Source organism: Pseudomonas sp. MF09156 (assembly GCF_059862305.1).
In genome coordinates this window covers 1-55,695 of record NZ_JCBCUR010000021.1, presented here as the reverse complement: position 1 = coordinate 55,695, position 55,695 = coordinate 1, and the positions used below count along the sequence as shown (strand labels likewise).

At 55.2% G+C, this 55,695-nt stretch carries 65 protein-coding genes, 4 tRNA genes and 1 pseudogene (1 of these 70 only partly in view); 13 read left to right on the top strand and 57 right to left on the bottom strand.

What is annotated here, in order from left to right; all coding sequences use genetic code 11:
* The 5 genes from AC19YY_RS27590 to AC19YY_RS27570 form a co-directional block, all read left to right on the top strand.
* Positions 1-54 carry the 3' portion of an efflux RND transporter permease subunit gene (locus AC19YY_RS27590; protein ID WP_500605143.1) on the top strand. It extends 3,090 nt beyond the left edge of the window, so the window shows 54 of its 3,144 coding nt (coding positions 3,091-3,144); its start codon lies beyond the left edge, outside the window; it ends in the stop codon at positions 52-54.
* Positions 55-410: 356 nt separating this feature from the next.
* Positions 411-1,577 carry an SAVED domain-containing protein gene (locus AC19YY_RS27585; RefSeq protein WP_500605142.1) on the top strand — a complete coding sequence of 389 codons (1,167 nt, stop codon included), beginning with the start codon at positions 411-413 and terminating at the stop codon, positions 1,575-1,577.
* Positions 1,578-2,828, top strand: a complete 1,251-nt coding sequence (locus AC19YY_RS27580) for a nucleotidyltransferase domain-containing protein (protein ID WP_074754943.1) — start codon at positions 1,578-1,580, stop codon at positions 2,826-2,828. It begins immediately after the preceding gene.
* Complete coding sequence (locus tag AC19YY_RS27575; protein WP_074754941.1) at positions 2,812-4,596, top strand: ThiF family adenylyltransferase; 1,785 nt, start codon at positions 2,812-2,814, stop codon at positions 4,594-4,596. The genes AC19YY_RS27580 and AC19YY_RS27575 overlap by 17 nt, the downstream gene beginning before the upstream one ends.
* Positions 4,593-5,075: a Mov34/MPN/PAD-1 family protein gene (locus AC19YY_RS27570; RefSeq protein ID WP_054068364.1), complete on the top strand. Its 483-nt coding sequence runs from the start codon at positions 4,593-4,595 to the stop codon at positions 5,073-5,075. The genes AC19YY_RS27575 and AC19YY_RS27570 overlap by 4 nt, the downstream gene beginning before the upstream one ends.
* A 29-nt stretch (positions 5,076-5,104) precedes the next feature.
* Here AC19YY_RS27570 and AC19YY_RS27565 read toward each other — a convergent pair whose 3' ends face one another.
* A complete protein-coding gene (locus AC19YY_RS27565; protein WP_099456562.1) occupies positions 5,105-5,653 on the bottom strand; it encodes a 3'-5' exonuclease in 549 nt (182 codons plus the stop codon).
* 214 nt (positions 5,654-5,867) lie between these two features.
* Here AC19YY_RS27565 and AC19YY_RS27560 point away from each other — a divergent pair, with 214 nt between their 5' ends.
* Positions 5,868-6,500, top strand: a complete 633-nt coding sequence (locus AC19YY_RS27560) for an antitoxin Xre/MbcA/ParS toxin-binding domain-containing protein (protein ID WP_235654486.1) — start codon at positions 5,868-5,870, stop codon at positions 6,498-6,500.
* A gap of 122 nt (positions 6,501-6,622) precedes the next feature.
* Here the strand turns inward: AC19YY_RS27560 and arsH are convergent, their stop codons facing one another.
* Genes arsH through AC19YY_RS27540 form a run of 4 tightly spaced genes read right to left on the bottom strand, consistent with a single transcriptional unit; the run spans position 6,623 to position 9,519 of the window.
* On the bottom strand, positions 6,623-7,336 hold the full coding sequence (gene arsH, locus AC19YY_RS27555) for an arsenical resistance protein ArsH (RefSeq protein ID WP_099456560.1): 714 nt from the start codon (positions 7,334-7,336) through the stop codon (positions 6,623-6,625).
* Between the two features lie 29 nt (positions 7,337-7,365).
* A complete protein-coding gene (locus AC19YY_RS27550; RefSeq protein ID WP_099456559.1) occupies positions 7,366-7,836 on the bottom strand; it encodes an arsenate reductase ArsC in 471 nt (156 codons plus the stop codon).
* A gap of 15 nt (positions 7,837-7,851) precedes the next feature.
* On the bottom strand, positions 7,852-9,135 hold the full coding sequence (locus AC19YY_RS27545; RefSeq protein WP_099456558.1) for an arsenic transporter: 1,284 nt from the start codon (positions 9,133-9,135) through the stop codon (positions 7,852-7,854).
* 27 nt (positions 9,136-9,162) lie between these two features.
* Positions 9,163-9,519: a metalloregulator ArsR/SmtB family transcription factor gene (locus AC19YY_RS27540; RefSeq protein ID WP_099456557.1), complete on the bottom strand. Its 357-nt coding sequence runs from the start codon at positions 9,517-9,519 to the stop codon at positions 9,163-9,165.
* Positions 9,520-10,045: 526 nt separating this feature from the next.
* Here AC19YY_RS27540 and AC19YY_RS27535 point away from each other — a divergent pair.
* The 6 genes and pseudogenes from AC19YY_RS27535 to tnpC all read left to right on the top strand — a co-directional run.
* Entirely contained in the window at positions 10,046-10,591 is a 546-nt protein-coding gene (locus AC19YY_RS27535; protein ID WP_099456556.1) for an arsinothricin resistance N-acetyltransferase ArsN1 family B, read from the top strand.
* A gap of 74 nt (positions 10,592-10,665) precedes the next feature.
* On the top strand, positions 10,666-11,106 hold the full coding sequence (locus tag AC19YY_RS27530; RefSeq protein ID WP_135290085.1) for a DUF6957 family protein: 441 nt from the start codon (positions 10,666-10,668) through the stop codon (positions 11,104-11,106).
* A 198-nt stretch (positions 11,107-11,304) separates the two neighbouring features.
* The gene (locus AC19YY_RS27525; RefSeq protein ID WP_099456554.1) at positions 11,305-11,820 is read left to right on the top strand and encodes a hypothetical protein; all 516 of its coding nucleotides are present in this window, start codon (positions 11,305-11,307) and stop codon (positions 11,818-11,820) included.
* 10 nt (positions 11,821-11,830) lie between these two features.
* A complete protein-coding gene (locus AC19YY_RS27520; protein ID WP_033901203.1) occupies positions 11,831-12,175 on the top strand; it encodes a hypothetical protein in 345 nt (114 codons plus the stop codon).
* Positions 12,176-12,260: 85 nt separating this feature from the next.
* The gene (locus AC19YY_RS27515) at positions 12,261-12,416 is read left to right on the top strand and encodes a hypothetical protein (protein ID WP_156717506.1); all 156 of its coding nucleotides are present in this window, start codon (positions 12,261-12,263) and stop codon (positions 12,414-12,416) included.
* Positions 12,404-13,170 (top strand): annotated as a pseudogene (gene tnpC / locus AC19YY_RS27510) (IS66 family transposase); the annotation flags it as partial. The gene AC19YY_RS27515 and the pseudogene tnpC, both read left to right, overlap by 13 nt.
* 51 nt (positions 13,171-13,221) lie before the next feature.
* Here tnpC and AC19YY_RS27505 read toward each other — a convergent pair.
* The 3 genes from AC19YY_RS27505 to AC19YY_RS27495 form a co-directional block, all read right to left on the bottom strand.
* Positions 13,222-13,659, bottom strand: coding sequence for an acetyltransferase (locus tag AC19YY_RS27505; protein ID WP_014717580.1), 438 nt, complete (start codon positions 13,657-13,659; stop codon positions 13,222-13,224).
* Between the two features lie 450 nt (positions 13,660-14,109).
* On the bottom strand, positions 14,110-14,874 hold the full coding sequence (locus AC19YY_RS27500; RefSeq protein WP_500605141.1) for an SIR2 family NAD-dependent protein deacylase: 765 nt from the start codon (positions 14,872-14,874) through the stop codon (positions 14,110-14,112).
* A 683-nt stretch (positions 14,875-15,557) separates the two neighbouring features.
* The gene (locus AC19YY_RS27495) at positions 15,558-16,958 is read right to left on the bottom strand and encodes an MFS transporter (RefSeq protein ID WP_500605140.1); all 1,401 of its coding nucleotides are present in this window, start codon (positions 16,956-16,958) and stop codon (positions 15,558-15,560) included.
* A gap of 180 nt (positions 16,959-17,138) precedes the next feature.
* On the opposite strand from AC19YY_RS27495, the gene uvrA reads away from it, so the two are divergent.
* Positions 17,139-19,973 (top strand): excinuclease ABC subunit UvrA, encoded by a 2,835-nt coding sequence (uvrA, locus tag AC19YY_RS27490; protein ID WP_169951372.1) that lies wholly within the window; start codon positions 17,139-17,141, stop codon positions 19,971-19,973.
* Positions 19,974-20,041: 68 nt separating this feature from the next.
* Here the strand turns inward: uvrA and bfr are convergent, their stop codons facing one another.
* The 49 genes from bfr to birA form a co-directional block, all read right to left on the bottom strand.
* Positions 20,042-20,506, bottom strand: coding sequence for a bacterioferritin (gene bfr, locus AC19YY_RS27485; RefSeq protein ID WP_029299402.1), 465 nt, complete (start codon positions 20,504-20,506; stop codon positions 20,042-20,044).
* A 155-nt stretch (positions 20,507-20,661) separates the two neighbouring features.
* Positions 20,662-22,110, bottom strand: coding sequence for a catalase (locus tag AC19YY_RS27480; protein ID WP_169951374.1), 1,449 nt, complete (start codon positions 22,108-22,110; stop codon positions 20,662-20,664).
* A gap of 227 nt (positions 22,111-22,337) precedes the next feature.
* Positions 22,338-22,724: a 50S ribosomal protein L17 gene (rplQ, locus tag AC19YY_RS27475; RefSeq protein ID WP_007918448.1), complete on the bottom strand. Its 387-nt coding sequence runs from the start codon at positions 22,722-22,724 to the stop codon at positions 22,338-22,340.
* 41 nt (positions 22,725-22,765) lie between these two features.
* Positions 22,766-23,767, bottom strand: coding sequence for a DNA-directed RNA polymerase subunit alpha (locus tag AC19YY_RS27470; protein ID WP_003176403.1), 1,002 nt, complete (start codon positions 23,765-23,767; stop codon positions 22,766-22,768).
* A gap of 22 nt (positions 23,768-23,789) precedes the next feature.
* Entirely contained in the window at positions 23,790-24,410 is a 621-nt protein-coding gene (rpsD, locus tag AC19YY_RS27465; protein WP_003210056.1) for a 30S ribosomal protein S4, read from the bottom strand.
* Between the two features lie 18 nt (positions 24,411-24,428).
* The gene (rpsK, locus tag AC19YY_RS27460) at positions 24,429-24,818 is read right to left on the bottom strand and encodes a 30S ribosomal protein S11 (protein ID WP_002555466.1); all 390 of its coding nucleotides are present in this window, start codon (positions 24,816-24,818) and stop codon (positions 24,429-24,431) included.
* 30 nt (positions 24,819-24,848) lie between these two features.
* Complete coding sequence (gene rpsM / locus AC19YY_RS27455) at positions 24,849-25,205, bottom strand: 30S ribosomal protein S13 (protein WP_024077676.1); 357 nt, start codon at positions 25,203-25,205, stop codon at positions 24,849-24,851.
* Positions 25,206-25,334: 129 nt separating this feature from the next.
* Entirely contained in the window at positions 25,335-25,451 is a 117-nt protein-coding gene (gene rpmJ, locus AC19YY_RS27450; RefSeq protein WP_002555468.1) for a 50S ribosomal protein L36, read from the bottom strand.
* A 28-nt stretch (positions 25,452-25,479) separates the two neighbouring features.
* Entirely contained in the window at positions 25,480-26,808 is a 1,329-nt protein-coding gene (secY, locus tag AC19YY_RS27445; protein ID WP_053125863.1) for a preprotein translocase subunit SecY, read from the bottom strand.
* A complete protein-coding gene (gene rplO, locus AC19YY_RS27440; RefSeq protein ID WP_003176407.1) occupies positions 26,809-27,246 on the bottom strand; it encodes a 50S ribosomal protein L15 in 438 nt (145 codons plus the stop codon). It lies immediately after the preceding gene.
* A gap of 3 nt (positions 27,247-27,249) precedes the next feature.
* A complete protein-coding gene (gene rpmD, locus AC19YY_RS27435) occupies positions 27,250-27,426 on the bottom strand; it encodes a 50S ribosomal protein L30 (protein ID WP_003176408.1) in 177 nt (58 codons plus the stop codon).
* Between the two features lie 2 nt (positions 27,427-27,428).
* On the bottom strand, positions 27,429-27,929 hold the full coding sequence (rpsE, locus tag AC19YY_RS27430) for a 30S ribosomal protein S5 (protein WP_003186035.1): 501 nt from the start codon (positions 27,927-27,929) through the stop codon (positions 27,429-27,431).
* Between the two features lie 3 nt (positions 27,930-27,932).
* Positions 27,933-28,283: a 50S ribosomal protein L18 gene (gene rplR, locus AC19YY_RS27425; RefSeq protein WP_003186037.1), complete on the bottom strand. Its 351-nt coding sequence runs from the start codon at positions 28,281-28,283 to the stop codon at positions 27,933-27,935.
* A 10-nt stretch (positions 28,284-28,293) separates the two neighbouring features.
* Complete coding sequence (gene rplF, locus AC19YY_RS27420) at positions 28,294-28,827, bottom strand: 50S ribosomal protein L6 (protein WP_003176412.1); 534 nt, start codon at positions 28,825-28,827, stop codon at positions 28,294-28,296.
* Positions 28,828-28,839: 12 nt separating this feature from the next.
* A complete protein-coding gene (rpsH, locus tag AC19YY_RS27415; RefSeq protein WP_017848802.1) occupies positions 28,840-29,232 on the bottom strand; it encodes a 30S ribosomal protein S8 in 393 nt (130 codons plus the stop codon).
* A 208-nt stretch (positions 29,233-29,440) separates the two neighbouring features.
* Positions 29,441-29,746 carry a 30S ribosomal protein S14 gene (gene rpsN, locus AC19YY_RS27410; protein ID WP_003176414.1) on the bottom strand — a complete coding sequence of 102 codons (306 nt, stop codon included), beginning with the start codon at positions 29,744-29,746 and terminating at the stop codon, positions 29,441-29,443.
* Between the two features lie 13 nt (positions 29,747-29,759).
* On the bottom strand, positions 29,760-30,299 hold the full coding sequence (rplE, locus tag AC19YY_RS27405; protein WP_003210069.1) for a 50S ribosomal protein L5: 540 nt from the start codon (positions 30,297-30,299) through the stop codon (positions 29,760-29,762).
* Positions 30,300-30,321: 22 nt separating this feature from the next.
* Positions 30,322-30,636, bottom strand: coding sequence for a 50S ribosomal protein L24 (rplX, locus tag AC19YY_RS27400; protein ID WP_029299388.1), 315 nt, complete (start codon positions 30,634-30,636; stop codon positions 30,322-30,324).
* 11 nt (positions 30,637-30,647) lie between these two features.
* The gene (rplN, locus tag AC19YY_RS27395) at positions 30,648-31,016 is read right to left on the bottom strand and encodes a 50S ribosomal protein L14 (RefSeq protein ID WP_002555479.1); all 369 of its coding nucleotides are present in this window, start codon (positions 31,014-31,016) and stop codon (positions 30,648-30,650) included.
* A 23-nt stretch (positions 31,017-31,039) separates the two neighbouring features.
* Positions 31,040-31,306 (bottom strand): 30S ribosomal protein S17, encoded by a 267-nt coding sequence (rpsQ, locus tag AC19YY_RS27390; RefSeq protein WP_003176419.1) that lies wholly within the window; start codon positions 31,304-31,306, stop codon positions 31,040-31,042.
* 2 nt (positions 31,307-31,308) lie between these two features.
* Complete coding sequence (rpmC, locus tag AC19YY_RS27385; RefSeq protein WP_002555481.1) at positions 31,309-31,500, bottom strand: 50S ribosomal protein L29; 192 nt, start codon at positions 31,498-31,500, stop codon at positions 31,309-31,311.
* Positions 31,500-31,913, bottom strand: coding sequence for a 50S ribosomal protein L16 (gene rplP / locus AC19YY_RS27380; protein ID WP_003232424.1), 414 nt, complete (start codon positions 31,911-31,913; stop codon positions 31,500-31,502). Before rplP ends, rpmC begins: the two co-directional genes overlap by 1 nt.
* A 12-nt stretch (positions 31,914-31,925) precedes the next feature.
* Entirely contained in the window at positions 31,926-32,612 is a 687-nt protein-coding gene (gene rpsC / locus AC19YY_RS27375) for a 30S ribosomal protein S3 (protein ID WP_003176422.1), read from the bottom strand.
* 13 nt (positions 32,613-32,625) lie between these two features.
* Positions 32,626-32,958 carry a 50S ribosomal protein L22 gene (gene rplV / locus AC19YY_RS27370; RefSeq protein WP_003103908.1) on the bottom strand — a complete coding sequence of 111 codons (333 nt, stop codon included), beginning with the start codon at positions 32,956-32,958 and terminating at the stop codon, positions 32,626-32,628.
* An 11-nt stretch (positions 32,959-32,969) separates the two neighbouring features.
* The gene (gene rpsS / locus AC19YY_RS27365; protein ID WP_002555486.1) at positions 32,970-33,245 is read right to left on the bottom strand and encodes a 30S ribosomal protein S19; all 276 of its coding nucleotides are present in this window, start codon (positions 33,243-33,245) and stop codon (positions 32,970-32,972) included.
* A gap of 16 nt (positions 33,246-33,261) precedes the next feature.
* Positions 33,262-34,086: a 50S ribosomal protein L2 gene (gene rplB, locus AC19YY_RS27360; RefSeq protein WP_003176423.1), complete on the bottom strand. Its 825-nt coding sequence runs from the start codon at positions 34,084-34,086 to the stop codon at positions 33,262-33,264.
* Between the two features lie 14 nt (positions 34,087-34,100).
* Positions 34,101-34,400, bottom strand: a complete 300-nt coding sequence (gene rplW / locus AC19YY_RS27355) for a 50S ribosomal protein L23 (protein WP_002555488.1) — start codon at positions 34,398-34,400, stop codon at positions 34,101-34,103.
* Positions 34,397-34,999 (bottom strand): 50S ribosomal protein L4, encoded by a 603-nt coding sequence (gene rplD, locus AC19YY_RS27350; protein ID WP_198848640.1) that lies wholly within the window; start codon positions 34,997-34,999, stop codon positions 34,397-34,399. Before rplD ends, rplW begins: the two co-directional genes overlap by 4 nt.
* A 12-nt stretch (positions 35,000-35,011) precedes the next feature.
* Complete coding sequence (gene rplC / locus AC19YY_RS27345; RefSeq protein WP_003194649.1) at positions 35,012-35,647, bottom strand: 50S ribosomal protein L3; 636 nt, start codon at positions 35,645-35,647, stop codon at positions 35,012-35,014.
* Between the two features lie 81 nt (positions 35,648-35,728).
* Positions 35,729-36,040: a 30S ribosomal protein S10 gene (gene rpsJ / locus AC19YY_RS27340; RefSeq protein ID WP_003186070.1), complete on the bottom strand. Its 312-nt coding sequence runs from the start codon at positions 36,038-36,040 to the stop codon at positions 35,729-35,731.
* Positions 36,041-36,197: 157 nt separating this feature from the next.
* Positions 36,198-37,391 carry an elongation factor Tu gene (tuf, locus tag AC19YY_RS27335; RefSeq protein ID WP_003176426.1) on the bottom strand — a complete coding sequence of 398 codons (1,194 nt, stop codon included), beginning with the start codon at positions 37,389-37,391 and terminating at the stop codon, positions 36,198-36,200.
* A 30-nt stretch (positions 37,392-37,421) separates the two neighbouring features.
* Positions 37,422-39,527, bottom strand: coding sequence for an elongation factor G (gene fusA, locus AC19YY_RS27330; RefSeq protein ID WP_029299268.1), 2,106 nt, complete (start codon positions 39,525-39,527; stop codon positions 37,422-37,424).
* A gap of 30 nt (positions 39,528-39,557) precedes the next feature.
* Positions 39,558-40,028 carry a 30S ribosomal protein S7 gene (gene rpsG, locus AC19YY_RS27325; RefSeq protein WP_002555493.1) on the bottom strand — a complete coding sequence of 157 codons (471 nt, stop codon included), beginning with the start codon at positions 40,026-40,028 and terminating at the stop codon, positions 39,558-39,560.
* Between the two features lie 117 nt (positions 40,029-40,145).
* On the bottom strand, positions 40,146-40,517 hold the full coding sequence (gene rpsL, locus AC19YY_RS27320) for a 30S ribosomal protein S12 (protein WP_002555494.1): 372 nt from the start codon (positions 40,515-40,517) through the stop codon (positions 40,146-40,148).
* A gap of 216 nt (positions 40,518-40,733) precedes the next feature.
* Entirely contained in the window at positions 40,734-44,933 is a 4,200-nt protein-coding gene (gene rpoC, locus AC19YY_RS27315) for a DNA-directed RNA polymerase subunit beta' (protein ID WP_169951377.1), read from the bottom strand.
* A 64-nt stretch (positions 44,934-44,997) separates the two neighbouring features.
* A complete protein-coding gene (rpoB, locus tag AC19YY_RS27310; RefSeq protein ID WP_029299252.1) occupies positions 44,998-49,071 on the bottom strand; it encodes a DNA-directed RNA polymerase subunit beta in 4,074 nt (1,357 codons plus the stop codon).
* Positions 49,072-49,290: 219 nt separating this feature from the next.
* The gene (gene rplL / locus AC19YY_RS27305) at positions 49,291-49,656 is read right to left on the bottom strand and encodes a 50S ribosomal protein L7/L12 (protein WP_003210093.1); all 366 of its coding nucleotides are present in this window, start codon (positions 49,654-49,656) and stop codon (positions 49,291-49,293) included.
* Positions 49,657-49,734: 78 nt separating this feature from the next.
* Entirely contained in the window at positions 49,735-50,235 is a 501-nt protein-coding gene (gene rplJ / locus AC19YY_RS27300; RefSeq protein WP_003176433.1) for a 50S ribosomal protein L10, read from the bottom strand.
* Positions 50,236-50,435: 200 nt separating this feature from the next.
* Positions 50,436-51,131, bottom strand: a complete 696-nt coding sequence (gene rplA / locus AC19YY_RS27295) for a 50S ribosomal protein L1 (RefSeq protein WP_003176434.1) — start codon at positions 51,129-51,131, stop codon at positions 50,436-50,438.
* Positions 51,131-51,562 (bottom strand): 50S ribosomal protein L11, encoded by a 432-nt coding sequence (rplK, locus tag AC19YY_RS27290; RefSeq protein WP_003210097.1) that lies wholly within the window; start codon positions 51,560-51,562, stop codon positions 51,131-51,133. Before rplK ends, rplA begins: the two co-directional genes overlap by 1 nt.
* 117 nt (positions 51,563-51,679) lie before the next feature.
* Complete coding sequence (gene nusG, locus AC19YY_RS27285) at positions 51,680-52,213, bottom strand: transcription termination/antitermination protein NusG (protein ID WP_003176436.1); 534 nt, start codon at positions 52,211-52,213, stop codon at positions 51,680-51,682.
* A 9-nt stretch (positions 52,214-52,222) separates the two neighbouring features.
* Complete coding sequence (gene secE, locus AC19YY_RS27280; RefSeq protein ID WP_076964128.1) at positions 52,223-52,591, bottom strand: preprotein translocase subunit SecE; 369 nt, start codon at positions 52,589-52,591, stop codon at positions 52,223-52,225.
* Between the two features lie 45 nt (positions 52,592-52,636).
* A tRNA-Trp gene (locus tag AC19YY_RS27275) sits at positions 52,637-52,712 on the bottom strand.
* A 158-nt stretch (positions 52,713-52,870) separates the two neighbouring features.
* A tRNA-Thr gene (locus AC19YY_RS27270) sits at positions 52,871-52,946 on the bottom strand.
* Between the two features lie 26 nt (positions 52,947-52,972).
* Positions 52,973-53,046 (bottom strand) — tRNA-Gly (locus AC19YY_RS27265).
* Positions 53,047-53,070: 24 nt separating this feature from the next.
* Positions 53,071-53,155 (bottom strand) — tRNA-Tyr (locus AC19YY_RS27260).
* Positions 53,156-53,297: 142 nt separating this feature from the next.
* Positions 53,298-53,744: a hypothetical protein gene (locus AC19YY_RS27255; RefSeq protein ID WP_170041633.1), complete on the bottom strand. Its 447-nt coding sequence runs from the start codon at positions 53,742-53,744 to the stop codon at positions 53,298-53,300.
* A gap of 7 nt (positions 53,745-53,751) precedes the next feature.
* On the bottom strand, positions 53,752-54,501 hold the full coding sequence (locus AC19YY_RS27250; RefSeq protein ID WP_170041632.1) for a pantothenate kinase: 750 nt from the start codon (positions 54,499-54,501) through the stop codon (positions 53,752-53,754).
* Positions 54,491-55,450 (bottom strand): bifunctional biotin--[acetyl-CoA-carboxylase] ligase/biotin operon repressor BirA, encoded by a 960-nt coding sequence (gene birA, locus AC19YY_RS27245; protein WP_500605139.1) that lies wholly within the window; start codon positions 55,448-55,450, stop codon positions 54,491-54,493. The genes AC19YY_RS27250 and birA overlap by 11 nt, the downstream gene beginning before the upstream one ends.
* Positions 55,451-55,695: the final 245 nt, after the last annotated feature.

Below are 55,695 nucleotides of genomic sequence, written 5' to 3'. Positions count from 1 at the left end.
GCCTATCACCTCATGCGTCGTCGACACTTGTCCGTTGAGCCTGGCAAGCACTGACGCGTAAAGATGCATACGAAAGGGGCTGCGCTTGCAGCCTCGTTTGAGCTGCATAGCCTGTTTTCATCAGTCCTACGCGTGGTATGTATCGAAATTAGCAAGTTTATGTCTTTTGCATAAACTCGCTAATTTCGATACATACGCTGTGGTCAGTGCCATTACCCACCAGCACTTGCCAGAAAAACGAACGCTGCCACCACTCCATTTCGATGAGCCAAAAAAAGCATCATGCTCAATGCCGACTCAGCATTCGTTACCCTCAAGATCTCTCTTGAAAACGAGGCAAATGACCTTAATATGATCTTATCTTGCCATCATCGTTTTCAATCATGGATGTTTCTCGGGGGTAGGTCGAAATGGCAGAACAAGAAGACGCTAAGCCCGCAAGCGGGCGCTTCAACACAAATGATGAGACGAAGCGGATCGTATGGACCCAGACCGCTGGTCATTGTGAACTGTGCGGCACGGATCTGACGTTCGATTATCGTGCCGGCAAGCCAATGAAATGGGGAGAAGTGGCGCATATCCTGCCCGCCAGTCCCAAAGGCCCTCGGGGACGCGCGGATCATGATGCTGAGGCGCACACAAACAATACCGCTAATCTGATGCTCCTGTGCCCAGGTTGTCATGACAAAATTGATCGTGACGCAGATGGGTATCCTGAAAATGATTTGAGTGGTTTACACCAAGCGTACCTGGAACGCATCCGACTCGCCGCAACGACCCCCGATGGTGGTAGAGCCATTCCTCTCATCGTCGAAAGTCAGCATTTTCAGACAATCAACGATATTCCCGTTCGCGATCTGTTGACTGCGATGTCCGCCGAGGGATTAACCGCCTTCGATCAAGGCATCAAAATCACTTTCCCTGCGCCAGGACCACGCGGCCGCGACACTACCTATTGGCAGAACGTCAAAGACAGCATCCAGTATGAGCTGGAACAGCAACTCAAGCGTCGCGGCGGCACCTACGGCGACTCGCCCGCGCTGGCAGTAGTCGGCTTGGCCGACATCCCGGCTTTGATGATGCTGGGCCAGAGTATCGGCGACCGTTCCAAGCGCTTGATCTTCTCCTTTCACCGCGAACATCGTTTGCGCTGGCCCGATCAGTCCGCTGAGCCGCCCGTTTTTTTGTTTACACCTCCCCCCGAAGGCGACGGGCCACTGGCGCTGGTGCTCTCCATTTCTGCGCAAGTCCCAGTTCGCGACGTGACCGACGCTCTGCCGGGTGCACGTATTGCAGAGCTGTCGATCCCAGAACCAAGCTATGCGATGGTACAGAACCGTCGAGTGATTCATGCCTTTCGCGACGCACTTCAAATACGACTGAGTCAGCTTGAAGCTCTGACTCCTGACCCTATCCACGTCTTCGCCGCTATTCCTGCGGCATTGGCCATCGAGTTTGGCGCGTTGCTCACAACGCAGCATCAACATACGTACCTGATCTTCGATCGGGACAAAGAAAACCAGGATCGGTTTACGCAAACACTGCAATTGGGCTCGGTGGCCCAGGAGGCTAGGTAAATGCTATTGAGCAACGAACAGACCAAGCGCAGCAGTTGGGAATATTTTCTGCTTCGCGCCGCGCGGGAAATCTCGCTGTCGGAAGCGCAGTACGAAAAAATAAATGACCGCTACTCCCAACTGGAAAAAATCCTCTCGGCTTCCGACAACCCGCTACTCGCTGAGGCCCATATCTTCGTTCAAGGCTCGATGCGGCTGAAAACGACCATCAAGCCAATCCCCGGCGCGCCTGCGGATCTGGACACCATTGATGCGGACGCGATCATCTGGTTCCCTCACGCTCAAGGCGCTAGTGCGAAGGAAGTTCTAGAGGCGATTGAGCAGCGTTTTAGGGAAGGTTCCCGCGTTCAGGAAGAAGTTAAACAATTACGTCGGGGCATCCGCATCGTTTATGCCGACGAAAATCCAGGCTTCCACATCGACGTCACGCCTGCCCGCGCGATCAACGGAAATGGCGAAGCCAACGGCGAGGGTAAGCTGGAGGTTCCGGATCGGGTCACAGGGTGGAAAGCAAGCAGCCCTATCCCTTACTCGAATTGGTTACAGGTTGCTTCTGCCCAGGAAATCTCTCTAGAAAGCTTGGTAGTTGCCAAGAGCCAGCGGATGCTCGATGCCGCGACGCAAGATCCTTTGCCGCATTATCAGGATTACATCGATCAAGATCCCCTGCGTGCGACTATAAAGCTGCTCAAGCGGCATCGCGATGAATGGGCCATCAACACAAGGAGCGCTGATACTCGCCCCATATCGGCGGTCATCACCACCCTGGCCACTCACGCATACTTGGATGTCGTGAAGGAATCGCAGTCGAAGCCTTTGGCGCCGCTCGATGCAATTTTGGAAATCGTTCGCAGAATGCCGCAGCACATCGCGCAAAGAGGTAGCGATTGCTTTGTCTGCAACCCTGCCGATAACGGCGAAAACTTTGCAGAAAAGTGGAATCGACCAGGCGAAGGGCAAGGCTATCGCCAAGCATTTGCCAAGTGGCATGCGGACGCCAGTGCATCCGTATCATTGGGTTTGGAAAGTTTTGAATCCAATGATTCCTTTGCCGAGGCAGTGAAAAAGAATTTCGGTATAGCACCGGCATTCATTACGGCAGTGAACAATGAGATCCCTGCGAATTGGACCATGCCCGGCCGACCGGAAGGCACTACTCGAAACTCTGCTTCGATGGGTTCGCTCTTCGGAGGGGCCAGCGGTGGCGCAACCTCTCAGTCGAGCGTAAAGCCAGTTGGACGCCTTGGCTGATCCTATTACGACGCCACTGCAGCGCGGAATCGCCGCACTGCGAAATACCCTAGGTCAGGACGCTGCCGATGCATTGCTCCAGCCCGCACCCATGCGGGCTGACGAAGCGGCATCCTTTTACTTTCCCTTGCCCATCGATTACACGGGGCAGGAGCGGCGACTGCGTATTGGTTTCCCCTCCAATTTTCCCCGTGGGCTTTTGCGGCTGAACGTCGAACCCTCTCCATGGCTGGTTTGGCCGCATGCCACCAGGTCGGGGCTTTGCCTTCATGGCTTTCAGGAACGCCCCATCATGGGCTCCCCGGAGGTTGTGGTAGAGGACAGCCTTGCTCGCTTGGCACAGATCGTTTCGTTGTCCAAGATGGGATCAAGCCAGGCAACGCGCGATATCGAATTTCAGAACGAGATCACTACCTACTGGTCTTTTCAGCACGGTCAGTCATTCCAGAACCTCTTACTGTTGGATCGACCTCAGGCTGCCTCGCAGATGTTTGCGCTCAGCGATCCGCGCCGGGCTGTGCCATCCGGTCAGGAAACGGTTTGGTTAGCATCGAACGTAGCTGCACTCAAAGGGCATTACCGACGGGTTGTCGGACGTTCCGCTGTCATTCGCGCGGCCGAAACTCCCGGTTTTTACGTCAAGCTTCAGACTTATCCGGATATCCGCACCCCGGATCCAGAAGATTTATTGCCGTGGCTAACGCCCCACCTTACACCAGACGATGCCGAGCAATTGCTGGCATGGTTTGAGCAGAATGGAACGTTGGCGAGTCGATGGATTGTTCTGGAGCTTCCAGGAGGGGCAGATGCTCCAACATATTGCCTGAATGTGCGCTCGCTCGGCGTCCAGCAGGAGCGGGGAGCAAAGTTTGGCCTGCGTACAGCGCGGCGCCGGCCAGCTATCGCAAATGCACATCCACCGGCGCTCGTCCGAGCAACTACCCTGGACGTGCTTAATCGAGCGTCCATTCTGTCCCGCGATATAAGCGGCACTGCGCAGCACCTTGAAAATGCTCGGGTAGTTTGCGTTGGTGTTGGCTCGCTAGGCAGTGCAGTGGCAATACAGTTGGCACGATCCGGTGTCGGCCACCTTACTCTCATCGATCCTGACACTTTGGTGTCAGCCAATCTGGGAAGGCACGTTCTGGGAGCGGATAGTCTAGGGAGACTGAAAGCTTCATCGTTAAGGGACAAGATTCTGTTAGATCTTCCGACGACAGAATGCACCGCATATTCGACTTTTGCCGAAGTGGTAATGAGCAGCAAACCAGAAGTGTTCGATAACGCAGATCTGGTGGTGATCACGACAGCAGACTGGCAGTCGGAAGTCACTGTATGGCGAGTCAAATCCAGCGGCGCTCCTTGGGGGCTTGTACAAGCCTGGAGCGAGCCGCATACCCAGGTAGGTCATGCGCTATTTGCACCAGCCGGCACCTTTGATGGCCGTCATCTATTCACGGACGTCGGCGATTTCGTGCATAGATTCACAGAATGGCCGGGAGGAGGTGTTGTTCCGCTGCCCGCCTGTGGGGAGAGCTTCATCCCAGGTGGCTCACTGGGGATGACCAATATCGCCTCTATGGTGTCGCACACGGCCCTACGCGCATTGACTGGCAACATCGCCACTGCATCTTGGATCAGCAGCATTTACAGACCTGAAGATGTGCTGAGCCTGGGAGGCCAATACCAAGGGCCCAAACTGCCAGAGGGGGCGCAGCAACTCCTACTCGAGCGTGGATGGCCGGAAGATAAGGACGAAACGGTATGACGGATATCGCATGGCGCTGGCGATGGCCGGAGGTGAATTCCGAGCTATTGGTGTCCCAAGCTGTCGCGGACATCTTGGTTAGTCATCGGCAGGGCCTTTTTGGCGTGGAGCGAGGGGGACAGTTATTTGTCAACCCGGTTGATCCGAAAGGGTTGCTGCTGGCCTTGGCCACGGTGCCTCATCGCGCCGATCGGTCAGGCTGGTCTTGGCTAGAGTTGGATGCGGAGCGTTGCCGCCAGGAGATCCAGGCTGCCAACGAACAAGGGTTACGTCTAGTGGGGTATTGGCATACGCATCCCCAATCCGTTCCGGTGATCTCTCCGGCAGATATCGGCAGCTTCTCAAAATTTGCTGCACGTTACACGCAGGATCTGCCGCGCCCGATAGCCGTTATTGTCGGCAAGTCCGAAAAACCCGAAGGTATCAAGGCGTGGTCGTTCAGGGACGGCAGATATGTAGAGGCAACCTGGGTCAGATGAGCTTTAAGTCCGTGAGGGTGGAAGGCAGGTCAGCGTTTAGCTTTACCCGCTAGCATCAGGGCGAATAGCTCTGCCTGAAAGCGAGCATCATCCAATGCGTTATGGTTCGGCTCGCTGAGTGGCTTCAGCGCAGCGGTCATTTTAGATGATTTTGTTTCCTGCCAGCTGCAACCTACAGCGCCCATAAAGTAGGCCTTCATGTCGATAGCGGTAAAACCAAAGGGGTTGGTTTCCAAGTATTTATGAAAGTAGTAGTTGACGAATGACCAGTCAAACGGTGCATTGAGTCCTACGAAAATGACCTTTTGCCCCGTTTTGCAGGACGACTTCAGCCACTTATCAAATGTCAGCATCGCCTGTTGCGGAGCGAGGCCATCGCGCTCCAGCTTCTCCAAACTCAGCCCCGATACTGCCAGCGCTTCGGGGTCGTGTTTCGGACTGTCAGGTCGTAGTTCAAGATAGATGGACGTTTCAGGTTGGGCTACAAGACAAGCTCCAATGGAAAGCAGACTGTATTCGCCTGGTATAGGTCCAGAAGTCTCGACGTCGACCGAAACATAAAGCTCATCAGGGTTCATGTCATATCCTTTCGTGTAGTTGCTAGATCACGCTCAAGCTCTTAACCATTTGTTGGTGGTAAAGCGGCGAAGCCATTGACCAATTTTGCTTTTATCCGGCGTTCGAGCAGCGGCAGTGCATGCCTCCTGGGAATTGCACGTTCCTTTGGTCAGCTTTGCGCCCGAGCATAATGATGTGTGTCATTCTCTAATGGCGGATGAGGGCCGGACGATCATGAGCGAGCGTTGGATAGTCAAGTGCCAGAATACTGAGGACGGTACTGGCGACATCATCATTGATCTGCCTCAAGAGTTGCTTGACCAAATGGGGTTAGGTGTTGGGGACGACCTGGAACTAACGGTAGCGAATGACACGTTGGTGCTGACGCCCGTGCACAACGCAACATCAGTGCGGCCCATGTTTGCTGGCGTCCTGCGTCATGATGTTTATCATGCTTACCGCATGCGTCTGGATGCGCTTCTTCATATCTCTGTCAATGCTTCGGATCTGGACATTCACGACATGATAGTAGCTGGCTTCTCGGTCAGCCTGATCAAAATGCTTTGTGATGATGGAACCCTAAGCGAAGAAGAACGCGACAGAATCATTCAACCCAAAACGCTGAAAACAAAACTGTCAGCCAACCAGCGCTTAACGCTGCATGAGAGCGATCGCCTGTTCCGGTTCGCACACATTACCGCCATGGCTGAGGTGATTTTCGGTGACAAAGGGAAGGCCAAACAATGGCTTTCCAAACCCAAAGCCCGTTTTTTGGGAGAAAGCCCATTGGCGATGGTCACTACAACCTTTGGCACACATTTAGTCGAAGAAATGCTGACTCAAGTGTCGGAGGGCATGTCATTTTAATCCAGCCGCAGCCGAGTAGAATCAACCCAAGCGAGTACGCGATCGCAGTTGGCATTATTAAGGCGGCGCGCTCCGTTAACTCGGGTGCCCACGGAATTGCTGAATATTTTTCTAACCTATCTTCAGATGGAGCGCTGATTCACCCGTTTCGACAGCTCTTCAGCCGACTCTTTGCGTTCCGAGTAACGGTCTACCAGGTAATCCTGACGGTCACGCAATAGCAGGGTGAACTTCATCAGTTCCTCCATCACGTCGACCAGGCGATCGTAGTAGGACGAAGGCTTCATACGTCCATTCTCGTCAAACTCGGTAAACGCTTTGGGCACTGAAGACTGATTGGGGATCGTCACCATGCGCATCCAGCGACCCAGTACCCGCAACTGATTCACCACGTTGAAAGACTGAGAGCCGCCGCAAACCTGCATGACGGCCAGGGTTTTACCTTGGGTCGGACGTACCGCGCCCATCGCCAATGGCACCCAGTCGATCTGAGCTTTAAAGACGGCGCTCATCGATCCATGACGCTCTGGGGAACACCACACCTGTCCTTCAGACCACTGCATTAGCTCGCGGAGTTCCACGACTTTGGGGTGGGTATCCGGAGCATCATCAGGCAGTGGTAATCCTGACGGGTTGAAGATTCGTGTTTCCGCACCGAAGTGCTCCAACAACCGCGCGGCTTCTTGGGTTACCAACCGGCTGAACGAACGCTCGCGGGTCGACCCGTAAATCAGAAGGATGCGCGGTTTATGCGTGGACGGCTCACGAGGAGTGAGTCGCTCCATGCTTGGGATGTCGATGAGATCTGCTTCGATGTTTGGAAAATGGTCTTTCATAGTGACTCCTGGCTCCAGCCACACATGGCCTACAACGTGCCGATGCGGGCTAGCTCAGTTTTAAGGTCTTCTGTGCTCAACGTAGCAATAGGCAACGAAATGAAGGCGTTTACCCGCTCCTGAATTTTGCTCAGGGTTTGCTGGAATGCCGCCTCGATTTGCGCTTCAGATCCCGTAGCTTCGGAAGGATCTGCCAGCCCCCAATGAGCCTTGAGCGCCGGGCCGAAGAAGATCGGGCAGGCTTCGCCGGCAGCCCGATCGCAGACCGTGATCACGATGTCTGGTGGCGATCCTTCAAAGGCATCGGATGCTTTACTGCTAAGGCCGTCAGTAGGGATACCTGCTGCTTTGAGCGTTTGAATCGCTCGCGTGTTTACGCGGCCACTTGGGAAGCTTCCGGAACTGACGGCTTCCATTCCTTCAGGAGCAAGGTGGTTGAACACCGCCTCGGACAAGATGCTCCGGCAGCTGTTGTGGGTGCACATGAATAGGACTTTCATCGTGATCTCCTGGAATCAAAAGCTGACGCGCAAAGCCAAGGCGCTCAGGGTGGCAATGAGGATTGGAAGCGTGAGCACCACACCGGTCTTGAAGTAGTAACCCCAACTGATGGTTATGTCTTTTTTAGCCAGCACGTGCAGCCAGAGCAGTGTGGCCAGGCTGCCGATAGGTGTGATTTTCGGACCAAGATCGCAGCCAATGATGTTCGCGTAGACCATGGCCTGATGAACTACGCCAGTCGCTTCCGTTGCATGGATCGAGAGCGCGCCGATGAGCACTGTTGGCATGTTGTTCATGATCGAAGAAAGCACGGCGGTCAGGAGTCCTGTACCCAGCGATGCCCCCAAAATGCCATATCCAGCGAATACGTTGAGCAATTGAGCAATGTGGTCAGTCAGTCCGGCGTTCTTCAAGCCATACACCACCAGGTACATGCCCAGCGAGAAGATCACAACTTGCCACGGGGCGCCCTTGAGCACCTTGCTGGTGTTGATGGCGTGACCTTTGGCGGCGATGACGTAGAGCACCAATGCGCAGGCGGCGGCGATAGCACTGATGGGGATACCCAGTGGCTCGACAACGAAAAAGCCGACCAGCAACGCGAGCAGCACCCACCATCCAGCCACGAAGGTTGCACGATCCCGGATCGCATCTTCAGGGGTATGCAGTTGTGCCAGGTCATAAGTCTTGGGCAAGTCTTTGCGGAAGAACCACAAGAGCATCCCCAGCGTTGCAGCGATGCTGACCAGGTTGACCGGCACCATAATTGCGGCGTACTCGCTGAAGCCAATGTTGAAGTAATCGGCCGAGACGATATTCACCAGGTTGGAGACCACCAGCGGCAGACTTGCGGTGTCGGCAATGAATCCTGCGGCCATCACAAATGCCAGAGTTGCTGCGGGGGAAAAGCGCAGGGCCAGCAACATGGCGATCACGATGGGAGTAAGGATTAGCGCTGCACCGTCATTGGCGAACAGCGCTGACACTGCGGCTCCCAACAAGATGATGAAGGCAAATAACTTGCGGCTGCTGCCACCTCCCCAGCGAGCGACATGCAACGCAGCCCACTCGAAGAAACCAGCCTCGTCGAGCAGCAGGCTGATGATGATCACAGCGATGAACGTCGCCGTGGCGTTCCACACGATATTCCATACCACCGGGATGTCGCCGAGACTGACCACCCCGCTCAGCAACGCGAGCATGGCACCCAATGAGGCACTCCAGCCAACACCCAGCCCTTTGGGCTGCCAGATGACCAGAACGATGGTGACGATGAAAATAAGTAGCGCGATTAGCATGCGAGCGGCTCGTTTCGAAAGGGTGGATCAGCCGCACACGGTCTGATTGACTGGACGATCGTTCATTCCACAGAGCCGCTTGGTTTCTGTGTCCAGCCACTGCTGGTTGGCATCAACGACACCCTTAAGCACTTCGGTGACCCAGGTCGGCAGTTCGGGATGGAGTCGGTAGTAAACCCATTGGCCTTGGCGCCGATCCGCCAGTAACCCGGAGGATCTCAGCAGTGCGAGATGTCGAGATATTTTTGGTTGGCTCTGCTTAAGAGCGGCGGTCAGTTCGCATACACAGAGTTCTCCCTCGCGGGCGATGAGTAGCGTTATTTTGGTTCGAGTGTCATCTGCCAGGCTTTTGAACAAAACGGTAGGAGTAATTGGCTCGTTCATGAGGCCTCCAGGTGTATGGTTTTCACCAATACAAATAATTTGATCCGTACGTGGATATCGTGAAGTGCATGCTTCTTCCGCGTACGGAAAATTGAATATACGACAATTCGGATATACGGTAAATTGAATATATATAGAAGATCCGGCGTAATCCTGTCCAAGTCAGAGCGAGCTGCTTTGGTGCGTTGGCTCTGAAACGTCTTCGGCCAATAGTCGATGAAAACTTGAGGGAGAGAAGCTACTGCCTATCAATTCAGCAGCATTTGCTTGGCAGAAAGTCGTCACGGCTAACGGCACTATTCTTGGCGAAGGTTCTCGGTGGCAAAGACGTCGTCGTAGATATCCCGCAGCCTGGTCTCCACGAGCAGAAACTCCCAATTCAGTGAACGGTGCTCTCTGCGGTACGTGGATGCGGTGAGCCCGTTTGAGGGAAAGCGCACGGTTCTATCGCGACATTCTGAAGGGCCGAGCCTTGCATGGGTCAGCCCTTCAAACACAATTCTTTACAGGGGCAGCAAGGAAAGAAATGAATTACAACGTGAGGGTTGCCACACCCGCTGATGCCTCCGCCATCCAGGCTATCTACGCGCCAATGGTTTTGGACACGGTCATCTCGTTCGAGCTGATACCACCGACTGTTGATGAGATGGCCGCACGAATAGCCGCAACACTGCCGACGCATCCCTATCTGGTGGCCGAGGTGGAAGGCAAGGTCGTTGGATACGCTTATGCAAGCCAGCATCGAGCGAGGGAAGCCTATCGTTGGTCGGTGGATGTCACCGTGTATGTCGACCCGGTTGTGCACCGAAACGGGGTAGGTCGTGCGCTTTATCAGCAGCTTTTACCACTTCTAGAGAAACAGGGGTTTCATGCCGCCTATGCCGGTATTGCCTTACCCAACGCGGGAAGCATAGGCATCCATGAAGCGCTCGGCTTCACCCACATTGGCACATACCCTGAGGTTGGGTTCAAGCACGGCCAGTGGCATAGCGTGGGTTATTGGCGTAAACCGCTTTGTGCTGCGATTCCGCCTATAGAAATCATCCAGTTCAGTGAGGTGGAGGGATTGTAAACGTGCAGACTGTGAGGTGAGGTTGCTGCTATTCGTCGGCATTGGAACCAAGCGACTCACTGGAAGCTATGCTGATGGATGATTCTCGTTCGAGTCGGTGTTTTGATCGACTGGAGGAACGAATGAATTTGGCTGGGTTTATTTCACTTCTCTCCGCAGGTGAGGAAATAGGCGGGTGCCAACTCGCGCCCTCAGATGCTGTGGCACTCGCCCATCTGCATTTTCCTTCACGTGCCTATTGTCTTGTTGCTGAATGGGCAATATTAGATCTCGACGTTACAACCCTTCAGCGGAAAGCGATCACCGATAGAGAGCTAATCCCTGCTCTGGTTTACGCTTTAACTGTTATCAAAGACAGCAAAGGCCGCTTCCAACTTGGTGATTGGGTCAGGACAACGCTCGGGGTTTCGTTCACCCACGCTTGCTTATTTGAGACGAAAAATACGGTTTATGTGCTTATGGGAACCGGACGTAGGTTGCGCACAGATATAGACATCGCATTGAGCTTGTGCTGAAGATCGCATCTTATGCGCTCCGTCTTCATGACTGCTGCCTCTAAATGTTCGTGTCAAACTATGATGTGAGCAGCCGGGCACTATATTTGAAGCTCAGCCCATCTGTGTCAATCTATGTTGCTGTAGCCTTCACCCAAAATCATCCTACAGACCCCGGTTTACGGGAGGGGTTGTGTCAAACTATGTTGTTGGTAACCAATGACCATCAGTCCTGTAATCCCGGTGTTTGAGTGTCCACGTGATATCGCCTTGAAGCTCTTTCGAGAAGCTGGCCGCGCTTGGAATGCAACCACCTTGGAAGAGATGGGAGATCACCTTTTCAATTTCTGTGTAACCAATTCCTCGTTGCGGGACTGGATACTGCAATCAAAAGATGAAAAGGGGGATGCGGCTTTTCATAGTGCTTGGAGGGAAAAGGCGGATGGGCTGTTTGGCGAATGTGCCGATATAGCTAACGCCTCGAAGCACCTGGTGGTAAAGCCTGTTTCGGTCAGTGTTGGAAATCAGAAACTGTCCGCGTTAGGCCCAAATGGTGTGATCGAAGGACTTGAGAAAGAACGGCAAGCCTTTAGCATCGTTCGGTCAAGCGGCGAGGACATAGACCTGTTCATGTTTTTCTTCAAGATTTGCCGGGCATGGGAAGAGCATTTTGAAAATGATCCAACCCTTGATGCGCTCCCCTTCCATGGTGAGTTTTTGCTCACGACTGTCTAGGAAAACACTCATGAACGATATGCCCCAAGGTCACTCACCAGCCCACGATCGCAAGATTCGCTTCGGCTACGTCGTCGCTGCCAAGCTCACTTCCAGGCACTGCCTCATGGGGGTGCATGAGGACAAAGAGGTTGCTGATGCCCATCGCGACCGATTGCAGGCTTACCACGACGCCAAGCCCGAACTCGGTAATGTGGGCCAGATCAGCATCGATGACGCCTTCACCCGACGCGAGGCGTTGGCAGCATGGCGAAAAAATCATCCGTTCAGCACCTCTCTGGATCATTTTAAATGCTATGAAGTGCTCGTTGTGCCCTGGCTTGATCCGGCCATTCTGACCAATTCCGTCATCTAATCTGATCACGGAAAACGTGCGCAGCATCGCGAAACGGCTTAGGGTGTCATTTCGCCTCCAGCCGGAACCGACCTCAGGTAGACCCATGATTGATGACAGCTCCGAAAAAATAGTGATCGATGCCGGCCTGTTTAGATTTCCCGGGCAGGACTTGATGAAGAACATCAATAAGGCCTACACGCTGTATTACGACGAAACGAACAATAACCGAAGCCTAAACGGCCAGCCGAAGCGTCAGTGATCATCGAGTTGCCCATGCCGGCGCAGGTTATCGACAAAGGTATTCCGACAGCAGGCTTGCTGGCCCAAGTAATGGTGGCCAAGTTTGCCGATCACTTGCCACTGTACCGGCAGGAGAAAATCTTTGGTCGTGCCGGACTGACAATCGCTCGCTCGACCTTGGCCCGATGGGTTGGACAGACCGGCATGCGACTCCAGCCGCTGGTCGATGCGCTGCGTGAAGCTGTGCTGAACCAGGGCGTGATTCACGCTGATGAAACGCCTGTGCAAATGCTTGCGCCGGGAGAGAAGAAAACCCACCGGGCCTACGTCTGGGCCTACAGCACTACGCCGTTTTCGGCGCTCAACGCGGTGGTTTACGACTTCAGCCCAAGCCGTGCTGGCGAACATCCGCGCAACTTCTTGGGTGACTGGAACGGCAAGCTGGTCTGCGATGATTTCGCTGGCTACAAGGCTGGATTTGAGCAAGGCATCACTGAAATCGGCTGCATGGCCCACGCCCGTCGCAAGTTTTTCGATCTGCACGTGACGAACAAAAGTCAGCTGGCCGAACACTCGGACGTTCGAACTGGTTATTTGCCGGGTCGCTACGTAGCGGTAAGCGGGCGGCTGCAATCATGAGCCTGATCCAGTCGGCGCGTATGAATGGACATGATCCCTATGCCTATCTCAAGGATGTGCTGACACGGTTGCCGACACAGCGAGCCAGTGAGGTCGGGCAATTGCTACCGAATCAATGGATGCCGTCCTACTGAATAATGAATCGCCCCGAAGCAGAAGCGTAGGAGCGATTCACTACTACAGCTCTAGCCGGGCAGGCTCAAGTGCAGCAAGGGGAAGGGGCGGCCCTCGCCATCCAGCGGAGAACGACCTGTTTGAACAAAACCGTAATGTAAATAGAACCCTACCGCTTCGGGGTTCTGTTCATTCACATCAACACTCATCTGACTGCGCGAACTGCGGGCATGATCCAGCAGTGCGCGGCCAATCCCTTTCCCTCGCAGATCTGGTTCGATGAAGAGCATCTCTACATGATTTTCATTGAGCCCGATGAACCCTAGCGGGCAGTCCTCGGCATCTACCGCAACCCATAGTTCGACAGCGGGTAGGTAAATATCGCGGAGCTGAGGGAGTAATGCCTCAATATCGGATTCTTGCAGGAAGTGATGTGTGGCGCGAACGGAGCGCAGCCAGATGTTGAGCAGTTGCGGATGGTCGGCGTTAGTAGCCTGACGAATGATCATAGAATCATCCTTAACACTTGATATCGGAAATGAGGCGCGCTACTAGATAGCGACCGTATAAGTGGCGGCAACTGTATGACCGCTTCGCGATTTAACGCCTGGGCGGTTCACGGCAGAGGTAGCCGGAAAGGAGGGAGGAATGACGATACTGAGAGGCTTTTGGGGTCTCAATAAAAAATTACGGAAGGGATTGTGGATGAAGCATACCTGACAGATGGTGGCCGGGCCGGTAGGGATCTCACGCGGGACGCTAGAACCGGATGATGTCAGGAGCTTATGGTGACTTACCCGGACGCTTACCCAATATCCTCACTCGATGACACTCAGACGGCCCAAGTGGTTGACTGCTTTGGGTCGACCTTAACCAGTTATGGATACGATGTACACTGGTCAAGTCCGATGCAAACGCCTGGTCAAGTCGAATGCAAATGGGTGGTCAAGTCCATGCAATTACGCATCACTCTCCAAAAATTCAGAAAGTTGCGCGAGAACACCTGTCGCATTACCGATCAGCATGATCTCGTTGTGTTCCCCCAGACTTACATCTTCCGTATTCACATGAATTAATAAAGCGCCCGACGCCAAAGCGAGCCTCGGAATATCTGCGGCAGGTGTGACAATCCCGGATGTGCCTACAGATATCAGGATGTCGCAGCCTCGCACCAATGACATCGCAGACTTCCAAACATCTCTCGACAGATCCTCTCCATACCAAACCACTCCTGGGCGCAGTTTGCCACCGCATCGTCTGCAGCGTGGCGGTTCGATCAACGCGCCTTCAACGGGTACAGCTAATTGATCCTGCGCCAGCTCTGCGGGTCGATGACAAGCGAAACACTTTGGGGTAGCCAGACTGCCATGCAAATGAAGGACACCATGAGACCCGGCCCGCTCATGCAGATCGTCAGCATTCTGAGTGATGATAGAAACGGTACGCCCCGTTGCCGCCATTTGACAGAATGCTCGGTGCGCAACATTGGGCTGCGACCGAGCCACTTGTTGTCGCCGCCACAAGTACCACCCCCAAACCAGACGAGGATTCTCTCGAAAGGCCTTCGCGGTCTCCAGCTTCTCAGGGTCATACTGTGACCAAAGCCCGGCCAGCGGGTCTCGGTACGTAGAGATTCCGCTTTCAGCCGAAATCCCAGCGCCGGAGAAGCAGGTAATAGTTCTGGCTTTCAGTAACGATATCTTCGCTCGTTCCAGGGCTAGCATGTGCCCCTCAGATGGTTTGGCTCAAATAATGAAACAGGCTTCCGCGCCTTCATCAGGGCACCGCCGCATAGAGGTATGGCTCATTCGGATCGATCACGCGATTGGATACCCGAGGTATGTGAGCACGAAGCCGCTGCTCTGAGTACCAGATCTGACGAGTTTTCCTCTTCCACGAATCGAGATCACCAAGCTTATAGGTGCCCATCGACGCCTCATAGATCACTGCTCCTTGATCGGTCCCAATCCCTCGATAACAATTCTCTGAATAAGCTCATCCAAGCACCAGTGCTCCCGACCGGTCAGGTTCGGTGGACATAACATCTGCACTGCCTCAATGGCGACATCTTGGGCGAGAGAGAGATAGTGCTGCAGCTAGGAAGCGCAACGAGTCAATACACCTCTGTTGCGCCTGCTTGTGAACGGAGGTAATCGTTGGGAGAAAGCATAAACCATCTACCTCGCAATTCATCCATACGCGTACATCGCGGCTCTTATGACCAAGCACGTAAATCACTGTTTACACAATTGCGAGTGAGTCGGCCGCCTGACAAGGCTTAAGGGAGAATAAATCGCCCAAACATAACTTGAGACAAAGGCCTTTCGGAAAAATCAATTGGCCCTTGCCAGTTTTGACCAGTCCAGGATTGGCCTTTGAACGCTATTTTGACCAAAATAAATTGGCCCTAGCCATAGGCTGGGCGCGCTGTCGGCACTGGATTTACCAGTTGCTCGAGCGTCGCGCGATCCAATAGTTCGGTGTCCAATTTGATGTAAATGGCCGCCTCTTCAGCGACCACGACTGCATCTGTTACCCCTACGACGGCCTTCAGGCGCTCTACCAGACCGCTTTCACGGATCGCCTCGGGCGATAGCGGCAAACGCAGGCTTGTGACGTAGGGAGGTTCGCGCATGGTAACAGCAAAGACCAGCCAAAGTGCAGCCAGCCCGGCGCATCCGAGGAACACAACCGACAAACCGCCATGCTGGAACATCCAGCCGCCCATGATGCCGCCCAGCGCCGAACCGAGGAATTGGCTGGTGGAATACACCCCCATCGCCGTGCCCTTGCCGCCCGCCGGTGAAACTTTACTGATCAGCGAAGGCAGTGACGCCTCCAGCAGGTTGAACGCGGTGAAAAACACCACCGTGCCGATTACCAACGCCCGTAGGCTGTCGCCGAACTGCCAGAAGAATAGTTCAGTGAGCATCAATGTCGCGACGGCGCCGAGCAAAACTCGTTTCATTTTGCGTTTCTTCTCGCCGTAGATGATGAACGGGATCATGGCGAAGAACGAAATCAGCAACGCGGTCAGGTAGACCCACCAATGCTGCTCCTTGGGCAACCCGGCCTTTTCCACCAGCGCCAGGGGCAAGGCGACGAAGCTGCACATCAGCATGGCGTGCAATACGAAGATACCTAAATCCAGGCGCAACAGGTCGGGGTGCTTGAGCGTCGGCAGCAGCGCCTGTTTGGCCACGCCCGACTCACGGTGCTGCAGCGGCCCGGTGGAGCGCGGCACCATAAAGGCCACGATCAGGATGCCGAACAGCGCCATGCCACCGGTGGCCAGGAACAGGCCGTGCAAACCGAACGCACGAGTCAACAGCGGGCCAACCACCATCGCAACGGCAAACGAAAGACCGATGGTCATGCCGATCATGGCCATGGCCTTGGTGCGATGCTGTTCGCGGGTCAGGTCCGACAGCAGCGCCATCACCGCCGCGGAAATCGCCCCGGCGCCTTGCAGGATGCGTCCGGCGATCACGCCCCAGATCGAATCGGCATTGGCCGCCAGCACGCTGCCCAGGGCGAAGACGATCAACCCCAGGTAGATCACCGGCCGGCGGCCAATGCGGTCGGAAATGATCCCGAACGGAATCTGGAAAATCGCCTGGGTCAGGCCATAGGCGCCAATCGCCAGGCCGATCAGGGCCGGGGTCGCGCCAGCGAGGTCCATGCCATAGGTCGCCAGTACCGGCAACACCATGAACATGCCCAGCATACGGAAGGCGAACACCAGGGCCAGACCGCTTGCAGCTCGGGTCTCGCCGCTACTCATGCGTTCGCTGTGGGGATCGTGCATGGAAAAACCTCGTGTGAACCGGCGGCGATTCTACCAGTCCCATCGATTGAGAGGGTATATGCGGCGCTTTGCCGCGCAGCTTTCATGTAAGGCTGAAATGGGCAAATTGACAGTGTATATTCATCCAGTCTTTAGCCGTATACTCCTGCATTATTTATACGCCCGCCGTGCGAGGCCATCTTGGACAAGATCCTGATTCGTGGGGCTAGAACCCACAACCTGAAGAACATCGACCTGACCCTGCCCCGGGACAAACTGATTGTCATCACCGGCTTGTCCGGGTCCGGCAAGTCGTCGCTGGCGTTCGATACGCTGTATGCCGAAGGCCAGCGTCGCTATGTGGAGTCGCTGTCGGCCTACGCCCGGCAATTCCTGTCGATGATGGAAAAGCCTGATGTCGACACCATTGAAGGCTTGTCGCCAGCCATTTCCATCGAACAGAAATCGACCTCCCACAACCCGCGTTCCACCGTGGGCACCATCACCGAAATCTACGATTACCTGCGCCTGCTGTACGCACGCGTCGGTATTCCGCGCTGCCCGGACCACGACATCCCTCTGGAAGCGCAGACCGTCAGCCAGATGGTCGACCTGGTGCTGGCCCAGCCGGAAGGCGCCAAGCTGATGCTGTTGGCCCCGGTAATTCGCGAGCGCAAGGGCGAGCACCTGTCGGTGTTCGAAGAGCTGCGCGCCCAGGGTTTTGTCCGCGCCCGGATCAACGGCAAGCTCTATGAGCTGGATGAAGCACCAAAGCTGGATAAACAGAAGAAGCACACCATCGATGTGGTGGTCGACCGTTTCAAGGTGCGCGCCGATCTGCAGCAACGTCTGGCGGAGTCGTTCGAGACCGCGCTGAAACTGGCGGACGGTATCGCCCTGGTGGCGCCGATGGACGACGAGCCCGGCGAAGAAATCATCTTCTCCGCGCGCTTCGCCTGCCCGATCTGCGGCCATGCCATCAGCGAGCTGGAGCCCAAGCTGTTCTCCTTCAACAACCCGGCCGGCGCCTGCCCGACCTGTGATGGGTTGGGGGTCAAGCAGTTCTTCGACATCAAGCGCCTGGTCAATGGTGACCTGACACTGGCGGAAGGCGCGATACGTGGCTGGGACCGGCGCAATGTGTATTACTTCCAGATGCTCGGGTCATTGGCTGCCCACTATAAATTCAGCCTGGAAGTGCCATTCAACGAACTGCCGGCCGAGCAACAGAAAGTCATCCTCCATGGCAGCGGCTCGCAGAACGTCGACTTCAAGTACCTGAACGACCGTGGCGACATCGTCAAGCGCTCCCACCCGTTCGAAGGCATCGTGCCCAACCTGGAGCGCCGCTATCGGGAAACCGAGTCGGCCAGCGTGCGCGAGGAACTGGCCAAGTTCCTCAGCACCCAGCCCTGCCCGGATTGCCGCGGCACCCGCTTGCGTCGCGAGGCCCGCCACGTGTGGGTCGGCGAGAAGACCCTGCCGGCGGTGACCAACCTGCCGATCGGTGATGCCTGCGAATACTTCGCCGTACTGAAGCTGACCGGGCGACGTGGCGAGATTGCCGACAAGATCCTCAAGGAAATCCGCGAGCGCCTGCAGTTCCTGGTCAACGTGGGCCTGGACTATCTGTCCCTGGATCGCAGTGCCGACACCCTGTCCGGCGGCGAGGCCCAGCGCATTCGCCTGGCCAGCCAGATCGGCGCCGGCCTGGTGGGCGTGCTGTACATCCTCGACGAGCCGTCCATCGGCCTGCACCAGCGCGACAATGATCGCTTGCTGGGCACGCTCAAGCACCTGCGCGACATCGGCAACACGGTGATTGTGGTCGAACACGATGAGGACGCCATTCGCCTGGCGGACTACGTGGTCGATATCGGTCCCGGTGCGGGCGTGCATGGCGGGCATATTGTTGCCCAGGGCACCCCGGCCGAAGTCATGGCCCACCCGGACTCCCTGACCGGCAAGTACCTGTCCGGCCGGGTAAAAATCGAAGTGCCGGCCAAACGTACCCCGCGTAATAAAAAACAGGCACTGCACCTCAAGGGCGCGCGCGGCAACAACCTGCGCAATGTCGACCTGGAAATCCCCCTGGGCCTGCTGACATGCGTGACCGGTGTATCCGGTTCAGGCAAGTCGACCCTGATCAACAACACCCTCTTCCCCCTCAGCGCCACGGCATTGAACGGTGCCACCACCCTGGAAGCAGCCGCCCATGACAGCATCAAGGGCCTGGAGCTGCTGGATAAAGTAGTGGATATCGACCAGAGCCCGATTGGTCGCACTCCCCGCTCCAACCCGGCGACCTATACCGGGCTGTTCACGCCGATACGCGAACTGTTCGCCGGTGTGCCGGAGTCCCGCTCCCGTGGTTATGGGCCTGGGCGGTTTTCCTTCAACGTCAAGGGTGGGCGCTGCGAAGCTTGCCAGGGCGACGGCCTGATCAAGGTCGAGATGCACTTTTTGCCTGACATCTACGTTCCGTGCGATGTGTGCAAGAGCAAGCGCTACAACCGCGAAACCCTGGAGATCAAGTACAAGGGCAAGAACATCCACGAAACCCTTGAGATGACTATCGAGGAAGCGCGGGTGTTCTTTGACGCGGTGCCGGCCTTGGCGCGCAAGCTCCAGACCCTGATGGACGTGGGCTTGTCGTATATCAAGCTGGGGCAGTCGGCGACCACGCTGTCCGGTGGCGAGGCGCAGCGGGTGAAGCTGTCTCGCGAGCTGTCCAAGCGCGATACCGGCAAGACCCTGTATATCCTCGATGAACCGACCACCGGCCTGCACTTCGCGGATATCCAGCAATTGCTCGACGTGCTGCATCGCCTGCGCGACCACGGCAACACCGTGGTGGTGATCGAACACAACCTGGATGTGATCAAGACGGCCGACTGGCTGGTGGACCTGGGGCCGGAAGGCGGTTCCAAGGGTGGGCAGATTATTGCGGTGGGCACGCCGGAGCAGGTCTCCGAGATGCCGCAATCCCACACGGGCTACTATCTGAAGCCGTTGCTGGCGCGCGACCGGGCCTGACTCTTCAGGCCCAACAAAAAGCCCCTGTCACCGTAGCGGTGACAGGGGCTTTTTTATTGCCGGCGGAATCAGAACTGCGATTGCAGGTAATTTTCCAGGCCGATCAATTTGATCAGACCCAGCTGCTTTTCCAGCCAGTAGGTGTGATCTTCTTCAGTATCGTTCAACTGTACGCGCAGGATTTCCCGGGTCACGTAGTCATTGTGCTTCTCGCAAAGCTCAATGCCTTTGCACAGTGCTGCACGAACCTTGTATTCCAGGCGCAAGTCGCTGGCGAGCATCTCAGGCACAGTGGTACCGGTATCCAGGTCGTCAGGACGCATACGCGGCGTGCCTTCGAGCATCAGGATACGGCGCATCAGCGCGTCGGCGTGCTGTGCCTCTTCTTCCATTTCGTGATTGATACGCTCGTAGAGCTCGGTAAAGCCCCAGTCTTCGTACATACGCGAGTGAATGAAATATTGGTCACGAGCTGCCAGTTCGCCCGTCAGCAACGTGTTGAGGTAATCGATTACGTCGGGGTGACCTTGCATCGCCCTACATCTCCCTACTTGAAAGACTGTAGTTTGAACCAAGCGGACCCGCAGGTCACGGGATGAACGGCATAAAAGTGATGTTTTTCGGAGAAAAGTAGCTGAAATAACGCAAAAACCGCCCAAATGAGGGCGGTTCTGCTTATCACTTAGAGTTAGTTAAGCGATACACCCAGTGCAGTTGCGATCCCTTCTCCATACGCCGGATCGGCCTTGAAAAAGTGCTGCAACTGACGCTGAACCACATCGCTGGAAACACCCGCCATCGCGCCGGCGATGTTGTTGATCAACAGCGCCTTTTGCTCAGCATTCATCAGGCGGAACAGCGCACCGGCGTGGCTGTAGTAATCCGTGTCTTCGCGGTGATCGTAGCGATCAGCTGCACCACTCAGAGCCAGCGCAGGTTCTGCGTACTGCGGCGCTTGTTTGGGGGCATCGGCGTAGCTGTTTGGCTCGTAGTTCGGGGCCGCGCCACCGTTGCTGCCGAACGCCATGGAACCGTCACGCTGGTAAGTATTGACGGGACTGCGCGGAGCATTCACCGGCAGGTGCTGATGGTTGGTCCCGATACGGTAGCGATGCGCATCGGCGTAAGCAAAGACACGCCCCTGCAGCATGCGATCTGGCGACAAACCGACACCTGGCACCATGTTGCTTGGACCGAACGCGGCTTGCTCCACTTCGGCGAAGTAGTTCTGCGGATTGCGGTTCAACTCCAGCTCGCCTACCTCAATCAACGGGAACTCTTTCTGAGACCAGGTTTTGGTCACGTCGAAGGGATTCTCGTAGTGCGCGTTGGCCTGGGCCTCAGTCATGATCTGGATACACACGCGCCATTTCGGGAAGTCGCCGCGCTCGATGGCCCCAAACAGATCGCGCTGAGCATAATCCGGATCGGTACCGGCCAGGCGCGCAGCATCGGCAGGCGCCAGGTTCTTGATGCCTTGCTTGGTCTTGTAGTGCCATTTCACCCAGTGACGCTCGCCATTGGCGTTGATCAAGCTGTAGGTGTGGCTACCAAAGCCATGCATGTGGCGGTAGCCGTCCGGGATACCCCTGTCCGAGAACAGGATGGTGACCTGGTGGAGCGCCTCAGGCGAATGCGACCAGAAGTCCCACATCATCTGCGCACTTTTCAGGTTGCTTTGCGGCAGGCGCTTTTGGGTGTGGATGAAATCGGGGAATTTCAGCGGGTCACGGATAAAGAATACCGGGGTATTGTTGCCAACGATGTCCCAGTTGCCTTCTTCGGTGTAGAACTTCAATGCGAAGCCACGTGGGTCGCGCTCGGTATCTGCGGAGCCGCGCTCGCCACCCACTGTCGAGAAACGCAGGAAGGTTGGCGTCTGCTTGCCAACAGCGTCAAACAGCTTGGCGCTAGTGTACTGGGTGATGTCCTTGGTGACCGTGAACGTGCCATAGGCTCCCGAGCCTTTGGCGTGTACACGACGCTCTGGGATGTTTTCGCGGTTGAAATGGGCAAGCTTCTCGATCAGATGAAAGTCGTCGAGCAACAGCGGGCCACGCGGACCTGCGGAACGGGAATTCTGGTTATCGGCAACGGGAGCACCGCTGGCGGTTGTAAGGGTTTTATTCTGGCTCATGCTCAATCTCCTCAGGTCAGTCTTGGAACTGCCGGCTAATCGGCTTGGAGGGAGTATTGACCAGGAAGATGACACCATCAAATTTATTAAATCATGCTTATCGATAGTTAATTACTAACGATGACTTGGCTCGCATAGCCACAACTCAATCAATACCCGTCATGAACTTTTCTATCGCCCACAAAAAACCGGGCACTAGGCCCGGTTTTTCGTAGCAGACTGTCGTCTTACTCGGCGGATACAGCTTCGCCAGCAGTAGCACGATCAACCAACTCGACGTACGCCATAGGCGCGTTGTCGCCAGTGCGGAAACCGCACTTGAGGATGCGCAGGTAGCCACCCTCACGGGTAGCGTAGCGCTTGCCCAGGTCGTTGAAGAGCTTACCAACGATAGCTTTCGAGCGAGTACGGTCGAAAGCCAGACGGCGGTTAGCCAGGCTGTCTGTCTTGGCCAAAGTGATCAGCGGCTCAGCAACGCGACGCAGTTCTTTGGCTTTCGGCAGTGTAGTTTTAATCAGCTCGTGCTCGAACAGCGACACCGCCATGTTTTGAAACATGGCCTTGCGGTGCGAGCTGGTACGGCTCAGGTGACGACCACTTTTACGATGACGCATGGTTCATTCCTTACCAAACTCACGTTCGGTGATTACGACGATCAGGCAGTCGCCTTGTCGTCCTTCTTAAGACTTGCAGGCGGCCAGTTGTCGAGGCGCATGCCGAGGGACAGACCGCGGGAGGCCAGAACGTCCTTGATTTCAGTCAAGGATTTCTTGCCCAGGTTCGGAGTCTTCAACAGTTCTACTTCGGTACGCTGAATCAGGTCACCGATGTAGTAAATGTTTTCCGCCTTAAGGCAGTTAGCCGAACGTACAGTCAGTTCCAGATCGTCAACCGGGCGAAGCAGGATCGGATCGATCTCGTCTTCCTGCTCGATTACCACTGGTTCGCTGTCACCTTTGAGGTCGACGAACGCAGCCAACTGCTGTTGCAGGATGGTTGCAGCGCGGCGAATAGCCTCTTCAGGATCCAGAGTACCGTTGGTTTCCAGATCAATAACCAGCTTGTCCAGGTTAGTACGCTGCTCGACACGGGCGTTTTCCACCACGTATGCGATACGGCGAACCGGGCTGAACGAAGAGTCAAGCTGCAAGCGACCAATGCTGCGGCTTTCGTCTTCATCGCTCTGACGCGAGTCGGCCGGTTCATAACCACGACCACGAGCTACGGTGAGCTTCATGTTCAGGGCGCCGTTAGACGCCAGGTTAGCGATTACGTGATCGGGATTAACGATCTCGACATCATGATCCAGCTGAATATCGGCAGCGGTAACCACCCCCGAACCCTTCTTCGACAAGGTCAGCGTAACTTCGTCACGGCCGTGCAGCTTGATAGCCAGACCTTTAAGGTTCAACAGGATTTCAATTACGTCTTCCTGTACACCTTCGATGGCGCTGTACTCGTGGAGCACACCGTCAATCTCGGCCTCGACTACTGCACAGCCGGGCATTGAGGACAACAGGATGCGGCGCAGCGCGTTGCCCAGGGTGTGGCCAAAACCACGCTCGAGAGGCTCGAGAGTGATCTTGGCGCGGGTTGGACTGACAACCTGCACATCAATGTGGCGGGGTGTCAGGAACTCATTTACCGAAATCTGCATGGATGCACCTATTTTCTAGCCCTTACTTGGAGTAGAGCTCGACAATCAGGCTTTCGTTGATGTCGGCGGACAGATCACTGCGAGCAGGAACGTTCTTGAAAACGCCCGACTTCTTCTCAGTGTCTACTTCTACCCATTCTACGCGGCCACGTTGGGCACACAGATCGAGAGCTTGGACAATGCGAAGTTGGTTTTTTGCTTTCTCGCGAATCGCGACCACGTCACCAGCACGAACCTGGTAGGACGGGACGTTAACGGTTTGGCCGTTTACGCTAACGGATTTGTGCGATACCAGCTGACGGGATTCGGCACGAGTCGAACCAAAGCCCATACGGTATACAACGTTGTCCAGACGGCATTCGAGCAGTTGCAGCAGGTTTTCACCGGTTGCACCTTTCTTGCCAGCAGCTTCTTTGTAGTAGCCGCTGAACTGACGCTCGAGAACGCCGTAGATACGACGGACCTTCTGCTTTTCACGCAGTTGGGTGCCGTAGTCGGACTGGCGACCGCGGCGTTGGCCGTGGATACCAGGTGCTGCTTCAATGTTGCACTTCGATTCGATCGCGCGCACGCCGCTCTTCAGAAAGAGATCGGTGCCTTCGCGACGAGCGAGTTTGCATTTTGGACCAATGTAACGAGCCATTCTTTACAATCTCCTGGATTACACGCGGCGCTTCTTCGGCGGACGGCACCCGTTGTGCGGGATTGGCGTCACGTCGGTGATGCTGGCGATCTTATAGCCACAGCCGTTCAAAGCACGGACAGCAGACTCACGACCTGGACCTGGACCCTTGACGTTAACGTCGAGGTTTTTCAGGCCATATTCCAGCGCAGCTTGACCAGCACGTTCAGCAGCTACTTGAGCAGCAAACGGGGTGGACTTGCGGGAACCGCGGAAACCCGAACCACCAGAGGTAGCCCAAGAAAGCGCGTTACCTTGACGGTCGGTGATGGTCACGATGGTGTTGTTAAAAGATGCATGGATGTGGGCGATGCCATCAACCACTGTCTTTTTAACTTTTTTACGAGGACGAGCAGCAGGTTTTGCCATGATAATTTTCCTGTCGATTCGCTGGGGCGATTACTTGCGGATCGGCTTACGCGGACCTTTACGGGTACGCGCGTTAGTCTTGGTACGCTGACCGCGTACTGGAAGACCACGACGATGACGCAGACCGCGATAGCAACCGAGGTCCATCAAACGCTTGATTTTCATGTTGATTTCGCGACGCAGGTCACCTTCAGTGGTGAACTTCGCCACTTCGCCACGCAGCAATTCAATCTGCTCGTCGCTCAGATCCTTGATCTTAGCGGCTGGGTTTACCCCAGCAACTGCGCAAATTTTCTGCGCAGTAGTGCGACCAACACCATAGATGTAGGTCAGCGAGATAACAGTGTGCTTGTTATCTGGAATGTTAACGCCTGCAATACGGGCCATTCAGTGGGACTCCAATTGACAGCTACCTACGCCCCGGAAGCCAAGAAATAGGGCGCGAGATAATATCGCTGTAATAACAAATAATCAACCCGGCAGCGCACTAGCTGCCGGGCTTCAAGCGGATCACACTCAGCCTTGGCGCTGTTTGTGACGCGGTTCCGCGCTGCAAATTACTCGAACAACACCTTCGCGGCGAATAATCTTGCAGTTACGGCACAGCTTTTTCACCGATGCACGAACTTTCATCACCAACTCCTCGAACCTTATGGGGTACTCAGCGCAACATGCCGCTGCCGTAGCCCTTCAGGTTGGCTTTCTTCATCAGGGATTCGTACTGGTGCGAAACGAGGTGCGATTGTACTTGGGACATGAAGTCCATCACAACCACGACCACGATCAGCAACGAGGTCCCGCCAAGGTAGAACGGAACGTTTGCTGCAACCACCAGGAACTGGGGCAACAAGCACACGGCCGTCATATATAGAGCACCGAACAGGGTCAAGCGGGTCAGAACGCCATCAATGTAGCGCGCCGACTGCTCGCCTGGACGAATACCCGGAATAAAGGCACCGGACTTCTTCAGGTTTTCCGCTACGTCTTTCGGATTGAACATCAACGCCGTATAGAAGAAGCAGAAGAAAATAATCCCTGCACTAAACAGCAGAATATTCAACGGCTGACCAGGAGCGATCGACTGCGAGATGTCCTGCAACCAGCCCATACCTTCAGACTGACCGAACCAGGCACCCAACGAAGCCGGAAACAGCAAAATGCTGCTCGCGAAGATAGCAGGAATAACACCGGCCATATTCACTTTCAGCGGCAAGTGGCTGGTCTGCGCAGCGAAGACCTTGCGGCCCTGCTGACGCTTGGCGTAGTGAACAGCAATACGACGCTGACCACGCTCAATGAACACCACAAAACCGATAATCGCTACTGCCAGCAAACCGATGGCAACCAAGGCGAAGATATTGATATCACCCTGACGTGCAGACTCGAAAGACTGCCCGATTGCCCTCGGAAGACCGGCGACGATACCTGCGAAAATCAACATCGAGATACCGTTGCCAACACCACGCTCAGTAATCTGCTCACCCAGCCACATCATGAACATCGCACCAGCCACAAATGTGGTTACTGCAACGAAATGGAAGCCAAAGTCACCAGTGAACGCTACGCCCTGCCCCGCCAGACCAATGGACATGCCAATAGCCTGGACAAGAGCAAGAACGACAGTGAGGTAGCGGGTGTACTGGCTAATCTTGCGACGACCAGCTTCACCTTCCTTCTTCAACTGCTCCAGCTGCGGGCTGACGGCGCTCATCAACTGCATGATGATCGATGCCGAAATGTACGGCATGATCCCCAATGCAAAGATGCTCATCCGCTCCAGCGCGCCGCCGGAAAACATGTTGAACAAGCTAAGAATGGTCCCCTCATTCTGTCGAAACAGGTCTGCGAGTCGGTCCGGGTTGATACCTGGAACCGGGATGTGTGCGCCTATTCGGTAGACGATAATCGCCAGGAACAGAAAACGCAGACGAGCCCAAAGTTCAGACATACCGCCTTTGCCGAGCGCTGAGAGAGCACCTTGCTTAGCCATTTATTCCTCGAACTTGCCGCCAGCTGCTTCGATAGCCGAACGCGCACCTTTGGTGGCGCCGATTCCCTTGCCGATAGTGACAGCGCGAGTCACTTCACCGGACAGCATGATTTTCACACGCTGTACGTTGACGTTGATCACGTTGGCATCTTTCAGGGTCTGCACGGTAACGATGTCGCCTTCCACTTTAGCCAGCTCGGACAGACGCACTTCTGCGCGGTCCATGGCCTTCAGGGAAACGAAACCGAACTTCGGCAGGCGACGATGCAGCGGCTGTTGACCGCCTTCAAAGCCTGGAGCGATGGTGCCACCGGAGCGGGAGGTTTGACCTTTGTGGCCACGGCCACCAGTCTTACCCAAACCGCTACCGATACCACGGCCCGGACGATGCTTTTCGCGACGGGAACCCGGCGCTGGACTCAGATCATTGAGTTTCATCGATTAACCCTCGACACGCAGCATGTAGTAAGCCTTGTTGATCATCCCGCGATTCTCGGGAGTATCCTGGACTTCTACAGTGTGACCGATGCGACGCAGACCCAAACCCTTAACGCACAATTTGTGGTTAGGGATGCGGCCGGTCATGCTTTTGATCAGCGTTACTTTAACGGTAGCCATGATCAGAAGATCTCCTTGACGCTTTTGCCACGCTTGGCGGCAATGGATTCAGGAGATTGCATAGCTTTCAAACCTTTGAAAGTGGCGTGAACCACGTTTACCGGGTTAGTCGAGCCGTAGCACTTGGCCAGAACGTTCTGAACGCCAGCAACCTCGAGGACAGCACGCATAGCGCCGCCAGCGATGATACCGGTACCTTCAGAGGCAGGCTGCATGTACACCTTCGAAGCGCCGTGAGCGGACTTCATTGCGTACTGCAGGGTGGTGCCGTTCAGGTCAACTTGGATCATGTTGCGACGAGCAGCTTCCATTGCCTTCTGGATCGCAGCAGGCACTTCACGCGACTTGCCACGGCCGAAGCCAACACGGCCCTTACCATCACCAACCACGGTCAACGCGGTGAAGGTGAAGATACGGCCGCCTTTAACGGTTTTGGCTACGCGGTTAACTTGAACCAGCTTCTCAATGTAGCCTTCGTCGCGCTTTTGGTCGTTATTTGACATAACTTAGAACTCCAGCCCAGCTTCACGAGCAGCATCAGCCAGCGCTTTAACGCGGCCGTGGTACTTGAAGCCAGAGCGGTCGAAAGCCACTTGCGAGACGCCAGCGGCCTTAGCACGCGTAGCGACCAGCTGGCCAACCTTAGTGGCCGCGTCGATGTTGCCAGTGGCACCATCACGCAGTTCTTTATCCAAAGTCGAGGCGCTTGCCAGGACTTTGTTGCCGTCGGCCGAGATGACCTGGGCGTAGATGTGCTGCGACGAGCGGAACACGCAGAGACGCACGACTTCGAGTTCGTGCATTTTCAGGCGTGCTTTGCGAGCGCGACGCAGTCGAGTAACTTTTTTGTCGGTCATTTGCTATGCCCTACTTCTTCTTGGCTTCTTTACGACGGACGACTTCGTCCGCGTAGCGCACACCTTTGCCTTTGTACGGCTCTGGTGGACGGAAGTCGCGGATCTCGGCAGCCACTTGACCTACCAGCTGCTTATCGATGCCCTTGATCAGGATATCGGTCTGGCTAGGAGTTTCAGCGGTGATGCCTTCCGGCAGTTCGTAATCCACTGGGTGCGAGAAGCCAAGGGCCAGGTTCAAAACCGTGCCTTTTGCTTGCGCTTTGTAACCAACACCGACCAGCTGGAGCTTACGCTCGAAGCCTTGGCTTACGCCTTGGACCATGTTGTTTACCAACGCACGCGTGGTACCGGCCATTGCGCGAGTTTGTTGATCGCCATTGCGAGCAGCGAAACGCAGCTCACCAGCTTCTTCAACGATCTCAACGGACGAATGGATGTTCAGTTCAAGAGTACCCTTGGCACCCTTCACCGAAAGCTGTTGGCCTGCGAATTTTACTTCGACACCGGCTGGCAGCTTAACGGGGTTCTTAGCGACGCGAGACATGCTTATCCCCCCTTAGAACACAGTGCAAAGAACTTCGCCGCCGACACCGGCAGCGCGCGCAGCACGATCCGTCATCACACCTTTGTTGGTGGAGACGATAGACACGCCAAGACCGCCACGAACTTTCGGCAGATCTTCAACGGACTTGTACTGACGCAGGCCTGGACGGCTAACGCGCTTCACTTCCTCGATGACCGGACGGCCTTCGAAGTACTTCAGCTCGATGGACAGCAGTGGCTTGATTTCGCTGCTGATCTGATAACCCGCAATGTAGCCTTCGTCTTTCAGGACTTTGGCAACAGCTACCTTCAACGTGGAAGATGGCATGCTTACGACGGACTTTTCAGCCATCTGGGCATTACGGATACGAGTTAGCATGTCCGCTAACGGGTCCTGCATACTCATGGGCTAGACGCTCCTAATACAAAAAAATTAGCCTTGCGGCTACATATGTCACCGAGAATCTCCGGGCATAAAACACACGGGCTCAGGCGAGCTGCGTATTTTAGACACACTCCGGAAATGAAACAAGCCCCAAAAGGGGCTTGTTCCAGATTCTAGGCCACCGGCGGTCAGTATCTTGCGATCCTGGCCACCGAGACTTCGAAAGTACTTACCAGCTGGCTTTAACCAGACCTGGTACGTCACCACGCATTGCAGCTTCACGCAGTTTGTTACGGCCGAGGCCGAACTTGCGGTAAACACCGTGTGGACGACCGGTCAGGCGGCAGCGGTTACGCATGCGCGAAGCGCTTGCGTCACGTGGCTGCTTCTGCAGAGCTACTGTAGCTTCCCAACGCGCTTCTGGACTTGCGTTCAGATCAACGATGATAGCTTTCAGTGCTGCACGCTTCTTGGCGTACTTGGCAACCGTGAGCTGACGCTTCAGCTCGCGGTTTTTCATGCTCATCTTGGCCATGGTCCTACTCCAATCAGTTGCGGAACGGGAATTTGAACGCACGCAGCAGAGCGCGGCCTTCATCATCGTTCTTGGCAGTGGTGGTCAGGGTGATGTCCAGACCGCGGAGAGCATCGATCTTGTCGTAGTCGATTTCCGGGAAGATGATCTGCTCTTTAACGCCCATGCTGTAGTTACCACGACCATCGAAGGACTTGGCATTCAGGCCGCGGAAGTCGCGAACCCGAGGCAGGGAGATCGACAGCAGACGATCCAGGAACTCGTACATACGCTCACGGCGCAGAGTCACTTTGACACCGATCGGCCAACCTTCACGGACTTTAAAGCCAGCGATGGATTTCCGAGCGTAAGTCACAACGACTTTTTGACCGGTGATCTTTTCCAGGTCAGCAACAGCGTGCTCGATGACTTTTTTGTCACCGATCGCTTCGCCCAGACCCATGTTCAGGGTGATTTTGGTAACGCGCGGAACTTCCATCACGTTCGAAAGCTTAAGTTCTTCCTTAAGCTTCGGAGCGATTTCCTTCCGGTAAATCTCTTTTAGTCGTGCCATGGTCTTATCTACCTAGCAGTGTTCAAGCATCAACCGCTTTTTGGGTCGACTTGAAGACACGAATTTTCTTACCGTCTTCTACTTTGAAACCAACGCGATCAGCCTTGTTGGTTTCGCCGTTGAAGATGGCGACGTTAGAAGCGTGCAATGGCGCTTCTTTCTCGACGATACCGCCCTGTACGCCCGACGCGGGGTTTGGCTTGGTATGACGCTTGACCAGGTTCAGACCACCAATGACCAGACGGTCATCAGCAAGAACCTTCAGCACCTTACCGCGCTTACCTTTGTCTTTGCCGGCGATCACGATGATCTCGTCGTCACGACGAATCTTTTGCATGTCGGATCTCCTTACAGCACTTCTGGGGCGAGCGAGACGATCTTCATGAACTTCTCAGTACGAAGTTCACGGGTCACTGGCCCAAAGATACGGGTGCCGATCGGCTCTTGCTTGTTGTTCAGAAGAACAGCAGCGTTGCCATCAAAGCGGATAATGGAGCCATCAGCACGACGTACGCCGTGACGAGTGCGGACTACAACAGCAGTCATCACTTGGCCTTTTTTCACTTTACCGCGAGGAATTGCTTCCTTCACGGTAACTTTGATGATGTCACCGATACCAGCGTAACGACGATGGGAGCCACCCAGCACCTTGATGCACATAACACGGCGAGCGCCGCTGTTATCGGCCACATCGAGCATGGATTGAGTCTGAATCATATAATTTCTCCGACCCCTAGTCCTTAGACTTCCACAGCGCGTTCGAGAACATCAACCAGTGCCCAAGACTTGGTCTTGGCCAGCGGACGAGTTTCACGAATAGTGACTTTGTCGCCGATGTGGCACTGATTGGTTTCGTCGTGCGCGTGCAGCTTAGTCGAACGCTTAACATATTTACCGTAGATCGGGTGCTTAACGCGACGCTCGATCAAAACGGTGATGGTTTTGTCCATCTTGTCGCTGACAACACGGCCAGTCAGCGTACGGACAGTCTTTTCGGCTTCAGCCATGATCACTTACCTGCCTGCTGGTTGAGCACAGTCTTCACGCGAGCGATGTCACGCTTAACTTGCGAGAGCAGATGAGACTGCCCCAACTGGCCAGTTGCTTTCTGCATACGCAGATTGAACTGGTCGCGCAGCAGGCCGAGCAGTTGCTCGTTCAGCTGCTGTGCGGATTTTTCACGAAGTTCATTCGCTTTCATCACATCACCGTCCGTTTAACAAAGGCGGTGGCGAGCGGCAGCTTTGCAGCAGCCAGGGCAAAAGCCTCACGCGCCAGCTCTTCAGTTACACCCTCGATTTCATACAGGACTTTGCCTGGCTGAATCTGGGCTACCCAGTATTCCACGTTACCCTTACCTTTACCCATCCGAACCTCGAGAGGTTTTTTGGAGATCGGCTTGTCCGGGAATACACGGATCCAGATCTTGCCACCACGTTTTACGTGACGGGTCAGTGCACGACGCGCTGACTCGATCTGACGAGCGGTGAGACGACCACGAGCTACAGACTTCAGCGCGAACTCGCCGAAGCTGACTTTGCTACCGCGCTGAGCCAGACCACGGTTGTGGCCTGTCATCTGCTTGCGGAACTTCGTACGCTTAGGTTGCAACATTTGGCGTACCCCTTACTTAGCAGCTTTTTTACGAGGCGCTGGTGCTTGTGGTTTCAGTTCTTCTTGGCGACCACCAATTACTTCGCCCTTGAAGATCCAAACCTTTACACCGATCACACCGTAAGTGGTGTGAGCTTCGTAGTTGGCATAGTCGATGTCGGCACGCAGGGTGTGCAACGGCACACGACCTTCGCGATACCATTCAGTACGTGCGATTTCAGCACCGCCGAGACGACCGCTCACTTGGATTTTGATGCCCTTGGCACCAATGCGCATGGCGTTCTGTACAGCGCGCTTCATAGCACGACGGAACATTACGCGGCGCTCCAGCTGCTGAGCTACGCTCTGCGCAACCAGCATACCGTCGAGCTCCGGCTTGCGGATCTCTTCGATATTGATGTGCACAGGCACACCCATTTGCTTGGTCAGGTCCTGACGCAGTTTCTCAACATCTTCACCTTTCTTCCCGATAACGATACCTGGACGAGCGGTGTGGATGGTGATACGTGCAGTTTGGGCCGGACGATGGATATCGATACGGCTTACGGACGCGCTTTTTAGTTTGTCTTGGAGATACTCACGCACCTTCAGATCAGCGAACAAATAGTCCGCATAAGTCCGACCGTCTGCGTACCAGACGGAGGTGTGCTCCTTGACGATTCCCAGGCGAATGCCAATGGGATGTACTTTCTGACCCATCTCTTCGACTCCGTTACTTGTCAGCAACCTTGACAGTGATATGGCAAGACCGCTTGACGATGCGATCAGCACGGCCTTTGGCACGCGGCATGATACGCTTCAGCGAACGCCCTTCGTTGACGAAAACGGTGCTGACCTTCAGGTCATCAACGTCTGCGCCTTCGTTATGCTCGGCGTTGGCTACGGCCGACTCCAGCACTTTCTTCATGATCTCGGCGGCTTTCTTACTGCTGAAAGCCAACAAGTTGAGCGCTTCGCCCACCTTCTTCCCGCGGATCTGGTCGGCGACCAAGCGGGCTTTCTGGGCGGAGATTCGAGCGCCCGACAACTTAGCGGCTACTTCCATTTCCTAACCCCTTAACGCTTGGCTTTCTTGTCTGCCACGTGCCCACGATAAGTGCGGGTACCGGCAAACTCGCCCAGTTTGTGGCCGACCATGTCTTCGTTAACGAGAACTGGGACGTGCTGACGACCGTTGTGTACTGCGATGGTCAAACCGACCATTTGTGGCAGGATCATAGAACGGCGCGACCAGGTCTTAACTGGTTTGCGATCGTTCTTTTCCGCCGCCACTTCGATCTTCTTCAGTAGGTGAAGATCAATAAAAGGACCTTTTTTCAGAGAACGTGGCACTGTCGTATCCCTCTATTTACTTGCGACGACGGACGATCATTTTGTCGGTACGCTTATTACCACGAGTCTTCGCGCCCTTAGTCGGGAAGCCCCATGGCGATACCGGATGACGACCACCAGAGGTACGACCTTCACCACCACCGTGTGGGTGGTCAACCGGGTTCATGGCAACACCACGAACGGTTGGGCGAACGCCACGCCAGCGTTTGGCACCAGCTTTACCCAGCGAACGCAGGCTGTGCTCGGAGTTCGAGACTTCGCCCAGGGTCGCACGGCATTCAGCCAATACTTTACGCATCTCACCAGAACGCAGACGCAGGGTCACGTAGACACCTTCACGAGCGATCAGCTGAGCCGAAGCACCAGCGGAACGAGCGATCTGTGCGCCTTTACCTGGCTTCAATTCGATGCCGTGTACGGTGCTACCAACTGGAATGTTACGCAGTTGCAGAGCGTTGCCCGGCTTGATCGGTGCCAGGGCACCTGCGATCAGCTGGTCGCCAGCACTCACGCCTTTAGGCGCGATGATGTAGCGACGCTCGCCATCTGCGTACAGCAGCAGAGCGATGTGAGCAGTACGGTTTGGATCGTATTCGATACGCTCGACAGTGGCAGAGATGCCATCTTTGTCGTTGCGACGGAAATCGACCAGACGATAATGCTGCTTATGGCCACCACCGATGTGACGAGTGGTAATACGACCATTGTTGTTACGACCACCAGTCTTCGATTTCTTCTCGAGCAGCGGTGCGTGAGGAGCGCCTTTATGCAGCTCCTGGTTGACCACCTTGACCACAAAACGGCGGCCAGGGGAAGTCGGTTTGCATTTAACGATTGCCATGATGCACCCCTTCCTTACTCAGCACTGCTGCTGAAATCGAGATCTTGGCCTGGCTGAAGGGAGATAACTGCCTTCTTCCAGTCATTACGCTTGCCCAGACCGCGAGCAGTGCGCTTGCTCTTACCCAGAACATTCAGGGTAGTAACACGCTCTACTTTCACGCTGAACAGGCTTTCGACGGCCTTCTTGATTTCCAGCTTGGTTGCGTCAGTTGCAACCTTGAAAACGAACTGGCCTTTCTTGTCAGCCAGAACCGTAGCCTTTTCGGAAACGTGCGGGCCAAGCAGAACTTTAAATACGCGTTCCTGGTTCATCCCAGCAGCTCCTCGAATTTCTTCACGGCCGACACGGTGATCAACACCTTGTCGTATGCGATCAGACTAACTGGATCGGAACCTTGCACGTCACGTACATCAACGTGTGGCAGGTTGCGAGCAGCCAGGTACAGGTTCTGATCAACAGCTTCGGACACGATCAGGACATCAGTCAGACCCATGCCATTCAGCTTGCTCAGCAGATCTTTGGTTTTCGGCGCTTCAACAGCGAAGTCCTGAACCACGACCAGACGATCAGTACGCACGAGTTCAGCAAGGATGGAGCGCAGTGCTGCGCGATACATCTTCTTGTTGAGCTTCTGAGAGTGATCCTGCGGACGAGCTGCGAAAGTGGTACCGCCGCCACGCCAGATTGGGCTACGGATAGTACCGGCACGAGCACGGCCAGTACCTTTCTGACGCCAAGGGCGCTTACCGCCACCACGAACGTCGGAACGGGTCTTTTGCTGCTTGCTACCTTGACGGCCGCCGGCCATGTAGGCCACGACTGCTTGGTGAACGAGCGTCTCGTTGAATTCGCCGCCAAATGTCAGTTCGGAAACTTCGATCGCTTGAGCGTCATTTACATTTAATTGCATGTCAGCTTCCCCTTAACCGCGAGCCTTGGCCGCTGGACGTACAACCAGGTTGCCGCCAGTAGCGCCAGGAACAGCACCCTTGACCAACAACAGATTGCGTTCAGCGTCGACGCGCACTACTTCGAGGGACTGCACGGTCACGCGCTCAGCGCCCATATGACCGGACATTTTTTTGCCCTTGAATACACGACCAGGAGTCTGGCACTGGCCAATAGAGCCCGGGACGCGGTGGGAAACGGAGTTACCGTGAGTGTTGTCTTGGCCACGGAAATTCCAACGCTTGATCGTACCCTGGAAGCCTTTACCCTTGGACTGACCGGTTACATCAACCAGTTGACCAGCGGCGAAGATTTCAGCGTTGATCAGATCGCCAGCCTGGTAGTCGCCATCTTCAAGACGGAACTCCATGACAGTACGACCAGCTGCAACGTTTGCTTTAGCGAAGTGACCTGCTTGAGCAGCAGTCACGCGCGAAGCACGACGCTCGCCGACAGTGACTTGCACTGCACGATAGCCATCGGTTTCTTCAGTTTTGAACTGGGTGACGCGATTCGGCTCGATCTCAATGACCGTGACCGGAATGGAGACACCTTCTTCGGTGAAAATACGGGTCATACCGCATTTACGACCGACTACACCAATAGTCATGTTGTAAACCTCATGAGTGTACGGGGCTTTCACCCGCTATGGCCGCCCATTTCAGAGCGTTACACGACTAAGACCCGAGTCTTAGCCGAGGCTGATCTGTACTTCCACACCGGCCGCCAGATCAAGCTTCATAAGTGCATCAACGGTTTTATCCGTTGGCTGGACGATGTCCAGAACGCGCTTATGAGTACGGATCTCGTACTGGTCACGCGCGTCTTTGTTGACGTGCGGGGAGACCAGAACGGTGAACCGCTCTTTGCGGGTAGGCAGTGGAATAGGACCACGCACTTGTGCCCCAGTACGTTTCGCGGTTTCCACGATTTCCTGGGTGGATTGGTCGATCAGGCGATGGTCAAAAGCCTTCAACCTGATACGGATTTGCTGATTTTGCATTGGATTTCAGACTCCGGCTGCTATTCCCACCGAGCGCACTGCGCCCGTTAAAAGGAGGCGCAATTCTATAGACGCCCCAGATAGGTGTCAACCCAATAAAAAAGCCCCCGCTGAGCGGGGGCTTTTCAAAGCATCGAAGCTATCTCAGAAGAGATGCTTACTCGATGATTTTAGCTACAACGCCAGCACCAACGGTACGGCCGCCTTCACGGATTGCGAAACGCAGACCGTCTTCCATTGCGATGGTTTTGATCAGGGTGACAACCATTTTGATGTTGTCGCCTGGCATTACCATCTCAACGCCTTCCGGCAGTTCGCAGTTACCAGTCACGTCAGTAGTACGGAAGTAGAACTGTGGACGGTAGCCTTTGAAGAACGGAGTGTGACGACCGCCTTCTTCTTTGCTCAGCACGTACACTTCAGCTTCGAACTTGGTGTGCGGCTTAACCGAACCTGGCTTGACCAGAACCTGGCCACGCTCAACGTCGTCACGCTTGGTACCACGCAGCAGAACGCCGCAGTTCTCGCCAGCACGACCTTCGTCGAGCAGCTTACGGAACATTTCAACACCGGTGCAGGTGGTGACGGTAGTGTCACGCAGACCAACGATTTCCAGTGGATCTTGAACCTTGACGATACCGCGCTCGATACGACCAGTTACAACAGTACCGCGACCGGAGATCGAGAATACGTCTTCGATTGGCATCAGGAACGGCTTGTCGATAACACGAACTGGATCTGGGATGTAGCTGTCCAGAGTCTCAACCAGTTTACGAACGGACGTGGTGCCCATTTCGTTATCGTCTTTACCTTCCAGAGCCATACGAGCAGAACCGATGATGATCGGAGTGTCGTCGCCCGGGAAGTCGTAAGTGCTCAGCAGATCGCGCACTTCCATCTCAACCAGTTCCAGCAGCTCAGCGTCGTCTACCAGGTCGGCCTTGTTCAGGTAAACCACGATGTACGGAACGCCTACCTGACGGGACAGCAGGATGTGCTCACGGGTTTGTGGCATCGGACCATCAGCGGCCGAGCAAACCAGGATTGCGCCGTCCATCTGGGCAGCACCGGTGATCATGTTCTTCACATAGTCGGCGTGACCTGGGCAGTCAACGTGAGCGTAGTGACGGATCAGCGAGTTGTATTCAACGTGCGCGGTGTTGATGGTGATACCACGAGCTTTTTCTTCTGGTGCGCTGTCGATTTTATCGAAATCAACGATTGCGGAACCGAATACTTCGGAGCAAACGCGAGTCAGAGCAGCAGTCAGAGTGGTTTTACCATGGTCAACGTGACCGATAGTGCCAACGTTGACGTGCGGTAGGGAACGATCAAATTTTTCTTTAGCCACGACAATTAACTCCTTGCCTAAAGGACTGAATCAGCCTTGTTTTTTGGATACAGTTTCAGCGATGTGCGCCGGAGCTGTGTTGTATTTTTTGAATTCCATAGAGTAGCTTGCGCGACCCTGGGACATGGAGCGAACGTCGGTCGCATAACCGAACATCTCACCCAACGGAACCTCGGCGCGAATCACTTTGCCGGAAACCGTGTCTTCCATACCCAAGATCATGCCGCGACGACGATTAAGGTCGCCCATGACATCACCCATATAGTCTTCAGGTGTAACAACTTCTACCGCCATGATTGGCTCAAGCAACTCACCACCACCCTTCTGGGCCAGTTGCTTGGTTGCCATGGAAGCAGCCACCTTAAACGCCATCTCGTTGGAGTCGACGTCGTGGTAAGAACCGTCAAAAACGGTTGCTTTCAGGCCGATCAGCGGATAGCCGGCAACAACACCGTTCTTCATCTGCTCTTCGATGCCCTTCTGGATAGCAGGGATGTATTCCTTAGGAACCACACCACCTACTACTTCGTTCACGAATTGCAGACCTTCCTGACCTTCGTCAGCAGGAGCAAAACGGATCCAGCAGTGACCGAACTGACCACGACCGCCGGACTGACGAACGAACTTGCCTTCGATTTCACAGTTCTTCGTGATGCGCTCACGATAGGAAACCTGAGGCTTACCGATGTTGGCTTCGACGTTGAACTCACGGCGCATCCGGTCAACCAGGATGTCCAGGTGCAGCTCGCCCATGCCGGAGATGATCGTTTGACCAGTCTCTTCATCAGTCTTGACGCGGAAAGATGGATCTTCCTGAGCAAGCTTGCCCAGAGCGATACCCATTTTTTCCTGGTCATCCTTGGTCTTAGGCTCTACGGCAACCGAGATAACCGGCTCCGGGAAGTCCATGCGAACCAGGATGATTGGCTTAGCAGCGTCGCACAAAGTTTCACCAGTGGTGACGTCCTTCATGCCGATCAGGGCCGCGATGTCACCAGCGCGTACTTCCTTGATCTCTTCGCGGGCGTTTGCGTGCATTTGCACCATACGACCCACACGCTCTTTCTTGCCCTTGACCGAGTTGATCACGCCGTCGCCGGAGGCCAACACGCCCGAGTAAACGCGGACGAAAGTCAGGGTACCCACGAATGGGTCGGTAGCGATCTTGAACGCCAGAGCCGAGAACGGCTCGCTGTCGTCAGCATGACGCTCCATCTCTTCTTCCTCGTTATCAGGGTTGGTACCCTTGATAGCAGGAATGTCGGTTGGAGCAGGCAGGTAGTCGATCACGGCGTCGAGAACCAGGGGAACACCCTTGTTCTTGAAGGAAGAACCGCAAACAGCCAAGACGATCTCACCAGCGATAGTACGCTGACGCAGAGCAGCCTTGATTTCCACGTTGGTGAGCTCTTCACCTTCGAGGTACTTGTTCATCAGCTCTTCGCTGGCTTCGGCAGCAGCCTCAACCAGGTTGTTGCGCCACTCGTCAGCCAGTTCCTGCAGTTCTGCAGGGATAGGCTTGCGAACAGGAACCATGCCTTTGTCGGCGTCATTCCAGTAGACCGCTTCCATGGTGATCAGATCGATCTGACCCTGGAAGTTGTCTTCGGAACCGATAGCCAATTGGATTGGCACCGGAGTGTGACCCAGACGCTGCTTGATCTGACCGATCACGCGCAGGAAGTTGGCACCAGCACGGTCCATCTTGTTTACGTAAACAAGACGTGGAACACCGTACTTGTTGGCTTGACGCCATACGGTTTCCGACTGAGGCTCAACACCCGAAGTACCGCAGAACACAACGACGGCGCCGTCGAGTACACGCAGGGAACGTTCAACTTCAATAGTGAAGTCAACGTGGCCCGGGGTATCGATTACGTTGAAGCGGTGCTCGTCCTTGTACTGCTTGGCAGAACCTTTCCAGAAGGCGGTAATAGCAGCAGAAGTAATGGTAATACCACGCTCCTGCTCCTGAACCATCCAGTCTGTGGTCGCGGCGCCATCATGCACCTCGCCCATTTTGTGACTTTTGCCGGTGTAAAACAGTACGCGCTCGGTGGTGGTGGTTTTACCAGCATCCACGTGAGCAACGATACCGATGTTACGGTAGCGGCTAATCGGAGTAGTACGAGCCATAAAGCCCTCGCAAAATTAGTGAAGCTAAGATTAGAAGCGGTAGTGCGAGAAAGCTTTGTTAGCTTCAGCCATACGGTGCACGTCTTCACGCTTCTTAACAGCAGCACCTTTACCTTCAGCAGCGTCCAACAGCTCGCCGGCCAAACGCAGAGCCATAGACTTCTCGCCGCGCTTACGGGCGAAGTCTACCAACCAGCGCATTGCCAGGGCGTTACGACGGGACGGGCGAACTTCGACCGGAACCTGGTAAGTAGCACCGCCTACACGGCGCGACTTCACTTCGACCAGCGGAGCGATGGCGTCGAGAGCTTTCTCGAAGATTTCCAGGGGGTCGCTGTTCTTGCGTTCTTTAACCTTTTCCAGCGCGCCATAAACGATACGCTCGGCAACGGCTTTCTTGCCGCTTTCCATCACGTGGTTCATGAACTTGGCCAGGATTTGGCTTCCGTATTTTGGATCGTCAAGCACTTCGCGCTTGGCTGCTACGCGTCTTCTTGGCATGGATAAGCCCTCAAACGGTCTTCAGGTTCGTTCGGAATCGGTGCCCTTGCGGGACGCCTCCGACCTTACTCTTATCGACTCAGAAAATAAGATGATTCAGTTTACAAAAAGCCGCTACTACTTAGGCTTCTTGGTACCGTACTTCGAACGACCCTGGTTACGACCTTTAACGCCGGAAGTATCCAAGGAGCCGCGTACGGTGTGGTAACGAACACCTGGCAAGTCTTTTACACGACCGCCGCGGATCAGCACCACGCTGTGCTCTTGCAGGTTGTGGCCTTCACCGCCGATGTACGAGGAAACCTCGAAACCGTTGGTCAGGCGCACACGGCATACTTTACGCAGTGCCGAGTTAGGTTTTTTCGGCGTAGTGGTATACACGCGAGTGCATACGCCACGACGTTGCGGGCAGTTCTGCAGCGCAGGTACGTCGGATTTCTCGACGATACGCTTACGCGGCTGACGTACCAGCTGGTTGATAGTTGCCATCTACTAGCTCCACTGTTGTCTTGCGACGCTATTGTCTTGCAAGAAAAGCAAAATGGCAGGAACGAATTCCCGCCAAATTTAGGGGTACAAGAGTCTAAAGAGGATCTTGCCCCCAGTCAAGGCAAGGCCCCGACCTCCCCCTCCATCGAAACCCGACAAAACTGTCTTGTTCCGACGAACGGGGCTGCCAGGGCCCGGACTTATTTATCGCAGAACTCAGTTACCGCTAGAGTTCAGCGCTTCGGTCAGTGCAGCTTCCACTTCACTGGCGCTTACGCGCAGCGGCTTGTCGAGTTCACGGCGACGCTTGCGCTCGCTGTGGTAGGCCAAGCCGGTACCGGCCGGGATCAGACGACCCACAACCACGTTTTCTTTCAGGCCGCGCAGGTAATCGCGCTTGCCGGTTACCGCCGCTTCGGTCAGTACGCGAGTGGTCTCCTGGAAGGAGGCCGCCGAGATGAACGATTCGGTGGACAACGACGCCTTGGTGATACCCAGCAACACGCGAGTGAACTTGGAAACAAATTTCTCTTCGGTTGCCAGACGCTCGTTTTCTACCAGTACGTGAGTCAGTTCCATCTGGTCGCCCTTGATGAAACTCGAATCGCCGGATTCAGCGATTTCAACTTTACGCAGCATCTGACGCAGGATGGTCTCGATGTGCTTATCGTTGATCTTCACGCCTTGCAGACGGTAAACGTCCTGGATCTCGTTAACGATGTACTTGGCCAGCGCACTCACACCCAGCAGACGCAGGATGTCGTGTGGATCGCTCGGGCCGTCGGAGATAACTTCGCCGCGGTTTACCTGTTCGCCTTCGAAGACGTTCAGGTGACGCCACTTCGGAATCAGCTCTTCATACGGATCGCTACCGTCGTTCGGGGTAATGACCAGACGGCGCTTGCCCTTGGTCTCTTTACCGAACGCGATGGTGCCGCTGACTTCAGCCAGGATCGACGCTTCTTTCGGACGACGAGCTTCGAACAAGTCGGCAACACGCGGCAGACCACCGGTGATGTCACGGGTCTTCGAAGTTTCTTGCGGGATACGCGCGATAACATCACCGATCGCGATCTTCGCACCATCCGCCACACCGACCAGGGCGTTGGCTGGCAGGAAGTACTGAGCGATAACGTCAGTGCCTGGCAGCAACAGATCCTTGCCGTTGTCATCGACCATCTTCACGGCAGGACGGATGTCTTTACCGGCAGCTGGACGATCTTTGGCGTCGAGGACTTCAATGTTGGTCATACCAGTCAATTCGTCAGTCTGACGCTTGATCGTGATGCCTTCTTCCATGCCCACGTAGGTCACGGTACCTTTCATTTCGGTAACGATTGGGTGAGTGTGCGGATCCCACTTGGCCACGATTGCGCCAGCGTCGACCTTGTCACCTTCTTTAACCGAAATCACAGCACCGTACGGCAGCTTGTAACGCTCACGCTCACGACCGAAGTCATCAGCGATCGCCAGCTCACCGGAACGGGACACAGCAACCAGGTGGCCATCCACTCGCTCAACGTGTTTGAGGTTGTGCAGACGGACAGTACCGCCATTCTTCACCTGAACGCTGTCAGCTGCGGAGGTCCGGCTTGCCGCACCACCGATGTGGAACGTACGCATGGTCAGCTGGGTACCCGGCTCACCGATGGACTGGGCAGCGATAACGCCGACCGCTTCACCGATGTTCACCTGGTGACCACGAGCCAAGTCACGGCCGTAGCACTTGGCGCAGATACCGTAGCGGGTTTCGCAGCTGATCGGCGAGCGAACAATCACTTCGTCGATGCTGTTGAGTTCGATGAACTCGACCCACTTCTCATCCACCAGGGTGCCGGCAGGAACGATGATTTCCTCGGTACCTGGCTTGAACACATCACGGGCGATAACACGACCCAATACGCGCTCACCCAGCGGCTCTACAACGTCACCGCCTTCAATGTGCGGAGTCATCAGCAGGCCGTGCTCGGTGCCGCAATCGATCTCGGTTACAACCAGATCTTGTGCAACGTCTACCAGACGACGAGTCAGGTAACCGGAGTTAGCGGTTTTCAACGCGGTATCCGCCAGACCTTTACGAGCACCGTGAGTAGAGATGAAGTACTGAAGTACGCTCAAACCTTCACGGAAGTTCGCAGTAATCGGCGTTTCGATGATGGAGCCGTCCGGCTTGGCCATCAGGCCACGCATACCGGCGAGCTGACGGATCTGCGCAGCAGAACCCCGTGCGCCCGAGTCGGCCATCATGTACATCGAGTTGAAAGACTCTTGATCGACTTCGACGCCATGACGGTCGATGACTTTCTCTTTCGAGAGGTTGGCCATCATCGCCTTGGAAACTTCGTCGTTGGCCTTGGACCAAAGGTCGATCACTTTGTTGTACTTCTCGCCCTGGGTTACCAGGCCGGAGGCGTACTGGCTCTCGATCTCTTTCACTTCATCAGTGGCAGCACTGATGATGCGGGCTTTTTCATCCGGGATAACGAAGTCGTTAACACCGATGGAAACGCCGGAAATGGTCGAATAAGCAAAACCGGTGTACATCAACTGGTCAGCGAAGATCACGGTCTCTTTCAGACCAACCACGCGGTAGCATTGGTTGATCAGCTTGGAGATCGCCTTTTTCTTCATCGGCAGGTTGACGACGTCGTACGACAGACCTTTTGGCACAACCTGGTACAACAGCGCACGGCCGACAGTGGTGTCGACGATACGGGTGTTGCTCACGCTGCCGCCGTCACGGTCGTTGACCGTTTCGTGGATGCGCACCTTGACCTTGGCGTGCAGTGCGGCTTCGCCAGCACGGAACACACGGTCAACTTCTTGCAGGTCAGCGAACACACGACCTTCGCCCTTGGCGTTGATCGCTTCACGGGTCATGTAGTACAGACCCAATACAACGTCCTGCGACGGAACGATGATTGGCTCACCGTTGGCTGGCGACAGGATGTTGTTGGTCGACATCATCAACGCACGCGCTTCCAACTGGGCTTCCAGTGTCAGCGGTACGTGCACGGCCATTTGGTCGCCGTCGAAGTCGGCGTTGTACGCAGCACAGACCAGAGGGTGCAGCTGGATAGCCTTACCTTCGATCAGTACCGGTTCAAACGCCTGGATACCCAGACGGTGAAGGGTCGGTGCACGGTTGAGGAGGACCGGGTGTTCGCGAATCACTTCAGCGAGAACGTCCCAAACCTCTGGTAGTTCGCGCTCGACCATTTTCTTGGCCGCTTTGATGGTGGTCGCGAGACCGCGCATTTCCAGCTTGCCGAAGATGAACGGCTTGAACAGCTCAAGAGCCATCTTCTTAGGCAGACCGCACTGGTGCAGACGCAGGGTCGGGCCTACGGTAATTACCGAACGACCGGAGTAGTCAACACGCTTACCGAGCAAGTTCTGACGGAAACGACCTTGCTTACCCTTGATCATGTCAGCCAAGGACTTCAGAGGACGCTTGTTGGAACCGGTAATAGCGCGGCCACGACGGCCGTTGTCGAGCAGGGCATCGACCGCTTCTTGCAACATACGCTTTTCGTTGCGCACGATGATGTCCGGAGCGGACAGATCAAGCAGGCGCTTCAAGCGGTTGTTACGGTTGATCACGCGGCGGTACAGGTCGTTGAGGTCGGACGTCGCGAAACGACCACCGTCCAGCGGTACCAGCGGACGCAGGTCTGGCGGCAGAACCGGCAGAACGGTCAGCACCATCCACTCTGGCAGGTTGCCGGAACCCTGGAAGGCTTCCATCAACTTCAGACGCTTGGACAGTTTCTTGATCTTGGTTTCGGAGTTGGTTTGCGGAATTTCTTCACGCAGGCGGCCAATCTCGTGTTCCAGGTCGATAGCGTGCAGCAGTTCGCGGACAGCTTCGGCACCCATGCGGGCATCGAAATCGTCGCCGAACTCTTCCAGCGCTTCGAAGTACTGCTCGTCGTTGAGCAGCTGACCCTTTTCAAGGGTGGTCATGCCTGGATCGATAACGACATAGCTCTCGAAGTAGAGAACGCGTTCGATATCACGCAGGGTCATGTCCATCAGCAAGCCGATACGGGACGGCAGCGATTTCAGGAACCAGATGTGGGCAACCGGCGAAGCCAGCTCGATGTGCGCCATGCGCTCACGACGAACCTTGGCCAGCGCAACTTCAACGCCGCACTTCTCGCAGATCACACCACGGTGCTTCAAGCGCTTGTACTTACCGCACAGGCACTCGTAATCCTTTACCGGGCCAAAGATCTTGGCGCAGAACAGGCCGTCACGCTCAGGTTTGAACGTACGGTAGTTGATGGTTTCCGGCTTTTTAACTTCACCGAACGACCACGAACGGATCATCTCAGGCGATGCCAATCCAATACGGATGGCGTCGAACTCTTCGACTTGACCCTGGTTTTTCAGCAAATTCAGTAGGTCTTTCAAGGCCTTTCCTCCTGGCGGAGCAGAGAGCGGGCTAAACAGCCCCGCTCTCGATTCGCGTCACGTGTTATTCGGTTTCCAGATCGATATCGATGCCGAGGGAACGAATTTCTTTGATCAACACGTTGAAGGACTCGGGCATGCCCGGCTCCATACGGTGATCGCCGTCCACGATGTTTTTGTACATCTTGGTACGACCGTTCACATCGTCCGACTTCACTGTGAGCATTTCTTGCAGAGTGTATGCAGCACCGTATGCTTCCAGTGCCCAGACCTCCATCTCCCCGAAACGCTGACCACCGAACTGAGCCTTACCACCCAGCGGCTGCTGGGTAACCAGGCTGTAAGAACCGGTAGAACGAGCGTGCATCTTGTCGTCTACCAAGTGGTTCAGCTTCAGCATGTACATGTAGCCAACAGTAACCGGGCGCTCGAACTTGTTGCCGGTACGGCCGTCGAACAGCTGCATCTGGCCGCTTTCTGGCAGGTCTGCCAGTTTCAGCATGGCCTTGATTTCGCTTTCCTTGGCACCGTCGAACACCGGGGTAGCCATTGGAACGCCGCCGCGCAGGTTCTTCGCCAGATCCAGGATTTCCTGGTCGGAGAAAGTGTCCAGCTCTTCTTTGCGGCCGCCGATCTCGTTGTAGATCTCGTGCAGGAACTTACGCAGGTCTGCGACCTTGCGCTGCTCTTCGATCATACGGTTGATCTTCTCGCCCAGACCTTTGGCCGCGAGGCCCAGGTGGGTTTCAAGGATCTGACCAACGTTCATACGCGAAGGTACGCCCAACGGGTTGAGGACAACGTCGACCGGGGTGCCATTGGCATCGTGCGGCATGTCTTCAACCGGCATGATCACCGAGACCACACCTTTGTTACCGTGACGACCGGCCATCTTGTCGCCCGGCTGGATGCGACGACGGATTGCCAGGTAAACCTTGACGATTTTCAGCACGCCTGGAGCCAGGTCATCGCCCTGCTGCAGTTTGCGCTTCTTGTCTTCGAACTTGTCGTCCAGCAGACGGCGGCGATCAACGATGTAGGCCTGGGCCTTCTCGAGCTGCTCGTTCAGAGCGTCTTCAGCCATGCGCAGTTTGAACCACTGGCCGTGCTCAAGACCGTCGAGGATTTCGTCGGTGATGTCCTGACCTTTCTTCAGACCTGCGCCGCCTTCGGCCTTGTGGCCTACCAGGGCGGAACGCAGACGCTCGAAGGTCGCGCCTTCGACGATACGGAACTCTTCGTTCAGGTCCTTGCGGATCTCGTCGAGCTGGGTCTTCTCGATGGACAGTGCACGAGCATCACGCTCAACGCCGTCACGGGTGAAGACCTGTACGTCGATGACAGTACCCTTGGTACCGGTAGGTACGCGCAGGGAGGTGTCTTTAACGTCGCTGGCTTTTTCACCGAAGATGGCACGCAGCAGCTTCTCTTCCGGAGTCAGTTGAGTCTCGCCTTTCGGAGTGACCTTGCCGACCAGGATGTCGCCAGCGCCAACTTCAGCACCTACGTAAACGATACCGGCTTCGTCCAGCTTGTTCAGAGCAGCTTCACCCACGTTCGGGATGTCTGCAGTGATTTCCTCAGGCCCAAGCTTGGTGTCACGCGCCACGCAGGTCAGTTCCTGGATGTGGATCGTGGTGAAGCGATCTTCTTGAACCACACGCTCGGACAGGCAGATGGAGTCTTCGAAGTTGAAGCCGTTCCACGCCATGAACGCGATGCGCATGTTCTGACCCAGAGCCAACTCACCCATATCGGTGGAAGGACCGTCGGCCATGATGTCGCTACGCTGAACGCGATCACCCTTGCTCACCAGCGGGCGCTGGTTGATGCAGGTGTTCTGGTTCGAGCGGGTGTATTTGGTCAGGTTGTAGATGTCGACACCGGCTTCGCCAGTTTCAACTTCGTCATCGGCAACACGAACCACGATACGGCTGGCATCAACAGAGTCGATCACGCCGCCACGACGAGCCACGACGCAAACGCCGGAGTCACGGGCTACGTTGCGCTCCATGCCGGTACCTACCAGCGGCTTGTCAGCGCGCAGGGTCGGTACAGCTTGACGCTGCATGTTGGAACCCATCAACGCACGGTTGGCGTCATCGTGTTCCAGGAACGGGATCAGCGACGCCGCAACAGAAACTACCTGCTTGGGCGATACGTCCATCAAGGTGACGTCTTCTGGCGCCTTGACGGTGAACTCGTTCAAGTGACGAACAGCTACCAGCTCGTCGATCAGGACTTTCTTGTCGTTCATCGTGGCCGAAGCCTGAGCGATCACGTGATCAGCTTCTTCGATGGCGGACAGGAAAACGATCTCGTCGGTGACCAGGGCGTCTTTCACCACACGGTACGGGCTCTCGAGGAAGCCGTACTGGTTGGTGCGCGCATAGGCAGCCAGGGAGTTGATCAGACCGATGTTCGGACCTTCCGGCGTTTCGATCGGGCAAACACGACCGTAGTGCGTCGGGTGAACGTCACGAACTTCAAAGCCTGCACGCTCACGGGTCAGACCGCCCGGGCCCAGTGCAGAAACACGGCGCTTGTGGGTGATCTCGGAGAGCGGGTTGTTCTGGTCCATGAACTGCGAAAGCTGGCTGGAACCGAAGAACTCTTTCACCGCCGCAGCCACTGGCTTGGCGTTGATCAGGTCTTGCGGCATCAGGCCTTCGCTTTCGGCCATCGACAGACGCTCTTTGACCGCACGCTCAACACGCACCAGGCCAACGCGGAACTGGTTCTCGGCCATTTCGCCTACGCAGCGAACACGACGGTTACCCAGGTGGTCGATGTCATCGACGATGCCTTTGCCGTTACGGATGTCGACCAGAGTCTTCAGGACCGCAACGATGTCTTCCTTGCACAGCACGCCCGAACCTTCGATCTCGGTACGACCGATACGACGGTTGAACTTCATCCGGCCGACCGCAGACAGGTCATAGCGCTCAGGGCTGAAGAACAGGTTGTTGAACAGGGTTTCGGCAGCGTCTTTGGTTGGTGGCTCGCCAGGACGCATCATGCGATAGATCTCGACCAGCGCTTCCAATTGGTTGCTGGTGGAGTCGATCTTCAGGGTGTCGGAGACGAACGGACCGCAGTCGATATCGTTGGTGTACAGGGTCTCGATGCGAACAACCTGGGCCTTGGCGATTTTTGCCAGGATCTCGGTGTTCAGCTCGGTGTTGCACTCAGCCAGGATCTCGCCTGTCGCCGGGTGAACGATAACCTTGGCGGTAGTGCGACCCAGGACGTAGTCCAGAGGCACGTCCAGCGACTTGATACCGGCTTTTTCGATCTGGTTGATGTGGCGCGCAGTAATACGACGGCCAGCCTCAACAATGACCTTGCCCTTCTCATCCTGGATATCCAGGACGGCAATTTCACCACGCAGACGCGAAGCAATCAGCTCCAGGCTGAGGGTTTCATCCTTCAGGCTGAATACGTTGGTGGTGTAGAAAGCGTCCAGCACCTGCTCGGTGGTGTAGCCGAGCGCGCGCAGCAGTACCGAGGCCGGCAGCTTGCGACGACGGTCGATACGCACGAACACGCAGTCTTTAGGGTCGAACTCGAAGTCCAACCACGAACCACGGTACGGAATGATCCGCGCGGAGTACAGGAGCTTGCCGGAGCTGTGCGTCTTGCCGCGATCGTGGTCGAAGAACACGCCCGGGGAACGGTGCAGCTGGGAAACGATTACACGCTCGGTACCGTTGATAACGAAGGTACCGTTCTCAGTCATCAATGGGATTTCGCCCATGTAGACTTCTTGCTCTTTGATGTCCTTGATCGCTTTGTTCGACGATTCTTTGTCGAAAATGATCAGACGAACTTTTACCCGCAAAGGTACGGCGTACGTAACACCGCGCAACACGCATTCTTTGACATCAAATGCCGGTTCGCCCAGGCGATAACCGACGTACTCCAGCGCAGCATTGCCGGAGTAGCTGATGATCGGGAAAACGGATTTGAAGGCCGCATGCAGGCCCACGTCGCGGAACTGATCTTTGGTCGCTCCCGCCTGCAAGAATTCACGATACGAATCCAGCTGGATAGCCAGAAGGTACGGGACATCCATGACGTCCGGCAACTTGCTAAAGTCCTTGCGGATACGTTTTTTCTCAGTATATGAGTAAGCCATCAGCGTTCCCCAGCTTGGTCACCTGCTTGTTTGGCCCTCCCGACGGGAGCAGCCAGAAAATCTTGCAAACCCCATGGTTTGCACCACCGCATCGGGTGGCTACAGCGCGTTAGTGGCGGCGACCGAGTCGACAGCCAAGAACGGAAAAAGGCCGGTGGCAAGAGCCACCAGCCATCAGCCTTCAGCTTAACGCTTGGGCTGGAAACGCAAGGTCGATGCTTACTTCAGCTCGACTTTAGCGCCTGCTTCTTCCAGTACTGCTTTGGCTTTGTCAGCGGCGTCTTTCGACACTGCTTCCAGAACCTGGGCAGGAGCGCCGTCAACTACAGCCTTGGCTTCTTTCAGGCCCAGACCGGTCAGTTCACGTACTGCCTTGATCACGTTTACTTTCTTCTCGCCAGCTTCCAGCAGCATGACGTTGAATTCGGTTTGCTCTTCAGCAGCAACAGCAGCAACAGCTGGGCCAGCGGAAGCAGCGGCAGCGGAAACGCCGAATTTTTCTTCGAAAGCTTTGATCAGCTCAACAACCTGCAGAACCGACATTTCAGCTACGGCGTTGAGGATATCGTCTTGGGAGATAGACATTGCTGTATTTCCTGAATTGGGGGACGGCCTACGCGGCCATCGAAATAAACAAAAAAACGCGAGAGAAGTTGCTCAGCCTTAGGCTGCTGCAGCTTCTTTTTGCTCGCGAACTGCGGCCAGAGTACGAGCCAGCTTGCTGGTAGCGCCTTGAATCACGCTCATCAGCTGCGAAATAGCTTCGTTACGGGTCGGCAGTGTTGCCAGTACGTCGATTTGGTTAGCTGCGAGGAACTTGCCCTCGAACGCAGCTGCCTTGATCTCGAACTTATCCTGACTCTTGGCGAATTCCTTGAACAAACGGGCAGCAGCGCCTGGATGATCCTTGGAGAACGCGATCAGAGTCGGGCCGGTGAACACGTCGTTGAGGACACTGTATTCAGTGTCAGCAACAGCGCGCTTGAGCAGGGTGTTACGTACAACACGTACGTATACGCCAGCTTCACGAGCCTCTTTACGGAGTCCGGTCATAGCGCCTACTGTCACACCACGGGCATCAGCCACGACAGCGGACAGAGCAGCTTTGGCAGCCTCGTTGACTTCAGCGACGATGGCCTTCTTGTCTTCGAGATTAATTGCCACGGGTTTAACTCCTGCTTGTTACCGTTTCATCTGGCCTAGGCCGGATGTCGTTTTGGTGTCTGATTCGGTAAGGAACCGGGAGCACCATCTGCGTAGGCTTGATGGTTTAAGACTTGCGTCGCCTACGGTCTTGGATAGCCCCCGCCAGGCAGGGACCCCAATTTTTTCAACTGGCGCGATCTCTCGCGCCAGTTTGTGTCTTATACGTCCAGCGAGCCTTGGTCGATGACCAGACCTGGGCCCATAGTGGTGCTCAGGGTAACGCGCTTGACGTAGATACCTTTCGAGGAAGCTGGCTTGATACGCTTCAGATCAGCGATCAGGGCTTCAACGTTTTCCTTCAGCTTGACGGCGTCGAAGCCGACCTTGCCAACGGAGGTGTGAATGATGCCGTTTTTGTCAGTGCGATAACGAACCTGGCCAGCCTTGGCGTTTTTAACCGCGGTAGCTACGTCTGGAGTTACGGTACCGACTTTCGGGTTAGGCATCAGACCACGTGGACCCAGGATCTGACCCAACTGACCTACAACGCGCATTGCATCCGGGGAGGCAATAACTACGTCATAGTTCAGGTCGCCGCCTTTCATTTCGGCAGCCAGGTCGTCCATGCCAACGCGATCGGCGCCAGCGGCCAGAGCAGCTTCAGCTGCCGGGCCTTGGGTGAAGACAGCAACACGTACAGTCTTGCCAGTACCGTGTGGCAGCACAGTAGCGCTACGAACGACCTGGTCGGATTTACGTGGGTCAACACCCAGGTTTACAGCAACGTCAACGGACTCGCTGAACTTGACAGTCGACAGCTCGGTCAGCAGAGCAGCAGCGTCTACAAAATTGTAGGACTTGCCCGCTTCGATTTTGCCGGCGATAGCCTTTTGGCGCTTGGTCAGCTTAGCCATTACACACCCTCCACGTTAAGGCCCATGCTACGAGCAGAACCGGCGATGGTACGCACGGCTGCATCCATATCAGCTGCAGTCAGATCCGCGTTTTTGGTTTTCGCGATTTCTTCCAGCTGAGCACGAGTTACGGTGCCAACCTTAACGGTGTTCGGACGAGCGGAACCGCTAGTCAGACCTGCAGCTTTCTTCAACAAAACCGAAGCCGGGGTCGACTTGGTTTCGAAGGTGAAGCTACGGTCGCTGTATACAGTGATGATCACTGGAGTCGGCAGACCTGGCTCAATACCCTGAGTACGGGCGTTGAAGGCCTTGCAGAACTCCATGATGTTCACGCCGTGCTGACCCAGAGCTGGACCGACGGGTGGGCTAGGGTTGGCCTGAGCGGCCTTCACTTGCAGCTTGATGTAAGCGGTAATCTTCTTGGCCATGAGGCACTCCAATTACGGGTTCAAGCGCCTCGAAAGGCTCCCCGGTTACTTGCGCGTTTATCCCAGTGACGACAAAACCCCACAGCCTAAGGCTGCGGGGTTGGGATGCTTTGTCAGCTAGACCTTTTCGACCTGACTGAACTCCAACTCTACCGGGGTAGAGCGACCGAAAATGAGCACCGCCACTTGGATCCGGCTCTTTTCGTAGTTAACTTCTTCGACAGTGCCGTTGAAATCAGCAAACGGACCATCAGTGACACGAACAACCTCGCCCGGTTCGAACAACGTCTTCGGCTTCGGCTTGTCGCTACCGTCAGCAACACGACGCAGAATCGCTTCCGCTTCCTTGTCAGTGATCGGCGCAGGCTTATCGGCGGTACCGCCAATGAAGCCCATGACGCGAGGGGTATCCTTGACCAAGTGCCAAGTACCCTCATTCATGTCCATCTGTACCAGCACGTAGCCAGGGAAGAACTTGCGTTCGCTTTTGCGCTTCTGGCCATTACGCATTTCAACCACTTCTTCAGTGGGAACCAGAATTTCGCCGAAGCCATCTTCCATGCCTGCCAGCTTTACGCGCTCTAGCAAAGAGCGCATGACATGCTTCTCGTAACCCGAGTAAGCATGCACAACGTACCAACGCTTAGCCACGGGACACCCTTAGCCAACAATCAAGGAAACAAGCCAGCCGAGCAGGGAATCAAGCCCCCACAACAGCAACGCCATAACCAAAACAACAGCCACAACAATCAGCGTGGTCTGCGTGGTTTCTTGGCGAGTCGGCCAAACGACTTTACGTATTTCGGTGCGAGCTTCCTTAACCAGTACGGCGAAAGACTTACCCTTTACAGTCTGCAGACCGATGAAGACAGCCGCAGCAGCGAGAGCGAGCAATACGAGTACGCGGTACAGGATCGGCGAAGCAGAATAATACTGATTGCCAACAACGCCTACGACCACCAAAGCGACGACAGCGAGCCACTTAACCAGATCGAAACGAGAGCTTTGAGCTTCAGCCTTAGGAGTCATCTATGAAGATCCTGTGAAAAGAAAGCCAGATACACCACGTGAATCTGGCAGGTCAGGAGGGAATCGAACCCCCAACCTACGGTTTTGGAGACCGTCGCTCTGCCAATTGAGCTACTGACCTAAAACAAAATCAGGCCGACCATTATGCAGGCCTGAAAAAGACTTTACAACAACCAACCCCAAGAGACTTGAAACAACCCGACAACACCAGGTAAAAAAGAATCAAGCCGAGACAGCTGTTAAAACAAAGGCAGATATTTTCATATCTGCCTTGTTATATGGAGCTCTTGAGCGGATTTGAACCGCTGACCTCACCCTTACCAAGGGTGTGCTCTACCAACTGAGCTACAAGAGCAAAACACCTTGCACAACCTGCAAACTTGGAGCGGGTAGCGGGAATCGAACCCGCATCATCAGCTTGGAAGGCTGAGGTTCTACCACTAAACTATACCCGCGGAGCTTGCAGCTCACGCTAAAAATGGTGGAGGGGGAAGGATTCGAACCTTCGAAGTCGTAGACGTCAGATTTACAGTCTGATCCCTTTGGCCGCTCGGGAACCCCTCCTAAGCGAGCCGGCATTTTACATTACGCCGACCTTCTGTCAAGCATTTTCTCATTAAAAATATGAGGTTAGCTGCGTGACGATCGCTTCACATCAATTTCCCAAGTAGGTCATCGCTGTGGAGCGGGCGCCATTCTATGCAAACTATTCGACACTTGCAATGCCTTCGCACGGCATTATTTTATGTTTTAACTCATTGAATTCATTAGCAAGGCTTTCAAACGGCAGATCGTCAGCCAAGCGGCGACTTTCAGGTGCCACACGCAACCAAAAAGCGGGCATACCTGCACCAGCCAATGACTGGATCCTGACCTTGATATCCAGACTGGTCAGGCGCTGCTCGAGGAACTGCGCCTGCTCCTGACTGGCAAAGCCGCCAATATACAAGCAATCGGCCGGCGCTTCTGACGCCCTGGGCCGATCACGACGGGTCATTGCGTCGGCTGACTCACTCAGCAATTGAATATCCTGCTGAGAGCCCCGATATAGCGCCAGGGGCGTTACATCCTTCGCACGCAACGGGGCCTCTTGCTGGTGCCAGATGTAATAAAAGACATTGAGAACCAGCAACAACAGAAACAACCAACGCATAGAAACCTCAAGACAAAGGGCATGCCATCGCCAGACCAACAAATACCAGGTCCGGAACGAACCGAGCGCCTGGCAGAGCATCGGCGACTAACTCAGCATCACCACCCGTAAGGAATACTGAGAAGTCTTCGCCCCAGTAACTCTGGGCCAGCTCCAGTTGCGACTCAGCGAAGCCGCGAAGCATGAGCGTACAACCACGCTCTACGGCTTGTGCAGTCGTACGTCCAGGCACCAGGCTTTCCAGCGCACGCTCAGCTGCAACATCGTCATAACGTATTTTACGGGTGTGGGTTCGCAGCTGATTGCGCATCAGCGGCATGCCAGGGCAGATAAATCCCCCAAGATGCTCGCCATCCGCCGTAATGAAATCAGCAGTGGCCGCCGTACCAAAATCCAGCACCAAACATGCTCCAGAGGCCAGGCGGAAGCCTCCCAGCATTGCCAACCAACGATCCAGCCCCAGACGGGCATATTCCTCATATCCATTGCGCACACCCGCCATCTCACGCGACGGCGCAGCACAGCTTATAGAGACACCAAAAGCGGCAACCAACACGCCGACCAGACGATTCGTCTCCTCCTGGGCGCGCACGCTCACCAACCTACAGTGTTGCAGTGAAAGACCAGCCAATGAATGGAGACCACCCAACAACGCCACATCGGAATCCACAACGCCTTCAGCGAAAACGACCGCCTGGTTCGCCTCCAGAACTCGCCATTTGATGAAGCTATTCCCACAGTCGAGCTCAAGAATCATCACGCAACCTCAGGCTTAACTCACCGCCACTGTATATTTTCTCAACACCATCCACTTCAAGACGCAGCGCGCCCTGACCGTCAATACCTAGCACAACCCCGTCTACTTGGTTAACACCGGCGATCAATGACACCGCCCTGCCCTGCCATAGATGACTCCGCTCCCACTCCTCGCGGATCACCGAGAAGCCGGAATCTCTATGACGCTCGAGATAAGCCTGCAATGCCTGACCCAGGTGAGCGACCAGATGATTTCGATCTACCCTGCGACCCGTTTCGAGCTGTATCGATGTCCACTGCTGATCAACTTCTGCGGCGCTTTGCATGTTGGCATTGATACCAATACCGAGCACTACATGGCACACATCAGCAGGATCACCTACCAACTCAAGAAGGATGCCCGCAATCTTTTTTGACCCAACAAGAACATCATTCGGCCATTTCAAACCCGAACCCTGAACACCCAAGTCGCGCAGGGTTTGCATTACCGCCAAGCCCACCACAAGACTCAAACCCTCGAGCTGTCGCAAACCACCATCGATACGAAGTACAAGGCTGTAGTAAACATTCTGTGCAAACGGACTTACCCACTTACGCCCTCGACGCCCCCTGCCTGCAGTCTGCTGCTCCGACAGAACCAGGAACGGCGCCGCCTGCCCCACATCGATTAGACGCAAAGCTTCGGCATTCGTGGAGTCGATGGTATCCGAGATGAAAACCGAACCCGCACAAACCGGCGACTTCAAGGCGATCTCGTCAGCACTCAATAGAACCAGCGGGGATGCCAATTGATAGCCTTTCCCCCTGACCTTATGAATCGTCAGGCCCAGCTCAACCTCCAGATGCTGGAGCTGTTTCCACACAGCACTACGACTGACACCCAGGACCGCACCTAGCGCTTCACCCGAGTGGAATCGGCCATCTTTCAGAAGTTTTAACAACGTCAGCATGCAGGTCTCGCCTCACAATGAGGCACGCATGATAGCCATGCGCAGAGCCATTGCATAGAAAGCAACATAACAGGCGATAGAGCAACCTCAACTAGACAACCGACCAAGCATTTTCCGGTTTTCGACCGCCCAAAACAAAACCCCAACTGCTTTCGCAATTGGGGTTTCGGAATTTAATCTTGACGATGACCTACTCTCACATGGGGAAACCCCACACTACCATCGGCGATGCATCGTTTCACTGC

Bases quoted from the DNA above. Each gene is read 5' to 3' on its own strand.
- AC19YY_RS27585 (WP_500605142.1), top strand. From the start codon at position 411: ATGGCAGAACAAGAAGACGCTAAGCCCGCAAGCGGGCGCTTCAACACA.
- AC19YY_RS27580 (WP_074754943.1), top strand. From the start codon at position 1,578: ATGCTATTGAGCAACGAACAGACCAAGCGCAGCAGTTGGGAATATTTT.
- AC19YY_RS27570 (WP_054068364.1), top strand. From the start codon at position 4,593: ATGACGGATATCGCATGGCGCTGGCGATGGCCGGAGGTGAATTCCGAG.
- AC19YY_RS27565 (WP_099456562.1), bottom strand. From the start codon at position 5,653: ATGAACCCTGATGAGCTTTATGTTTCGGTCGACGTCGAGACTTCTGGA.
- AC19YY_RS27560 (WP_235654486.1), top strand. From the start codon at position 5,868: ATGAGCGAGCGTTGGATAGTCAAGTGCCAGAATACTGAGGACGGTACT.
- arsH (WP_099456560.1), bottom strand. From the start codon at position 7,336: ATGAAAGACCATTTTCCAAACATCGAAGCAGATCTCATCGACATCCCA.
- AC19YY_RS27550 (WP_099456559.1), bottom strand. From the start codon at position 7,836: ATGAAAGTCCTATTCATGTGCACCCACAACAGCTGCCGGAGCATCTTG.
- AC19YY_RS27545 (WP_099456558.1), bottom strand. From the start codon at position 9,135: ATGCTAATCGCGCTACTTATTTTCATCGTCACCATCGTTCTGGTCATC.
- AC19YY_RS27540 (WP_099456557.1), bottom strand. From the start codon at position 9,519: ATGAACGAGCCAATTACTCCTACCGTTTTGTTCAAAAGCCTGGCAGAT.
- AC19YY_RS27535 (WP_099456556.1), top strand. From the start codon at position 10,046: ATGAATTACAACGTGAGGGTTGCCACACCCGCTGATGCCTCCGCCATC.
- AC19YY_RS27530 (WP_135290085.1), top strand. From the start codon at position 10,666: ATGGATGATTCTCGTTCGAGTCGGTGTTTTGATCGACTGGAGGAACGA.
- AC19YY_RS27525 (WP_099456554.1), top strand. From the start codon at position 11,305: ATGACCATCAGTCCTGTAATCCCGGTGTTTGAGTGTCCACGTGATATC.
- AC19YY_RS27520 (WP_033901203.1), top strand. From the start codon at position 11,831: ATGAACGATATGCCCCAAGGTCACTCACCAGCCCACGATCGCAAGATT.
- AC19YY_RS27515 (WP_156717506.1), top strand. From the start codon at position 12,261: ATGATTGATGACAGCTCCGAAAAAATAGTGATCGATGCCGGCCTGTTT.
- AC19YY_RS27505 (WP_014717580.1), bottom strand. From the start codon at position 13,659: ATGATCATTCGTCAGGCTACTAACGCCGACCATCCGCAACTGCTCAAC.
- AC19YY_RS27500 (WP_500605141.1), bottom strand. From the start codon at position 14,874: ATGCTAGCCCTGGAACGAGCGAAGATATCGTTACTGAAAGCCAGAACT.
- AC19YY_RS27495 (WP_500605140.1), bottom strand. From the start codon at position 16,958: ATGCACGATCCCCACAGCGAACGCATGAGTAGCGGCGAGACCCGAGCT.
- bfr (WP_029299402.1), bottom strand. From the start codon at position 20,506: ATGCAAGGTCACCCCGACGTAATCGATTACCTCAACACGTTGCTGACG.
- AC19YY_RS27480 (WP_169951374.1), bottom strand. From the start codon at position 22,110: ATGAGCCAGAATAAAACCCTTACAACCGCCAGCGGTGCTCCCGTTGCC.
- rplQ (WP_007918448.1), bottom strand. From the start codon at position 22,724: ATGCGTCATCGTAAAAGTGGTCGTCACCTGAGCCGTACCAGCTCGCAC.
- AC19YY_RS27470 (WP_003176403.1), bottom strand. From the start codon at position 23,767: ATGCAGATTTCGGTAAATGAGTTCCTGACACCCCGCCACATTGATGTG.
- rpsD (WP_003210056.1), bottom strand. From the start codon at position 24,410: ATGGCTCGTTACATTGGTCCAAAATGCAAACTCGCTCGTCGCGAAGGC.
- rpsK (WP_002555466.1), bottom strand. From the start codon at position 24,818: ATGGCAAAACCTGCTGCTCGTCCTCGTAAAAAAGTTAAAAAGACAGTG.
- rpsM (WP_024077676.1), bottom strand. From the start codon at position 25,205: ATGGCCCGTATTGCAGGCGTTAACATTCCAGATAACAAGCACACTGTT.
- rpmJ (WP_002555468.1), bottom strand. From the start codon at position 25,451: ATGAAAGTTCGTGCATCGGTGAAAAAGCTGTGCCGTAACTGCAAGATT.
- secY (WP_053125863.1), bottom strand. From the start codon at position 26,808: ATGGCTAAGCAAGGTGCTCTCTCAGCGCTCGGCAAAGGCGGTATGTCT.
- rplO (WP_003176407.1), bottom strand. From the start codon at position 27,246: ATGAAACTCAATGATCTGAGTCCAGCGCCGGGTTCCCGTCGCGAAAAG.
- rpmD (WP_003176408.1), bottom strand. From the start codon at position 27,426: ATGGCTACCGTTAAAGTAACGCTGATCAAAAGCATGACCGGCCGCATC.
- rpsE (WP_003186035.1), bottom strand. From the start codon at position 27,929: ATGTCAAATAACGACCAAAAGCGCGACGAAGGCTACATTGAGAAGCTG.
- rplR (WP_003186037.1), bottom strand. From the start codon at position 28,283: ATGACCGACAAAAAAGTTACTCGACTGCGTCGCGCTCGCAAAGCACGC.
- rplF (WP_003176412.1), bottom strand. From the start codon at position 28,827: ATGTCTCGCGTCGCTAAGAACCCCGTTAAGCTGCCAGCCGGTGTCGAA.
- rpsH (WP_017848802.1), bottom strand. From the start codon at position 29,232: ATGAGTATGCAGGACCCGTTAGCGGACATGCTAACTCGTATCCGTAAT.
- rpsN (WP_003176414.1), bottom strand. From the start codon at position 29,746: ATGGCCAAGATGAGCATGAAAAACCGCGAGCTGAAGCGTCAGCTCACG.
- rplE (WP_003210069.1), bottom strand. From the start codon at position 30,299: ATGGCACGACTAAAAGAGATTTACCGGAAGGAAATCGCTCCGAAGCTT.
- rplX (WP_029299388.1), bottom strand. From the start codon at position 30,636: ATGCAAAAGATTCGTCGTGACGACGAGATCATCGTGATCGCCGGCAAA.
- rplN (WP_002555479.1), bottom strand. From the start codon at position 31,016: ATGATTCAGACTCAATCCATGCTCGATGTGGCCGATAACAGCGGCGCT.
- rpsQ (WP_003176419.1), bottom strand. From the start codon at position 31,306: ATGGCTGAAGCCGAAAAGACTGTCCGTACGCTGACTGGCCGTGTTGTC.
- rpmC (WP_002555481.1), bottom strand. From the start codon at position 31,500: ATGAAAGCGAATGAACTTCGTGAAAAATCCGCACAGCAGCTGAACGAG.
- rplP (WP_003232424.1), bottom strand. From the start codon at position 31,913: ATGTTGCAACCTAAGCGTACGAAGTTCCGCAAGCAGATGACAGGCCAC.
- rpsC (WP_003176422.1), bottom strand. From the start codon at position 32,612: ATGGGTCAGAAAGTACATCCCATTGGCATTCGCCTGGGAATCGTCAAG.
- rplV (WP_003103908.1), bottom strand. From the start codon at position 32,958: ATGGAAGTAGCCGCTAAGTTGTCGGGCGCTCGAATCTCCGCCCAGAAA.
- rplB (WP_003176423.1), bottom strand. From the start codon at position 34,086: ATGGCAATCGTTAAATGCAAACCGACTTCCCCTGGCCGCCGTTTTGTG.
- rplW (WP_002555488.1), bottom strand. From the start codon at position 34,400: ATGAACCAGGAACGCGTATTTAAAGTTCTGCTTGGCCCGCACGTTTCC.
- rplD (WP_198848640.1), bottom strand. From the start codon at position 34,999: ATGCAATTAAATGTAAATGACGCTCAAGCGATCGAAGTTTCCGAACTG.
- rplC (WP_003194649.1), bottom strand. From the start codon at position 35,647: ATGACTATTGGTGTAGTCGGTCGTAAATGCGGTATGACCCGTATTTTC.
- rpsJ (WP_003186070.1), bottom strand. From the start codon at position 36,040: ATGCAAAATCAGCAAATCCGTATCAGGTTGAAGGCTTTTGACCATCGC.
- fusA (WP_029299268.1), bottom strand. From the start codon at position 39,527: ATGGCTCGTACTACTCCGATTAGCCGCTACCGTAACATCGGTATCGTT.
- rpsG (WP_002555493.1), bottom strand. From the start codon at position 40,028: ATGCCAAGAAGACGCGTAGCAGCCAAGCGCGAAGTGCTTGACGATCCA.
- rpsL (WP_002555494.1), bottom strand. From the start codon at position 40,517: ATGGCAACTATCAACCAGCTGGTACGTCAGCCGCGTAAGCGTATCGTC.
- rpoB (WP_029299252.1), bottom strand. From the start codon at position 49,071: ATGGCTTACTCATATACTGAGAAAAAACGTATCCGCAAGGACTTTAGC.
- rplL (WP_003210093.1), bottom strand. From the start codon at position 49,656: ATGTCTATCTCCCAAGACGATATCCTCAACGCCGTAGCTGAAATGTCG.
- rplA (WP_003176434.1), bottom strand. From the start codon at position 51,131: ATGGCTAAGCTGACCAAGCGCCAAAAGGCTATCGCCGGCAAAATCGAA.
- rplK (WP_003210097.1), bottom strand. From the start codon at position 51,562: ATGGCCAAGAAGATTACCGCTTACATCAAGCTGCAAGTGAAGGCCGCT.
- secE (WP_076964128.1), bottom strand. From the start codon at position 52,591: ATGACTCCTAAGGCTGAAGCTCAAAGCTCTCGTTTCGATCTGGTTAAG.
- AC19YY_RS27255 (WP_170041633.1), bottom strand. From the start codon at position 53,744: ATGCGTTGGTTGTTTCTGTTGTTGCTGGTTCTCAATGTCTTTTATTAC.
- AC19YY_RS27250 (WP_170041632.1), bottom strand. From the start codon at position 54,501: ATGATTCTTGAGCTCGACTGTGGGAATAGCTTCATCAAATGGCGAGTT.
- birA (WP_500605139.1), bottom strand. From the start codon at position 55,450: ATGCTGACGTTGTTAAAACTTCTGAAAGATGGCCGATTCCACTCGGGT.